Source organism: Gilliamella sp. W8136 (genome assembly GCF_016101285.1).
Taxonomy (GTDB): domain Bacteria; phylum Pseudomonadota; class Gammaproteobacteria; order Enterobacterales; family Orbaceae; genus Gilliamella; species Gilliamella apicola_N.
In genome coordinates this window covers 1-57,671 of the sequence record NZ_JACFQU010000001.1, presented here as the reverse complement: position 1 = coordinate 57,671, position 57,671 = coordinate 1, and the positions used below count along the sequence as shown (strand labels likewise).

At 35.8% G+C, this 57,671-nt stretch carries 48 protein-coding genes and 2 pseudogenes (1 of these 50 running past the window's edge); 23 read left to right on the top strand and 27 right to left on the bottom strand.

Annotated elements, in window-relative coordinates; translation table 11 throughout:
• The 7 genes from H3T96_RS00245 to glnA all read right to left on the bottom strand — a co-directional run.
• Positions 1-142 carry the start of an ABC transporter ATP-binding protein gene (locus tag H3T96_RS00245; RefSeq protein ID WP_039126626.1) on the bottom strand. The gene continues 614 nt to the left of window position 1, outside the view, so the window shows 142 of its 756 coding nt (coding positions 1-142); it begins with the start codon at positions 140-142; the stop codon falls past the left edge of the window.
• Positions 139-1,110 carry an iron chelate uptake ABC transporter family permease subunit gene (locus H3T96_RS00240; RefSeq protein ID WP_144091275.1) on the bottom strand — a complete coding sequence of 324 codons (972 nt, stop codon included), beginning with the start codon at positions 1,108-1,110 and terminating at the stop codon, positions 139-141. Before H3T96_RS00240 ends, H3T96_RS00245 begins: the two co-directional genes overlap by 4 nt.
• On the bottom strand, positions 1,100-2,059 hold the full coding sequence (locus H3T96_RS00235) for an ABC transporter permease (RefSeq protein ID WP_086308727.1): 960 nt from the start codon (positions 2,057-2,059) through the stop codon (positions 1,100-1,102). The genes H3T96_RS00240 and H3T96_RS00235 overlap by 11 nt, the downstream gene beginning before the upstream one ends.
• Positions 2,060-2,066: 7 nt before the next feature.
• A complete protein-coding gene (locus H3T96_RS00230; RefSeq protein ID WP_144091274.1) occupies positions 2,067-3,023 on the bottom strand; it encodes a siderophore ABC transporter substrate-binding protein in 957 nt (318 codons plus the stop codon).
• A 215-nt stretch (positions 3,024-3,238) separates the two neighbouring features.
• On the bottom strand, positions 3,239-4,678 hold the full coding sequence (gene glnG, locus H3T96_RS00225; RefSeq protein ID WP_039126634.1) for a nitrogen regulation protein NR(I): 1,440 nt from the start codon (positions 4,676-4,678) through the stop codon (positions 3,239-3,241).
• 11 nt (positions 4,679-4,689) lie between these two features.
• Positions 4,690-5,739, bottom strand: a complete 1,050-nt coding sequence (glnL, locus tag H3T96_RS00220; RefSeq protein ID WP_039126637.1) for a nitrogen regulation protein NR(II) — start codon at positions 5,737-5,739, stop codon at positions 4,690-4,692.
• A 66-nt stretch (positions 5,740-5,805) separates the two neighbouring features.
• Positions 5,806-7,215: a glutamate--ammonia ligase gene (glnA, locus tag H3T96_RS00215; protein ID WP_039126639.1), complete on the bottom strand. Its 1,410-nt coding sequence runs from the start codon at positions 7,213-7,215 to the stop codon at positions 5,806-5,808.
• Positions 7,216-7,790: 575 nt separating this feature from the next.
• Between glnA and H3T96_RS00210 the strand changes: the two genes are divergently transcribed.
• Genes H3T96_RS00210 through gpsA form a run of 3 tightly spaced genes read left to right on the top strand, consistent with a single transcriptional unit; the run spans position 7,791 to position 9,781 of the window.
• Positions 7,791-8,231: a rhodanese-like domain-containing protein gene (locus H3T96_RS00210; RefSeq protein ID WP_039126642.1), complete on the top strand. Its 441-nt coding sequence runs from the start codon at positions 7,791-7,793 to the stop codon at positions 8,229-8,231.
• 25 nt (positions 8,232-8,256) lie between these two features.
• The gene (secB, locus tag H3T96_RS00205; protein WP_039126645.1) at positions 8,257-8,730 is read left to right on the top strand and encodes a protein-export chaperone SecB; all 474 of its coding nucleotides are present in this window, start codon (positions 8,257-8,259) and stop codon (positions 8,728-8,730) included.
• A 37-nt stretch (positions 8,731-8,767) separates the two neighbouring features.
• Positions 8,768-9,781, top strand: a complete 1,014-nt coding sequence (gene gpsA / locus H3T96_RS00200) for an NAD(P)H-dependent glycerol-3-phosphate dehydrogenase (protein ID WP_216354761.1) — start codon at positions 8,768-8,770, stop codon at positions 9,779-9,781.
• Between the two features lie 61 nt (positions 9,782-9,842).
• Here the strand turns inward: gpsA and H3T96_RS00195 are convergent, their stop codons facing one another.
• Positions 9,843-10,817 (bottom strand): ornithine cyclodeaminase family protein, encoded by a 975-nt coding sequence (locus H3T96_RS00195; protein ID WP_144091273.1) that lies wholly within the window; start codon positions 10,815-10,817, stop codon positions 9,843-9,845.
• Positions 10,818-11,014: 197 nt separating this feature from the next.
• Here H3T96_RS00195 and aas point away from each other — a divergent pair, with 197 nt between their 5' ends.
• The 14 genes and pseudogenes from aas (at position 11,015) to H3T96_RS00130 (ending at position 23,900) form a co-directional block, all read left to right on the top strand.
• Positions 11,015-13,156: a bifunctional acyl-ACP--phospholipid O-acyltransferase/long-chain-fatty-acid--ACP ligase gene (aas, locus tag H3T96_RS00190; protein WP_039126653.1), complete on the top strand. Its 2,142-nt coding sequence runs from the start codon at positions 11,015-11,017 to the stop codon at positions 13,154-13,156.
• Between the two features lie 14 nt (positions 13,157-13,170).
• Positions 13,171-14,358, top strand: a complete 1,188-nt coding sequence (lplT, locus tag H3T96_RS00185) for a lysophospholipid transporter LplT (RefSeq protein ID WP_144091272.1) — start codon at positions 13,171-13,173, stop codon at positions 14,356-14,358.
• Positions 14,345-15,256: an N-acetylmuramic acid 6-phosphate etherase gene (murQ, locus tag H3T96_RS00180; protein ID WP_144091271.1), complete on the top strand. Its 912-nt coding sequence runs from the start codon at positions 14,345-14,347 to the stop codon at positions 15,254-15,256. The genes lplT and murQ overlap by 14 nt, the downstream gene beginning before the upstream one ends.
• 196 nt (positions 15,257-15,452) lie before the next feature.
• Positions 15,453-17,204, top strand: coding sequence for a carboxylesterase family protein (locus H3T96_RS00175; protein WP_144091270.1), 1,752 nt, complete (start codon positions 15,453-15,455; stop codon positions 17,202-17,204).
• Between the two features lie 523 nt (positions 17,205-17,727).
• Positions 17,728-18,108, top strand: a pseudogene (locus H3T96_RS14915) (PTS sugar transporter subunit IIA); the annotation flags it as partial.
• A gap of 51 nt (positions 18,109-18,159) precedes the next feature.
• Positions 18,160-18,702: pseudogene (locus H3T96_RS14910) on the top strand (PTS system mannose/fructose/N-acetylgalactosamine-transporter subunit IIB); the annotation flags it as partial.
• Between the two features lie 23 nt (positions 18,703-18,725).
• Positions 18,726-19,526, top strand: coding sequence for a PTS mannose/fructose/sorbose transporter subunit IIC (locus H3T96_RS00165; protein ID WP_144091268.1), 801 nt, complete (start codon positions 18,726-18,728; stop codon positions 19,524-19,526).
• Between the two features lie 16 nt (positions 19,527-19,542).
• On the top strand, positions 19,543-20,454 hold the full coding sequence (locus tag H3T96_RS00160; RefSeq protein WP_039126672.1) for a PTS system mannose/fructose/sorbose family transporter subunit IID: 912 nt from the start codon (positions 19,543-19,545) through the stop codon (positions 20,452-20,454).
• Positions 20,455-20,620: 166 nt separating this feature from the next.
• Positions 20,621-20,998 carry a DUF956 family protein gene (locus H3T96_RS00155; protein WP_039126675.1) on the top strand — a complete coding sequence of 126 codons (378 nt, stop codon included), beginning with the start codon at positions 20,621-20,623 and terminating at the stop codon, positions 20,996-20,998.
• Positions 20,999-21,187: 189 nt separating this feature from the next.
• On the top strand, positions 21,188-21,436 hold the full coding sequence (gene rpsP, locus H3T96_RS00150; protein ID WP_039126678.1) for a 30S ribosomal protein S16: 249 nt from the start codon (positions 21,188-21,190) through the stop codon (positions 21,434-21,436).
• Between the two features lie 23 nt (positions 21,437-21,459).
• Positions 21,460-21,990 (top strand): ribosome maturation factor RimM, encoded by a 531-nt coding sequence (gene rimM, locus H3T96_RS00145; protein ID WP_039126681.1) that lies wholly within the window; start codon positions 21,460-21,462, stop codon positions 21,988-21,990.
• Between the two features lie 16 nt (positions 21,991-22,006).
• Positions 22,007-22,759 carry a tRNA (guanosine(37)-N1)-methyltransferase TrmD gene (trmD, locus tag H3T96_RS00140; RefSeq protein ID WP_039126684.1) on the top strand — a complete coding sequence of 251 codons (753 nt, stop codon included), beginning with the start codon at positions 22,007-22,009 and terminating at the stop codon, positions 22,757-22,759.
• Between the two features lie 31 nt (positions 22,760-22,790).
• Positions 22,791-23,141, top strand: a complete 351-nt coding sequence (gene rplS / locus H3T96_RS00135; RefSeq protein ID WP_025314641.1) for a 50S ribosomal protein L19 — start codon at positions 22,791-22,793, stop codon at positions 23,139-23,141.
• Between the two features lie 156 nt (positions 23,142-23,297).
• Complete coding sequence (locus H3T96_RS00130) at positions 23,298-23,900, top strand: MarC family protein (protein ID WP_039126690.1); 603 nt, start codon at positions 23,298-23,300, stop codon at positions 23,898-23,900.
• A gap of 119 nt (positions 23,901-24,019) precedes the next feature.
• Here H3T96_RS00130 and H3T96_RS00125 read toward each other — a convergent pair whose 3' ends face one another.
• From H3T96_RS00125 to lysA, 4 genes are read right to left on the bottom strand one after another with little or no spacing between them, the layout of a single operon-like run.
• Positions 24,020-25,414, bottom strand: a complete 1,395-nt coding sequence (locus tag H3T96_RS00125; RefSeq protein WP_198248552.1) for an amino acid permease — start codon at positions 25,412-25,414, stop codon at positions 24,020-24,022.
• 56 nt (positions 25,415-25,470) lie between these two features.
• Positions 25,471-26,577, bottom strand: coding sequence for an alanine/ornithine racemase family PLP-dependent enzyme (locus H3T96_RS00120; protein ID WP_144091267.1), 1,107 nt, complete (start codon positions 26,575-26,577; stop codon positions 25,471-25,473).
• 19 nt (positions 26,578-26,596) lie between these two features.
• Complete coding sequence (locus tag H3T96_RS00115) at positions 26,597-28,009, bottom strand: APC family permease (RefSeq protein WP_039126697.1); 1,413 nt, start codon at positions 28,007-28,009, stop codon at positions 26,597-26,599.
• A 53-nt stretch (positions 28,010-28,062) separates the two neighbouring features.
• A complete protein-coding gene (gene lysA / locus H3T96_RS00110; protein WP_086326357.1) occupies positions 28,063-29,460 on the bottom strand; it encodes a diaminopimelate decarboxylase in 1,398 nt (465 codons plus the stop codon).
• 262 nt (positions 29,461-29,722) lie between these two features.
• On the opposite strand from lysA, the gene H3T96_RS00105 reads away from it, so the two are divergent.
• The gene (locus tag H3T96_RS00105; RefSeq protein WP_025314635.1) at positions 29,723-31,162 is read left to right on the top strand and encodes a sigma-54-dependent Fis family transcriptional regulator; all 1,440 of its coding nucleotides are present in this window, start codon (positions 29,723-29,725) and stop codon (positions 31,160-31,162) included.
• Between the two features lie 6 nt (positions 31,163-31,168).
• Here the strand turns inward: H3T96_RS00105 and H3T96_RS00100 are convergent, their stop codons facing one another.
• A complete protein-coding gene (locus H3T96_RS00100; RefSeq protein ID WP_144091266.1) occupies positions 31,169-32,350 on the bottom strand; it encodes an NAD(P)/FAD-dependent oxidoreductase in 1,182 nt (393 codons plus the stop codon).
• Positions 32,351-32,750: 400 nt separating this feature from the next.
• Between H3T96_RS00100 and gltB the strand changes: the two genes are divergently transcribed.
• Positions 32,751-37,208, top strand: a complete 4,458-nt coding sequence (gene gltB, locus H3T96_RS00095; RefSeq protein WP_144091265.1) for a glutamate synthase large subunit — start codon at positions 32,751-32,753, stop codon at positions 37,206-37,208.
• 12 nt (positions 37,209-37,220) lie between these two features.
• Complete coding sequence (locus H3T96_RS00090) at positions 37,221-38,633, top strand: FAD-dependent oxidoreductase (protein ID WP_065738466.1); 1,413 nt, start codon at positions 37,221-37,223, stop codon at positions 38,631-38,633.
• A 108-nt stretch (positions 38,634-38,741) separates the two neighbouring features.
• On the opposite strand, the gene H3T96_RS00085 is transcribed toward H3T96_RS00090, so the two are convergent.
• From H3T96_RS00085 to mazG, 4 genes are all read right to left on the bottom strand, one after another.
• The gene (locus tag H3T96_RS00085) at positions 38,742-39,272 is read right to left on the bottom strand and encodes a hypothetical protein (protein WP_144091264.1); all 531 of its coding nucleotides are present in this window, start codon (positions 39,270-39,272) and stop codon (positions 38,742-38,744) included.
• 11 nt (positions 39,273-39,283) lie between these two features.
• The gene (locus H3T96_RS00080; RefSeq protein WP_144091263.1) at positions 39,284-39,976 is read right to left on the bottom strand and encodes a glutathione S-transferase; all 693 of its coding nucleotides are present in this window, start codon (positions 39,974-39,976) and stop codon (positions 39,284-39,286) included.
• Positions 39,977-40,065: 89 nt separating this feature from the next.
• Entirely contained in the window at positions 40,066-40,506 is a 441-nt protein-coding gene (locus H3T96_RS00075) for a hypothetical protein (protein ID WP_086308743.1), read from the bottom strand.
• 6 nt (positions 40,507-40,512) lie between these two features.
• Entirely contained in the window at positions 40,513-41,301 is a 789-nt protein-coding gene (gene mazG, locus H3T96_RS00070) for a nucleoside triphosphate pyrophosphohydrolase (protein ID WP_086326258.1), read from the bottom strand.
• 231 nt (positions 41,302-41,532) lie between these two features.
• Here mazG and H3T96_RS00065 point away from each other — a divergent pair, with 231 nt between their 5' ends.
• On the top strand, positions 41,533-43,536 hold the full coding sequence (locus H3T96_RS00065; RefSeq protein WP_144091262.1) for an OPT family oligopeptide transporter: 2,004 nt from the start codon (positions 41,533-41,535) through the stop codon (positions 43,534-43,536).
• Positions 43,537-43,583: 47 nt separating this feature from the next.
• Here the strand turns inward: H3T96_RS00065 and H3T96_RS00060 are convergent, their stop codons facing one another.
• From H3T96_RS00060 to H3T96_RS00035, 6 genes are all read right to left on the bottom strand, one after another.
• A complete protein-coding gene (locus H3T96_RS00060) occupies positions 43,584-44,732 on the bottom strand; it encodes a glycerate kinase (protein WP_086326260.1) in 1,149 nt (382 codons plus the stop codon).
• 62 nt (positions 44,733-44,794) lie between these two features.
• A complete protein-coding gene (garR, locus tag H3T96_RS00055; protein WP_256925578.1) occupies positions 44,795-45,697 on the bottom strand; it encodes a 2-hydroxy-3-oxopropionate reductase in 903 nt (300 codons plus the stop codon).
• A gap of 14 nt (positions 45,698-45,711) precedes the next feature.
• Positions 45,712-46,482 (bottom strand): 2-dehydro-3-deoxyglucarate aldolase, encoded by a 771-nt coding sequence (gene garL, locus H3T96_RS00050; protein WP_086326262.1) that lies wholly within the window; start codon positions 46,480-46,482, stop codon positions 45,712-45,714.
• A 48-nt stretch (positions 46,483-46,530) separates the two neighbouring features.
• On the bottom strand, positions 46,531-47,865 hold the full coding sequence (gene gudD / locus H3T96_RS00045; protein ID WP_144091261.1) for a glucarate dehydratase: 1,335 nt from the start codon (positions 47,863-47,865) through the stop codon (positions 46,531-46,533).
• 39 nt (positions 47,866-47,904) lie between these two features.
• Complete coding sequence (locus H3T96_RS00040) at positions 47,905-49,242, bottom strand: enolase C-terminal domain-like protein (protein ID WP_144091260.1); 1,338 nt, start codon at positions 49,240-49,242, stop codon at positions 47,905-47,907.
• Between the two features lie 38 nt (positions 49,243-49,280).
• Entirely contained in the window at positions 49,281-50,612 is a 1,332-nt protein-coding gene (locus H3T96_RS00035) for an MFS transporter (protein ID WP_144091259.1), read from the bottom strand.
• A gap of 452 nt (positions 50,613-51,064) precedes the next feature.
• On the opposite strand from H3T96_RS00035, the gene garD reads away from it, so the two are divergent.
• Positions 51,065-52,603: a galactarate dehydratase gene (gene garD / locus H3T96_RS00030; protein WP_144091377.1), complete on the top strand. Its 1,539-nt coding sequence runs from the start codon at positions 51,065-51,067 to the stop codon at positions 52,601-52,603.
• 104 nt (positions 52,604-52,707) lie between these two features.
• Here the strand turns inward: garD and H3T96_RS00025 are convergent, their stop codons facing one another.
• Positions 52,708-53,868 carry a sugar diacid recognition domain-containing protein gene (locus H3T96_RS00025; RefSeq protein ID WP_086308753.1) on the bottom strand — a complete coding sequence of 387 codons (1,161 nt, stop codon included), beginning with the start codon at positions 53,866-53,868 and terminating at the stop codon, positions 52,708-52,710.
• Positions 53,869-53,958: 90 nt separating this feature from the next.
• Here H3T96_RS00025 and H3T96_RS00020 point away from each other — a divergent pair, with 90 nt between their 5' ends.
• Positions 53,959-55,893: an ABC transporter ATP-binding protein gene (locus tag H3T96_RS00020; protein WP_144091258.1), complete on the top strand. Its 1,935-nt coding sequence runs from the start codon at positions 53,959-53,961 to the stop codon at positions 55,891-55,893.
• Between the two features lie 129 nt (positions 55,894-56,022).
• Here the strand turns inward: H3T96_RS00020 and nusG are convergent, their stop codons facing one another.
• The 3 genes from nusG to H3T96_RS00005 form a co-directional block, all read right to left on the bottom strand.
• Complete coding sequence (gene nusG / locus H3T96_RS00015; protein WP_065602493.1) at positions 56,023-56,568, bottom strand: transcription termination/antitermination protein NusG; 546 nt, start codon at positions 56,566-56,568, stop codon at positions 56,023-56,025.
• A gap of 1 nt (position 56,569) precedes the next feature.
• The gene (gene secE, locus H3T96_RS00010; RefSeq protein WP_086327691.1) at positions 56,570-56,971 is read right to left on the bottom strand and encodes a preprotein translocase subunit SecE; all 402 of its coding nucleotides are present in this window, start codon (positions 56,969-56,971) and stop codon (positions 56,570-56,572) included.
• Between the two features lie 134 nt (positions 56,972-57,105).
• Positions 57,106-57,671: EF-Tu/IF-2/RF-3 family GTPase (locus H3T96_RS00005; RefSeq protein WP_144091257.1), on the bottom strand; the 566-nt coding region annotated here is incomplete at its 5' end.

Below are 57,671 nucleotides of genomic sequence, written 5' to 3'. Positions count from 1 at the left end.
TAATAATTGATAATAGTGTCGATTTACCTGCACCATTTGGACCAATAATCGCTGTAATACCACCTTGTGATATTGTTGCACTCACATTTTTTAATACCTGTATAGTTTGATATTTTTTACTAATATTATCAATTTCTATCACATTGGAACCTTTTTCAATAATAAGAAGATAAACAATGAACCACCAATAAATTCAATTACAATAGATAATGCACCTACCATGTTTAAGACATGTTCTAAAAACATCTGTCCACCAACAAGAAAAATTACACCTAATAAAAAAGCTGTTGGTAATAAAAAACGATGCTGGCTTGAACCACTAATGCTATAAGCTAAATTGGCAATAAGCAGGCCAAGAAAAGTAAAAGGACCAACTAGTGCTGTTGATATTGCAACTAGTACCGAAACAAGTAATAAAATAATGGTGACACTTTTTTGATAATCGACGCCCAAATTAATGGCATTATCACGCCCTAACGCTAATACATCGAACCTAAACCGCATCCTCCATAAAAAAAGCCCTATAACTGTGGCAATAATTAATGAAAAAATAATTAACATAGGTTCAGCTCGAGTAAATGTTGCAAAAATTCGGCTTTGCAATACAGCAAATTCAGTTGGTGTCATTAACCTCTGTAACAAATTAGAAAAACTACGAAATAGCGTGCCTAAAATGATCCCAATTAATAAAACTAAGTGAAGATTCTGTTTGAGCTTGGTAAATAATCCCCGATACAAAAATAGAGAAAATAAAATTAATAACAATGATTCAAAAATAAATTTACCAATAATTCCAATATAAGGAATACCTTGAGCATCAATAAAAAAGACGACCACCGTTTGAATCAATATAAACAAAGATTCAAATCCCATTATAGAGGGTGTCAAAATTCGATTATTAGTAACAGTTTGGAAAAGCAGAGTCGAAGTTGCTGCAGAAAAAGCCACTAAAATCATGGTTAAAACAATCCAAGCCCGATGACTTAAAATATAACTAATATTACCTTTTAAATTAAATGTCATAAAAAAAACAACACAAAAAACGGCAATACCTAGTAATAATAATATTGTTTTTCGACTTGAAATAAGGCGTTTTCGATTAACTAGCATGACGTTTTTTACTCAACAACACTAAAAAAATAATAGCCCCTACCACACCAAGAATAACACTAACGGGAATTTCAAACGGATAGCGAATAACTCGCCCGATAATATCGCAAAATAAAACCAATCCACTTCCGAATAAACATATCCAAGGTATGGTTTTACGAACGTTATCACCAAATATTAAACTGACAATGTTAGGTACAATTAATCCTAAAAATGGCAATACACCAACAACGACAACGACGATGCCACCAATAAGAGCTATAACAATAAGTCCAGTTAGCATGACTTGATTATAATTAAGCCCGACATTGACAGAAAAATCACGTCCTAATCCCGCAACGGTAAAACGATCTGCGCTCCAACATGCAAGTAAGGTAATGCCCCCAACTAGCCACAATAGCTCGTAGCGACCTTGTAAAATACCTGAAAAATCACCTGATTCCCAGCCTCCAAGTGATTGCAGTAAATCAAAATACATAGCAAAAAAAGTACAAATTGCACTAATCACTGCACCAAGCATTATCCCAACAAGAGGTACCATAAGTGCAGATTTAAAAATAATTTTGCGAGAAATAAACATGAATAATACAGTGCCGGCCATAGCAAATAAACTTGCTACCACCATTTTCATCATAACACTTGCGCCTGGAGCAAGTACCATCATCACTAATAACCCTAAACTAGCTGATTGAGTAGTACCTACTAGAGACGGTTCGACAAATCGATTTTGAGTAAGTAGTTGCATAATTAAACCGGCAACACTCATCGCGCTACCGGCTAAGAGTAAAGCCACCGTTCTAGGAACTCGGCTAACAAAAAAGATTTGTCGCATATTACTGTCAGACCAAAGATCGACTAACGTTACATGCCCTGCACCAATAAACAAACTTAATGCAGTCATTGCTAATAAAAAAACAATGCCTGCAATAAAATAAACTGTTTTAGTCATGATTTATTTAGTTTGCTGATGTTTTTTGTAAAACATCACTTATTTGGTCCATTAAACGACTATAGGTTTGGATACCACCAGAAATATACATTGATGTAGAATCTAAATAAACAATATGGTTTTGTTGCCATGCATCCGTTTTCTGAATTAATTCATTATTTAAAACTTGCTGTGCTGATTGAGCTTCTTTATTACCAATTGCATTATCTCTATCTAGAACAAATAACCATTGAGGATTAACGCTTAATACAAATTCAGAAGTTACTGCATTACCATGACGTCCTGCTTCTTGAAATATTGTTGCAGGTTTAAAACCTAGTACATCGAAAATAAAACCAAAACGCGATTTTGGTCCATAAGCAGACATTTTGCCACCATTAATCATAATAACTAAAGCGGTTCCTGCTGTGCTTGCTTTTGGATTTAACTGTTCAATTTTTTGATTAAAATCAGCAAGTAATTTTTTTGCTTCTTCTTGTTTACCAAAAATGGTACCTAACTGTTCAGTACGCTGCGTTAGGCTAGCTAAGAAATTATTAGGATCTAGATCAAGCGAGATTGTTGGTGCAATATCACTTAATTTTTTATAGACATCATTTGCACGTCCACCAGCGATAATCACATCGGGTTGAAGTGTACTTAGCACTTCATAATTTGGCTCAAATAAAGTACCAACATTAGTATACGTTTTATCTGCATATTTTGATAAGAAATCTGGGAAATGTACATCTGATTGAGGAACTGCCGTGACAGGAATATTTAATGCATCGATAATATCTAATGTTGCGGTATTAAATACTACCACTTTTTTTGGATTTTCAGGTACCTCGGTTTTACCTTGGGCATGTTCAACAACGATTGATGTTTTATTAGCGGCCGGTGCATCTTTTTTATCGTCACAACCAACCAATGCAAATAAAGCGGCTAGTAATACTAAAAATTTAACTTTGATAGATGAATACATTGTAACTCCTAATTATTAGCTTAGTTCAAAAGCGCATAAATGATAAATAAAATAATAATAATAATTATCATTTACACCAAATTGTAACTAAAAATAAATAAGTGTTCAATGAACTTTAAACAAACAGCAAAATAATACCAAAGAAATTGATAAAAACAGTAATTTTTAAAGTTGAAACAATGAGTTTTTATAAAAACTGCATATATTATTAATAATTACTTATCATCAGATAACTCTTTAAGTTTTCTAGTCAACGTATTACGTCCCCAACCTAATAAATGTGCAGCATCTTGTTTATGTCCACGAGTAAAATTCAAGGCACAATTTAATAAGATACGCTCAACATCAGTAACCGCCTCGGTTAAAATGCCAACCTTACCAGCAAGTAAGGCTTCTTTAGCCCAATGTTCCAGCTGATCTTGCCAATCAATATTTTTTTGTACTTGATTACTCTGTTGAATGCTAACTTCCTGACTTGTGACGTTTTTAGGTACAGTTAATTGCAATAACTCTGGCGGTAAATCTTGTACAAGTATTTCTTTACTTGAAGACATAACTGTAACCCAACGGCAAGTGTTCTCAAGCTGACGAACATTACCAGGCCAATTAAACTGACATAATACATCTAAGGCTTCAACACTAAATACTTTACTTTCTACCCCTAATTCTTTTGCTGTAGTATTTAAAAAATGTGCTGCCAGTTTTGGAATATCTTGAGCCCTATCGCGTAGTGGGGGTAATAAAATACGAATTACATTTAGACGATGAAACAGATCCTCTCTAAATTTTCCTTCTCTGACTCTTGCTTCTAAATCTTGGTGAGTTGCAGCGATAATACGTACATCGACTTTGACGGGTGAATATCCCCCAATACGATAAAACTGCCCATCAGCTAATACTCTTAATAATCTGGTTTGCACATCAAGAGGCATATCACCAATTTCATCTAAAAATAACGTTCCACCATTAGCTTGTTCGAATCGTCCATGACGAATTTGTGCTGCCCCAGTAAAGGCCCCTTTTTCATGCCCAAATAGTTCTGATTCAATGAGGTCTTTAGGAATAGCGGCCATATTAAGTGCAATAAATGGCGATTGTGATCGAGGACTGTGGGTATGCAGAGCTTTAGCGACCAGTTCTTTACCCGTTCCAGACTCTCCATTAATCAAAACACTTATTGATGATTTAGATAAACGACCAATAATGCGAAACACTTCTTGCATAGAAGGTGCTTCACCAATAATACCAGTGGACGCTTTAGCGGTGGTATTACTACTGTTTTTTTTACTTTGAGTTTGTAGTATAGCTCGCTCTACGAGTTGAATAACTTCATCAACATCAAAGGGTTTTGGAATATAATCATAAGCTCCTCTTTGATATGCATTCACTGCTGCATCAAGATCTGAATGAGCTGTCATAATAATAACAGGTAAGTCAGGATATTGTTCTTTAACATGGTGAAGTAATGTAAAGCCATCCAGCCCTGGCATTTTAATATCTGAGATTAAAACTGCAGGTTTTTGTGGATTAGTAACTAAAGCATCTATCGCTTCTTGACCACTTGAAAAAGTAATACAGTTAAAATGAGCATTGGTTAATGCTTTTTCTAATACCCAACGAATAGAACTATCATCATCAACTATCCAAACATTCATTTTAATTTACCTCACTGCTTAATTGGCAGATAGACAGAAAATTCTGTATGCCCCGGCCAACTATTAAATTCAATTTTACCGTGATGTTGATCGACAATATTATGTGCAATCGAAAGTCCAATTCCAGTACCGCCTTCATAACCACTTACCATTGGATAAAACAGTGTATCTTGTATATGAACAGGAACACCTGGTCCATTGTCTTCAATATCTATACGCGCGCATAGACGATAACGCTGCCCATGTAAAGTAACTTGAAACGCTGTTCTTGTTCTAATTGTTATCGTTCCGCTTTTAGTACCAATAGCTTGTAAAGCATTACGAGCAATATTTAAAATCACTTGCTCAATCTGCTCTGAATCATGAATGAATTCGGGCAAACTGGGATCATAATCACGTAAAATTACAACATTGATTGGCTTTTCCAGACAAAGCAGTGCATATATTCGTTCAATTGCTTTATGAATATTCTGTTCTTTTTGCTGCAATCGCTGTTGGGGGCCAAGTAACCTATCAACAAGATTCCTTAATCTATCTGCTTGTTCAATAATTACTTGCGTATAATCTTGCAATTCATTTTTAGGTAGTTCGCGTGATAATAACTGAGCGGCGCCTCTAAGACCTCCAAGTGGATTTTTAATTTCATGAGCAAGCCCCCTAACTAATTCACGAGCTGCACTTTGTTGGGCTTGTTGTAATTGCTCTTGACTTAACCGCTTATGATTATTTAACGGCGCCATTTCGATCAATACATGACCGTTTGTTAGTAATTGTGCCGTTAACGATAAGATATGTAATTCATTGTTAACAACTAAATTAACTTCGTTATCCGTAAAACCTTGATTTTTTTCTAATGCACGCAGCATTAATTCAATATCTAAAGAAAAATAGCTCAATAAATCTGGGAAACAACTTTCTAATAATTTTTTGGAACTTTGCGCCAATAATTGTTGCGCAGCAGTATTAGCATAAAGAATATTGAGTTTTTTATCTAATAACAAAATACTTGTGATCATCGAATCGAGAACAAGATTAGCATCAGATTCATTATCAAATGTCATCGTTGGATTTCCGTCCCCTTTAGAAACCACCACTAAATAGTGGTGGTTAAGGCATAAAGTGTTTACTTATAGACTATAGTACAATTCAAATTCAACTGGATGTGGCGTCATACGAACACGATCAACATCTTGACGTTTTAAATCAATATAGGCATCAATAGTATCATTAGTAAATACATTGCCACGAGTTAAGAATTCACGATCTGAATTTAATGCTTCCAATGCCTCTTCAAGTGAGCCTGCTACTTGTGGAATTAATTTAGATTCTTCTGGCGGTAAATCATACAAGTTCTTATCCATTGCATCACCTGGATGAATTTTATTGATAATACCATCTAAACCAGCCATTAGCTGTGCTGCAAATGCTAAGTATGGATTCGCTGCCGGATCTGGGAAACGAACTTCAATACGACGAGCTTTAGGGCTTGTAACAACAGGAATACGAATTGATGCAGAACGGTTACGTGCTGAATAAGCAAGCATAACAGGTGCTTCATAACCTGGTACTAAACGTTTATAAGAGTTAGTGGCTGGGTTAGTAAATGCATTAATCGCTTTAGCATGTTTAATAATTCCACCAATATAAAACAGTGCCATTTCAGATAGACCCGCATATTTATCACCCGCAAAAAGATTTACGCCGTCTTTAGCAAGTGATTGGTGACAGTGCATACCTGAACCGTTATCACCAAACATTGGTTTTGGCATAAACGTTGCTGTTTTACCATAGGCGTGAGCAACATTTTGAACTACATATTTATAAATTTGAACTTCATCAGCTTTTTTCGTTAATGTGTTAAAACGGCAAGCAATTTCGTTCTGACCCGCTGTAGCTACTTCATGGTGATGAGCTTCAACAACTAAACCAAGTTGTTCCATAATTAAGCACATTTCAGAGCGAATATCTTGTGATGAATCAACTGGTGGAAGTGGAAAATAACCACCTTTCACACCAGGACGATGCCCTTTGTTACCTTCTTCATATTTAGTACCCGAATTCCAAGCTGCTTCAATATCATCAATATGAACAAAACTACCTGACATCGGCGAACCAAAACGTACATCATCAAATAAAAAGAACTCTGGTTCTGGTCCAAAAATGACGGTGTCAGCAATACCAGATGATTTTAAGAAGTCTTCTGCACGTTTAGCTATTGAACGAGGATCACGATCATAGCCTTGCAATGTAGCTGGTTCTAAGACATCACAACGTATATTTAATGTCGTGTCTTCAAAAAATGGGTCAATAACAGCGCTTGATGCATCTGGCATTAATACCATATCTGATTCATTAATACCTTTCCAACCTGCAATTGATGAGCCATCAAACATCTTACCATCTTCAAAAAAATCAGTATCAATTTGACTAACAGGAATAGTAACATGTTGTTCTTTACCTTTAGTATCAGTAAAACGTAAATCAACAAATTTCACATCATTATCTTTAATTAGCGTTAAAACTCTTTGTATAGACATGTATCTTCTCCATTGAGGACAAATAATTGTTCAGTTTAAAAGGCATTCTTGCCGAGTTGTATACTATATGCAAATATGATGCCATTTTTTGACCATACTATTTTAGTGGATTTATCTTCAATAATAGTAACATAAATATACAAATTGCACTAAATTAAAGCAACAAGCACCAAATCAATGCACCAAAATTACTCATCGACCTAAAATGATCGTTTTCAATGCCCTAAAATAGATAAATTTTACTATATTAATCATTATTCAAGATTTATTTCTGATTTTTAAATTGACGTTTTTCTTGGTTTATTTATTTAGTTTATAGCCATCTAATCACCAAACATCATGAATTATAAAAATAATACGGAAATTAGATTTTGGATCAAATTACACAAATAAAATGGCCTCATAAAAAAACATAAAATTAAAATAACCTATTTAAATTATGTATCACTCTAATCTAAAAATTAAATTAGCATGGTTGTATGTAAATTAAGTTTTCTCTTTTAAGCACTGTATTTCAATGCATAATACCGTTATAATCTTGTCTTATTATTAAAAAATTAGGTAATTATATAAGTATGGACTTTATAACACTCGAAATTCTACCTTTTGTAAAAAATCATCTTTTGCTTTCATTAGGTTGGATTGCGCTATTTATCACAATTATCGTATTAACGATTAAAGGTAAATTATCAAAGGTTAAAATTATTGATAATGCTCAAGCGATCCATATGATTAACAGAGAAAATGCAGTTATTATTGATATTAGAACTGCAGATAGTTTTAAAAAGGGGCATATCACTGACGCTCATAATATTTTGCCTATCGATATTAAAAATTCCAGTTCAAAATTAATTGAAAAATTTAAAGAAAACACCATAATTTTGGTTGACGAAAATGGTTTATCATCTGCTAGCATTGGTGAAACACTTATCAAGCAAGGCTTTTTAAATGTGTCTGTGTTAAAAGATGGCATTGCTGGCTGGAATGGCGAAAATTTACCACTTGTAAAAAAATAATATTATTCAAAAATAAGGTTTTATCATGACAGAACAAAATAATACCCAACAACCTGAAACACAATTCGCAATTCAACGTATTTACACTAAAGATGTTTCATTTGAAACTAATAATGTACCTGAAATTTTTACTAAACAGTGGCAGCCAGATATGAATTTAGAATTAAATTCATCTTCGCAAACCTTAAATGAAGGCGTTTATGAAGTTGCACTACGTGTTACTGTAACGGTAAAACAGCAAGAAGAAATTGTATATATTTGTGAAGTGACTCAAGCAGGTATTTTTTCACTTATCGGATTTGATGAAAGCCAAGTTCAACATTGTGTTGGCTCTTATTGTCCAAATATTTTGTTCCCTTACGCACGTGAAGTGATTTCAAGTTTAGTAAATAAAGGTTCATTCCCACAAGTGAATTTAGAACCCGTAAATTTTGAAGCGTTGTATATGAATTATATTCAGCAACAAGCTGAAGCTGAATCTACTGAAACATTGCAATAGTTATATTATTTGAATTAATAAAAAGTTTTGGATTATTATGAAAAAAAATGCTGCTGTGACAGTTATTGGAGCGGGTTCTTATGGAACGTCTTTAGCTATCTTATTAGCACGAAATGGTCACCCTACATTATTGTGGGGACATAACCCAGATAAAATGACTGTTTTGCAGCATGACAGGCAAAATAAGCAGTTTTTGCCAGATATACCTTTTCCTGATCTGTTACAAATCGAAAGTAATTTACAAACCGCCGTATTAGCTGCACCTATTTTACTAATTGTCGTACCAAGTCATGCTTTTGCCAGCATCCTAAAACAAATTAAACCTTTCTTACGTAAAGATAGCAAAATTGTTTGGGCAACAAAAGGGCTTGAAGTTGATACAGGCAGATTGTTACAAGATGTAGCTAAAGAAATTCTAGGTGATAAAATTCCATTAGCGGTTATTTCTGGACCAACATTTGCCAAAGAGGTAGCTTCTGGTTCACCAACAGCAGTAACTGTCGCATCAACTAATGAACAATTTTTAACTGAATTACAAAATCTATTTCACTGTAGTAAAAGTTTTCGTGTTTACAGCAGTAAAGACTTTATTGGAGTACAACTTGGCGGGGCAATAAAAAATGTTATTGCTATTGGTGCAGGTCTGTCAGACGGTTTAGGCTTTGGTGCTAATGCCAGAACAGCGTTAATCACCCGGGGTCTTGCCGAAATGATGCGTTTAGGTGCAGTCTTAGGCGCTGATCCTGCAACTTTTATGGGAATGGCAGGACTTGGTGATCTCGTTTTAACTTGTACAGACAATCAATCCCGTAACCGTCGCTTTGGAATATTACTTGGTCAGAATAAATCTATTCAAGAGGCTCAAGATATTATTGCCCAAGTTGTCGAAGGTTGTAAAAATACCAAAGAAGTTTGGTCACTTGCACAAAAATACCATGTTGATATGCCTATCACTGAACAGATTTATAAAATTTTATATGAACATAAAGATCCTAAACAAGCAGCGATGGCATTGCTTGGACGTTCTCAAAAAGAAGAATTAAAAAGTTAGTTTTTTACTTAAACGTATAGTTAACCTGAAACTTTTTTACAAATTTCAGGTTGTTACTTTATTAGATATTTACGCCAATACCTTTTTCTTTTGCTTTAAGGTAAATATCATAACCAACATAGACATCAAGTACTGCTGTTCCAACTGTTTTAAATAAAGTAATTTGCTGCTCATTTTGGCGGCAAAGCTGTGGATTTAAAACTAAATCACCTAATTCTAAAAAATCATCTTTTGATACGAGTTTTTGTTCAATAGGATCAATGATATCACCCGCTTCGGCAAATACACCGTCTTTCGTATCAAGCACTCGAATATCGGCTTTTTCTACAATATTGCTTGGGATCTCGTGCATATCTGGCATGTATGCCCCTACTCCATTGATATGAGTTCCAGGCTTAACTAGATCACCATTAAAAGTCACTTCTTTTGATGTGGTGACAGAGGTAATAATATCCGCTTGATGAATATCTTCATCGAAATTTTCAGAAAAATACAGATTAGCAGAAAAATGTTCAAACCGTTTCTTCATTAACTCGGTAAATTGCTTACCTTTATTAGCATCCAGCCCAAAGATTGCCACATCGGTTAATGGACGAACGGTTAACATAGCCTCTAATTGTGAAGCAGCTTGTCCACCTGTACCTATCAACACGGCTCGCTTAGAATCTTTACGAGCTAAAAGATCGGTTGCAGCACCTTGCACTGCGCCTGTTCTAAGTTGGGTTACAAAAGTACCATCCAACATGGCGCAAACTTCACCTGTTTGTGGGTCTATCATCATGACTTGAGCCGGTACAGATGGTTTACCTAATTTAGGATTATCTGGAAATACCGAAACTATTTTAATTCCTACAATATCGTTACCTTTTATATGAGCAGGCATGAACAAGCATTGTCCTTTTTGCATATCGAAATTGATACGTAATGGCACATCACTATTTCCTTGAGTATAAATTTTTAAGGCCTGTTTATCTGCAGCTATTGCCTCTGGCATGGTGTAGAATTTTTCAATATCTTTAGCTGTTAAAATTAGCATATTGATTCCTTATTGATCTTTTCTATTTATTTACCTTTTTAGTATCTATAATCTATTTTTAAAATCAAGCGACATTATCTTAACATATAACAATTTGTTTTATTTGATTTATTTTTTAGTTTTTACATTTCTTGTATATTTTAATTATTTTCACTATTATTACATGGTGTAATTTTACACGATGCTTGAGAAATGAGATGTTATTTAAAATATTAAAATTTTTTTTAAAGATGTTATTCCATGTAAAAGTTCATGGGAATCTTAACAATTTAAAACAAGACAGATTGCTTATCACACCGAATCACGTTTCTTTCCTTGATGGTATTCTAATCGGCGTTTTTTTACCAGTAAGACCTGTTTTTGCTATCTACGCAGGTTATATCAATCATTGGTTAGTACGTCTAGCCAAACATTATGTGGATTTTGTGCCAATGGATCCAATTAGTCCTATGGCCATTAAACGTTTAGTTCGCGAAATTGAAAAAGGTCGTCCAATTGTTATTTTTCCTGAAGGAAGAATTACAGTAACAGGTTCCTTAATGAAAGTTTATGATGGCGCTGCTTTTGTCGCAGCTCGATCACAAGCAACCATTGTACCTGTCTGGATTGAAGGTGCAGAGTTTACCATAACCAGTCGCTTGAAAGGATTATTTAAACGTCACTTATTCCCTAAAATAACGATTCATGTGCTTGAACCAACATCCATTCCTATGCCGGATGCACCCAAAGCTAGTGAAAGACGCTATATTGCCGGTGAAAAACTTCATCAAATAATGATGAATGCTCGTATGGGAAGTCGTCCTAAATTAACTCTTTTTGAAGCACTGCTTGAAGCTCAAGTACGCTACGGCGTAAAATCACGGATGGTACAAGATCCCACAACTAATGAAGCAACTTATCGCAATTTAATTAAACAAATTATTGGTATTAGCTGCATTCTTTCTAAATTTACTCAGAAAAAAGAACGCGTTGGGGTTCTACTACCTAATGCAACGATTACCGTTGCTACCATTTTTGGTTTATCAGTTAAAAACCGTATTCCAGCAATGCTCAACTATACCGCAGGAACAAAAGGTTTAACCTGCGCAATTACAGCAGCTGAAATCAAAACCATTATCACTTCACGTAAATTTATCCAAAAAGGAAAACTCGACTATTTACTTGAAGAAATCAAAGATGTTAAATGGTGTTTCTTAGAAGATTTACGCAGTAGTTTAACATTTACCGACAAACTTTATATTGCCGTTCATCAGTTTATACCACGTTTAGTTAAACAAGCTCAAACCAGTGATGACGAAGCGTTGGTATTATTCACATCTGGTTCTGAAGGTAACCCTAAAGGTGTTGTGCATAGTCATGGTAGCTTGCTTGCCAATGTCGAGCAAATTCGAACCGTTATTGACCCAACGCCAGCTGACCGCTTTATGTCTGCATTACCGTTATTCCATGCTTTTGGTATCACCGCTGGGCTATTTTTACCAATATTTTCCGGTAGCCGTACTTTCTTATATCCAAATCCTTTACATTATCGTATGGTGCCTGAAATAATTTATGACCAAAACTGTACCGTTTTATTTGGTACGCCTACTTTCTTAGCCAATTATGCTCGTTATGCCCACCCTTATGATTTTATGCGTTTACGTTATGTGGTTGCTGGTGCGGAAAAACTATCTGACGCAGTACGTGAGCAATGGAAAGATAAATATGGTATTCGTATTCTAGAGGGCTATGGTGTTACTGAATGCGGACCGGTTGTGTCACTGAATGTTCCAATGGCATTTAAAGCTGGCACAGTAGGCCGATTATTACCGGGTATGACCTCAAAATTAATCCCAATTCCAGGTATTTCTGATGGTGGAGAATTACTCGTTAAGGGACCTAATGTAATGAAAGGTTACTTACGAGTAGAAAACCCAGGAAAATTGGAAGAACCAACCGCAACCAATGAACAAGGTCAACCGGAAAAAGGTTGGTATGATACCGGCGACATTGTTTCTATTGATAAGCAAGGTTTTTTAACAATCAAAGGACGGTTAAAACGATTTGCTAAAATTGCTGGTGAAATGGTTTCATTAGAAAGTGTTGAAGCGCTTGCTAAAAAAGTCGATTCTGAAGCTATGCACGGTGCAACAGTAAAAAGTGATGCAGCAAAAGGGGAAGCAATTGTATTATTTACTACATCGCCTGAGCTAAATCGCGAACAACTTAATCAAGCAGCTCAAGAACTGGGTATTCCAGCATTAGCTATACCGCGTGATATTCGTGTTGTTAAAGAGTTACCACTTCTTGGTACAGGTAAAATTGATTTTATTACCTTAAGAAAAATGGCTGACCAATAACTTAAGGATATCATATGAAACAACTGTCACTATTAAGCAAAGGCATGGTTGCGACCATGCTAGCGCAGTTTTTTTCAGCCTTTGCTGATAATGCAATCTTCTTTGCCATATTGGCATTCATTAAAAATTTACATTATCCAGAATGGAGCCAGTCAGCATTACAAATTGGTTTTGTTGTGCCTTTTATTATACTTTCCCCTTTTGTCGGTCAATTTGCTGATAGTATGTCCAAAGGAAAAGTTATGATGATTTCAAACGGTATAAAGTTATTAGGTGCCGGTTGTATCTGTTTAAACTTAAGTCCATTTGTAGGCTATTTTTTAGTTGGTATTGGTGCTGCAGCATATTCTCCAGCAAAATATGGAATTTTGGGAGAACTTACCAGTGGTGATAATTTAGTAAAAGCTAATGGATTAATTGAAGCATCAACGATTGCTGCTATTCTGCTTGGGTCATTAGCAGGCGGACATATTGCCGATCTTAATGTAACTGCGGCGTTATTTGCGTGTGTATTTATGTATGGACTTGCTGTAATTGCTAACATTTTTATTCCTAAATTACCTGCTGCAAGACAAAATATTCAATGGCAATTTTTAAGTATGGTCAAAGATTTTGCTAATACGGTTAAAATAATATTTACCAACAGGCAAGTACTGTTTACATTATTAGGCACAAGTTTATTTTGGGGCGCAGGTATTACTTTACGTTTTCTGTTGATCAGTTGGGTTCCTGTCGTTTTAGATATTCACGATAATGCCACACCAACCAACCTTAATGCTATTGTTGCTATTGGTATTGTAATTGGTGCTGGACTGGCTAGTACATTTATCTCAATAAATAACACATTACGTTGTATTCCAGCAGGAATTATGATGGGAATTATGGTAATTGCTTTTACATTACAAGGTAATATTATTTCATCTTATATTTTGTTAGTTGTCATTGGGGCTTTAGGTGGCTTCTTTTTAGTACCTTTAAATGCTTTTATTCAAAAAATAGGTAAAGATTTAGTTGGTGCGGGCAGTGTGATTTCGGTACAAAACTTAAGTGAATACACGGCTATGATGGTAATGTTAGGGCTTTACACTTTAGCTGTTGCTATGGATTTACCTGTTATAGCAATCGGTGTTGGTTTTGGCGGTTTATTTGCTATTGTAATTTTATTGTTATGGTTAGGATTAAAAAAACATGCAAAAAATTAATCTTTCAGAGATGATAACCGAAAGTCGCAATCCTAATAGCGAACATATTGATAACTGTTCAACATTAGAGATACTTAAAATTATCAATAATGAAGATAAACAAGTGGCGTTAGCTGTTGAAAAGGAACTTTATAATATAGCTCAAGCAGTTGATGCTATCAGCCAAGCTTTTTTAAAACAAGGTCGATTAATTTATCTTGGTGCCGGTACCTCTGGTCGATTGGGTATTTTAGATGCCAGCGAGTGCCCACCTACTTATGGCTCACCACCGCAGCAGGTCATAGGCTTAATAGCTGGTGGAACACCAGCTATTTTTAAAGCAGTTGAAAACGCTGAAGATAATCCTAATCAAGCTATCAATGATTTAGCCAATATTGATTTTGGCACTAACGATATTTTAGTCGGTATTGCAGCTAGTGGGCGCACACCTTATGTAATAGGTGGTATGCAATATGCCAAATCACTGGGAGCAATAGTTATTAGTTTATGTTGTAATCCTAAGGCACCAATGATTAAATTAGCAGACATCGCTATTACCCCAATTGTTGGAGCTGAAGTGATCACGGGTTCATCAAGAATGAAAGCTGGCACTGCACAAAAGTTAGTACTCAATATGCTAACTACCGCAAGCATGATCAAAATTGGCAAAGTTTACGGCAATTTAATGGTTGATGTTGAAGCAACGAATGCCAAGCTCATTGAACGACAAATATCAATCGTTATGCAAGCTACTGATTGCAGTCGTGAAACAGCAATAGCTGCATTGAATAAATGCAAAAAACATTGTAAAACAGCAATATTAATGATTCTTGCGGATATTGATGAGTTACAAGCAAAAAAAATATTGTTACAAAATAATGATTCTATTCGCAAAGCAATAAATAACCACCCTGCATAAATTGCTAAATAACACAAATTGGTATACCCAATTTGTGACTCAAGTCTAATTTTTCATTCACAGCAATTGAAATAACCATTTATAAAAACAATAATTTTGCTCTAATTTCAAATGTTACTATGTTCATTCATTGATGGATTTTTTGAAAAAACTAATTCAAATTTTATTTAAGTTTTATTTTATAAAAGGAAAATCTATGAAAAAATCATTACTAAAACTTAATATTGCCGCCGTCTTAATTGGTCTATTTGCTCTATCCCTCCCAACATTTGCGAGTAATCAAAATAATTCACATAACGTTGATAATCATCAAGTCGATATCAACCAAACTGCTGATGCCACTTTGGTTCAAACCCGATATGGTATGGTAAAAGGTCAATTCGATAAAATAAATAACGTTATTGTTTGGACGGGCATACCTTATGCCAAATCACCAGCTGGTCAACTAAGGTGGAAAAAACCCGTTGATCCTGAACCATGGGAAAGCGTATTAGATGCAACCCAAGCAAGCAAAGTCGCATTTCAGATTAAAGAAAATAAAGTTATTGGGTCAGATGACAGTCTAAATCTCAATATATATCGACCTAATAATAAATCGAATAATTTACCAGTACTGGTTTATATTCACGGTGGAAATAATCAAAATGGTAAAGCGGAGGAAATGACAGGAAATACCATGGTAAATGACATTGACGGTATTTTTGTCTCAATTAATTATCGTTTAGGACCATTGGGATTCAATCCACTTCCTGCCTTACAAACTGGTGATAAACTCGAAGATTCAGGAAATTATGCTCTACTTGATATTGCAAAATCCTTAGATTGGATAAAAGATAATATAACTAATTTTGGCGGAGACGCTAATAATATAACCGTATCTGGTTTTTCTGCTGGTGGGCGAGATGTAATGGCAATGTTAATCTCGCCTATTTTCAAAGACAAATTCCAAAAAGCAATATCTTTTAGTGGTGGCATGACTATTGCGGATAAACAAGATAGCGTAAAAGTATTTGCTAAGGCTATCGCTCCCCTTGTTGTTGAAGATAAAATAAAACCAACCCAAGAAGAAGCTTATAATTGGCTGTTAACTAATCACTCTGATGTAAGAAATTATCTTTATAGTTTATCTTCACAACGACTAGTATCACTTATGGGGAATGCTGGAATAAGAATGAGCGTTTTTCCACATTTATATAATGATGGATATGTCATTCCTAAAAACGGTTTTAATACTCATGAATATAATTCTGTGCCATTGATTATGTTAACTGGCACCGGCGAATTTTCATTATTCGCCCAAACATCCCCTTATTTTAGTGATGCTTTCAACAATGGTTTACCAACAGGCAAGAAACTTAAAGAATTTAATTTTACCAATAAATATGGGGGGCGTTTATATGACCTATTTAATGTAGCAGATTCTGCGCAGAAAATGGCTCCCTTTTATAAAGCCAAAATTTATGGGGTAGAAATAGAATTTGGTCAAGACACCAATAGTGTTGGTTCCCAAATGGCATTATTTGGTGCTTTTCATGGAGTTTTCTTACCATTATTGGATGCTAATTCACAAAATTATGATGGTTTCATTGGTAATGCATATAAAACTCAAGGCGCCAAACAATTAAGTATGACATTCAAAAAATACCTTAATAATTTTATTCATTCAGGTGATCCTAATGGAACTAATTTAGTTTATTGGAATAATTGGACCGCTGACCATAGTAAGGCAAATAATGCCTATTTATACATGAACGCAGATAAAGTAAAAGCCATTGCGTATATGGGAGGCAAAAAGTTTACCTACAGTGATGTACTTAATGAAATGGATGTTGATCAATCAATTAATCAAGAAACGAAAAATATCATCATTTCTGAAGTTTTAAACGGTCGCTGGTTTAGTGCTGAACTTGATCAAAGGTATAAAAATAAATCATTATGGATTAAATAAGTTAAGTAATCTTATGCACAATATATTCTGTATTATCATTTGATAACCATATATTGTGCCTAATAAAGATCATAAAAAAGTTTACAAATCGATAAAATAAAATTGAGTAACCAATAATCTAAATATTTTTTCAAAAAAATTATAGCAATTATCCAAACATCAAGAAATTCTTAATTTTAGGGAAAAAATAAATTATTTATTTTTGATTATTGTGATTTTTTTCGATTATAACGAGATGTTTTTTAATAACATAATCTATTATCTATGTCACAACTTTTAACAAATGCAATGATTTAATAATAAAATTTATAATATAATAAATATATTCTTTGATGGAATAAATATATTCTTTAATGGAATAAATATGCAGTCAGATTTACACTAAAAAACCTTTGCTTTTTTTGCGTGGTAAAAGAGTGACATTTTTTTATTGTAGCAAATAACTGAATTAGTAATAATTTTTTAGAGTAATTTTATAACACATTTATATTATTCAATAATATAAAAATCCGGAGGAAATCATATGGTAGGAATTATCCTAGCTACTCATGGGGAGTTTGCTGAAGGTATTCTACAATCAGGATCGATGATCTTTGGAGAGCAAGAAAATGTTAAAGCCATTACCTTGCATCCTAGTGACAGTCCAGAAAGTTTAAAAGAACGAATGCAGGAAGCAATCGCAACATTTGACAATCAAGATGAAGTATTATTTTTAGTAGATTTATGGGGCGGCACACCTTTTAATCAGGCTAATAATTTGTGTGGCGAACACAGTAATTGGGCGATCGTTGCCGGTTTAAATCTTCCAATGCTTATTGAAGCTTACTCTTCACGTTTTTCAATGGAGACCGCCAAAGAAATTGCTGCTGCAATTATTGAACCTGCAAGAGAAGGGGTCAAAGCAACTGTTGATGCACCAAATCAAAATTCACCAACAACCCAAGTATCTAACACAATACCAGAAGGAACGGTACTTGGTGATGGCAAAATGAAAATTGTCTTAGCGCGAGTTGATTCACGATTATTACATGGACAAGTTGCAACTGCTTGGACTAAATCAACCAATCCTAATCGTATAATTGTGGTTTCTGATTCCGTCGCTAAAGATGAATTAAGAAAAAAACTTATTCAAGAAGCTGCACCTCCTGGAGTTAAAGCAAACGTTGTACCAATTAAAAAAATAATTGAAGTATCGCATGACCCTCGATTTGGCAATACTAAAGCCTTGCTCTTATTTGAAAACCCTCAAGATGTTTTACGTGCGATAGAAGGTGGTGTCGATATTGATGTTCTTAATATTGGCTCAATGGCACATTCTGTTGGTAAAGTCATGGTTAACAAAGTACTTTCAATGAATGCTGATGATGTTGATGCATTTGAAAAATTGAAAGCCAAAAACGTTAAATTTGATGTTCGCAAAGTACCAAATGATTCCAATAGTAATATGGATGATTTATTGAAAAAAGCGAAAGAAGAATTAGCTGAACAAAAAAATTAGTTTTATTTAAGGGGTTATATATTATGACATTATCAATCGTTGCTATCATATTAGTGATAGCTATTGCCTTTCTAGCCGGTATGGAAGGTATTTTAGATCAATTTCAATTTCACCAGCCACTTGTTGCATGTTCATTAATTGGACTTGTGACTGGTAATTTAGACGCGGGTGTAGTATTAGGTGGATCGTTACAAATGATTGCTTTAGGTTGGGCAAATATTGGGGCAGCCGTAGCACCTGATGCCGCACTCGCCGCCGTTGCATCATCGATTATTTTAGTTTTAGGTGGTCAAGGCGTTGCAGGCGTATCAACAGCTATTGCAGTAGCTATTCCACTTGCGGTTGCTGGATTATTTTTAACTATGATTGTGCGAACTATCGCCGTTCCATTAGTTCATATGATGGATGCCGCAGCAGAAGAAGGTAATATTCGTAAAATCGAATGGTTGCAAATTTTAGGTATCTGCTTGCAAGGTCTACGTATTGCCATTCCAGCAGCTGCGTTACTTTTCATTCCTGCAGAAACGGTAAGAGAAGCCTTAAATGCAATGCCTGAATGGTTAACAACCGGTATGGCTATTGGTGGTGGTATGGTTGTTGCAGTTGGTTATGCAATGGTAATAAACATGATGGCAAACCGTGAAGTATGGCCATTTTTCATTATTGGCTTTGTGGTTGCCGCTATATCACAATTAACATTAATTGCCCTTGGTGCGTTAGGAATTGCATTAGCACTGATATATCTCAATCTTTCTGAACGCGGCAATTCATCAAATGGCGGTAGTAAAGGTGATCCGCTTGATGATATTTTGAATGATTACTAAGAACTTGGAGAAGAAAATGACAGATAGAATTCAATTAAGCAAAAAAGATCGTTTAGCTGTTGCTTGGCGTTCAACTTTCCTTCAAGGTTCTTGGAACTATGAACGTATGCAAAATGGTGGTTGGGTTTATTCTATGATCCCTGCTATCAAAAAATTATATACCACGAAAGAAGACCGCTCAGCAGCGCTAAAACGTCATTTAGAGTTTTTTAATACCCATCCATATTTAGCATCACCTGTTTTAGGTGTAACGCTTGCTTTAGAAGAAGAGCGCGCCAACGGTGCCGCTGTTGATGATGTTGCCATTCAAGGGGTAAAAGTTGGGATGATGGGACCTTTAGCTGGGGTTGGTGATCCAGTGTTTTGGTTTACGGTACGACCAATGCTTGGTGCTCTTGGTGCTTCATTAGCGCTTAGTGGTAATATTATGGGTCCTATTTTATTCTTTATATTATGGAATATTATTCGTTGGGGCTTTATGTGGTACACCCAAGAATTTGGTTATCGTACTGGATCGAAAATTACAGATAACCTATCAGGTGGTTTACTACAAAAAATTACTAAAGGCGCATCTATATTAGGGATGTTTGTACTTGCTGCTTTAGTACAAAGGTGGGTATCAATAAAATTCCAGCCCATTGTATCAACAGTCAAACTAGACAATGGTGCATTTATTGACTGGAATTCACTACCTGCGGGGGCTCAAGGTATCCAACAAGCATTACAACAAATGCAAAGTGGATTATCTCTTACTCAAGAAAAAGTCACCACATTACAAAATAACTTAGATCAATTGATACCAGGGCTTGTTCCGTTACTCTTAACATTCTTCTGTATGTGGTTATTACGTAAAAAAGTATCACCAATCATTATCATTGTTGGATTATTTTTAGTAGGTATCGCTGGTCATTTGATTGGTCTTTTATAAACTACTATTTTTGTAAAAATGTTTCAGGAAAGCATAATGTTTCAGTATAAAATTATGCTTTCTGTTAAACAGTCATTATCCTTTTCATCACACAATGTGACGAAAACACGGTGTGTATGAAAAGGATAGTGTTATCAATTCAACCTTAGTTATGGATAGGTAATAGATGGTTCAATCATTGAACACAAAAATTGATTTGACCGTGAAAGCAACCGCTTTTACTGGTTTATCTGAATATGGCAATATAATGATTGGTGATAAAGCATTTGAATTTTATCATCGGCGTGACCCTCGTAAATATATCCAAATTCCTTGGGATGAAGTAGATTATGTTATTGCATCCGTATTATTTGGTGGCAGATGGATTCCTCGTTATTCAATCCAAACAAAAAAAGACGGTACTTTCACCTTTGCCTCTGAAGATCCCAAAAAAACATTAAAAGCAATTCGTGTTTATATTGAGGGACAAAAAATGGTAAGGTCATTAGGTTTTTTTGATGTTTTAAAACGGGCTTTTATTCGTAAAAAGAAGAAAACACAATAGACCAGAAAATAAAACATCGTCAGTATTATTTTTATCCATTTATGACTAAATAAATTCAAAGCAAGCAATATCACGCCTAGCTTCAACAAACAGACATTGCACTTTTTTCTAGAAAGAGTATAATTTCGGGGCTTTGATTTTGTCCATGTTGGGCAAAAGAAAGATTATTTTTTAATTTAAGAGGATGTTATGGTAACTATTCGTTTAGCTCGTGGTGGCTCTAAAAAGCGCCCTTTTTATCAAGTAGTTGTCACTGATAGCCGTAACCCACGTGATGGTCGTTTTATTGAGCGCGTTGGCTTTTTTAATCCAATTGCACAAGGTAAAGCAGAAGAATTACGTTTAGATCTTGATCGCGTAAATCATTGGGTAGGTTTAGGTGCAACAGTTTCTGATCGTGTGAATGCATTGATCAAACAAGCACGAAAAGCTGCTTAATTGAGTAATAAATAGTAACTGTAATGATGAATACTGAGAATCTAATCGTTGTAGGTAAACTTGGTTCTAGCTATGGCATTCGTGGTTGGCTCAGGATTTTTTCGTTTACAGAATTTTCAGATAGCATTTTCGATTACACACCTTGGTATATCCAGCGTGCTGGCAAATGGCAAGAGGTAATCGTAGAAAGCTTCAAACCCCATAATCAGGATATGATTGTAAAACTCAAAGGCGTTGATGATCGTGATCAGGCCAATGCATTAACTAATTTTGAAGTGTATGTTGATGCTGAAAAATTTCCAGAACTTAACAATGGAGATTTTTATTGGAAAGATTTGATTGGCTGTCGAGTAAAAACAGTTAACGGTTATGATTTGGGTCAGGTTACTGACTTAATGGAAACTGGCTCGAATGATGTATTGGTGGTAAAAGCAAATCTAAAAGATGCATTTGGAGCAACAGAACGTTTAATTCCGTTTGTTGATGATCAATTTATAAAACAAGTTGATTTAACAGCAAAAACAATTGTGGTCGATTGGGATCCCGCTTTTTAATTGGTAAGGTAAGAATATGTGGATTGGCGTTATTAGCCTTTTTCCCGAAATGTTCCAAGCAATTACCTGTTATGGTGTGACTGGTCGAGCCGTAAAAAACGGACTGTTAACAGTAGAATATTGGAACCCGCGCGATTTTGCGCATGATAAACATAAGACTGTCGATGATAGGCCTTATGGCGGTGGTCCCGGCATGTTAATGATGGTACAACCACTACGCGATGCAATTCATGCAGCAAAAACAGTAGCAGGTAACGATACAAAAGTAATCTATCTTTCCCCACAAGGGCGCAAATTAAACCAACAAGGTGTTTGTGAGTTATCACAATATCAAAAATTGATTTTGATTTGTGGTCGATACGAAGGTATAGATGAACGCGTTATCCAAACTGAAATTGATGAAGAATGGTCAATTGGGGATTACGTGTTGAGTGGCGGTGAATTACCGGCGATGACGATGATTGATGCATTAGCAAGGTTTATTCCTGGCGTATTAAATCATGAATCATCAGCAGAAGAAGACTCTTTTGCTAACGGGTTACTTGATTGTCCACACTATACTCGACCTGAGGTGTTAGATGGAATGGCGGTGCCTGACGTATTAATGTCTGGTCACCATGAAGCGATTCGTCGCTGGCGATTAAAACAATCCCTAGGACGAACTTGGTTGAGAAGAGAAGATCTTCTTGAAAATCTAGCTCTGACTGATGAAGAGCAATGTTTACTCACTGAATTCCAACGTGAATATCGTGATGAACAGAGCCATTAATATTTCAGTATAACTAGTAAGAGACAAAATTATGAAAAATGCAATTATTCAGCAATTAGAACAAGAACAAATGAAAAAAGACATCCCGTCTTTTCGTCCGGGTGATACGGTTGAAGTAAAAGTATGGGTTGTTGAAGGTAACAAAAAACGTCTTCAAGCTTATGAAGGTGTAGTTGTAGCAATTCGTAATCGTGGTTTACATTCTGCATTTACAGTACGTAAAATTTCGAATGGCGAAGGTGTTGAACGAGTATTCCAAACTCACTCACCAATTGTTGATTCAATTACTGTGAAACGTCGTGGTCAAGTACGTCAAGCTAAACTTTACTACTTACGCGAACTTCGTGGTAAAGCAGCGCGTATTAAAGAACGCCTTAACTAATTCAAATTGGTTAATATTTAATAAACTGATTAAATATATCCAATTAAATATGGTCACCTTTATGGTGACCGTTTTTATGTATATAGTAAAAGTTCATTCCCGCCAACAATCGTTGACAAAATTCAAGCAATATCTAGATCAAATGAAGGTAACATTATGGATAACTATCTTGTTGCGATTCTTGCCACTACAACCAAGTTATTCGCATTAATGACACCACCAGCAGTGCTAAGTGCATTCTTAAGTGGTACTAAACAAAATGATGAACCACAGCGTCGAAAAATTGCACTTAAAACATCGTGTGCGGTGTTCATTATTGGCATTGTGTTGTTCTTTTTTGGTAATACTATGTTTAGTGTTTTCGGTTTTACCCTAGATGCATTCCGTATCGGTTCTGGCGCGTTACTGTTTATCACTGCAGTAGCACTGATGAATGACTCTCCAGATAAAAATAAAATTAGTAGTGATGAGGATATTAGTGTTGTACCGCTTGCAATTCCTCTTTGCATGGGTCCTGCTTCTATCGGTACAATTATTGTTATGGGAACAAGTTCAGTGGGTTTTGCTGCCAATATGGTTGGTGCAGTTTCATTGTTTATTGCTTCTTCGGGCATTTATGCCATGCTTTTATGTGCAAAAAGTATTGCAAAAGTATTAAAAAATACCGGTATTGCTATTTTATCAAAACTAACTGGACTACTAATATCGGCAATTGCTGCACAAGTAGTTTTCACTGGCATATCGGCTTTTCTAAAATAACCAACCTTTATTGACAAATTTTTGTTACGTTATTATGTAAAATAGCGTAACAATTGAATTTGATACCTTATTTAAGATTAATTTATGAGTATTTATCCATTAATTGAATATAAATAATCTTAGTTATTAATGATTAAATTGCGTTTTTTATTGTAGTAATAAGAAGCTAGAATAATGATAATTAAGACAACTTCTGACAATAAAATAAAATGACCCGACTCACCAAACCATACACCAACAATAATCACAATATTAACCATAATTGAAATCGCTGCTAACCATGGAAATAATGGTGATTTAAATTTAATCATCTCTTTAGGATACTTACCACTATTAACGCCTTTACGAAATTGATACTGACACCAAGCGATAATAATCCACGCAAAACAACCTACTTGTCCTGTACCTGAAACTAAATAGAGATAGAGCTTTTCAGCAGCAATATATTTAGAAAATAATGAAACCAAAGCAATAATTGCAATGAATAAGATGCCTTTAGTGGGGACTCCTCGTTTATTGACATCTGAAAAATATTTAGGCGCTAAATTATCCTGTGCCATTGACCATAACATACGTGAACTGGCATAAATAGCTGAGTTGGCCGCCGATATCGCAGCACAAAAAATAACAAACAACATCATGTAAGAAGCAAAAGTAATACCCGCTTTATTAAATACCCACACAAAGGGACTAATTTCATCATGCACGGTTCCATATGGGTAAACTAATGCTAAAACCGCAATGGCTAATACATAAAACAGAATAATTCTGAATGCGACACCTGTAATAATTTTAGGTAATACTGTTTGAGGTGACTCAGCTTCACCTGCTGCACTACCAATTAATTCAACGCCTTGAAACGAATACGTCACAATGGTCATACATACAAAAATCGATAAAAAACCGTTAGGAAACCAGCCATGTTCTGTTTTAAAAGTAGGTAATATATGAGTTTGAGTATATTGCTGATACAGAAGATAAATGCCAATACCAATAAATGCTATAATTGCCAGTACTTTAATGGTTGAAAACCAATACTCACTTTCACCAAAAGCACGCACAGAAGTTAGATGAACTGAGGTTATAACAACTAAAATCAATAAGCTAAAAAGATAAATAGGAATAGCAGGAAAAAATTGGTGGGCAATCATAGAAGCGGCTGTTAAATCTGCTGCCATAGACAGAACCCAACTAAGCCAATATAACCAACCAATGGTATAACTCCAAATCGGATTTGGAATAAACATCAATGCATAATGTTGAAAAGAGCCAGCATGTGGAAATGCACAAGAAAGCTCACCTAAACATAACATTGTTGCTAACATTATGCTACCAGCCATTAAATAAGCGATGATAGTCCCCAATGGCCCTACCGTTGTTAATGGTGCAGCGATACCAATAAATAAACCGGTACCAATCGATCCCCCTAACGAAATCATTAGCAGATGACGATTTTTAAGATTCTTTTTTAAATTACTGGGATTTTGGCTTTGTTGTGATGCTGATGTTGCCATGTATAAACCGCCTAATCATTGATAAAAACTGCTGGTTACCCAGCAGTTAACACAAATTAATAGATAAACCGTTTTTCTACACCACTAGTTTGACAAGCCATTAGCAAGGCAGTGTAATCAAGCTCAAATCCAATCATATCACCGACTTTAAGAGTTTGAGTCACATCTTCAATATCGACTAATGTATGATCACTGGTTTGACCAAGTACAGTAATGTTATCATCGATCGGCACACAGCTTTCAGCCGGTACATCTTGACGTCCAAAAGCAAGCAGCGCTCGTTTACGTACGCCATGATCGACAAACGTTTTACTATTTAGAAAAGCATCTACCCCTAACTCACCAACTGGAACGGTTGGTTTACTATTAAGCTCAATAATTTGTGCATATAATTTATACATATCACTACAAGCTTTTTCTACAGGTTTATTTGAGTGATGAAATTCATCAAGATATTTCATATCTACATACTCAATACCAAACTCATGTAAACCACCAATCCGGATGTGATTTAGTCCTTCAGGCCAGATACCCTTATCTAATAAATGATAACTAGTACAATTACCGGCTGATAAATATTGTATTTTAATATTGCAAGCATTTTCTACTTTACGCGCAATTTCTAAAAAGTCTACTCCATTTTTAACTGTCGGTAGCACAGTACCGTAACAGTTAAAATTGGTGCCAAGCCCATAAAGCTCAACACCCGGTAAAGATAAAATAAGTTTGACCGTATCAATAATTTCATCAATATGTTCAAACCAAATACCTTCGCGTAAATCACCCATATCAACCATTAATAAAACTTGGTGAACCTTTTGTTGCTTGACGGCTTCGTCTGAAAGTGCTTGAATCACCGTTTTTTCACTGTTTAAGCTAATATCTGCATATTTAACTACTTCACTAATTTCGCTTAAACAAGGACTACGTAACAGGCAGGTTTTACACCCTAAAGCATCTTTTAATTTTTTCAAATTATAGGTTCTTGATTCAGCAATAACATCAATACCGCCATCTAGAACTGCTTTTGCAGTTTCAACACAACCATCAAACACTTTATTAACTGCCATTACTTCAATGCCGTGTTTAGCAAGTAACTCTTTTTCAACACGAGCATTGTCCTTTAATTTTCCTAAATCAATTTCCAATACAGGTTTGTACATAAATTTACTCCTCTATATCTTATTGTTGTTGCAAGCGATTACGTTTTTGTGCGCGATGATATATCCATTCAGCTAACACAATTGCAAGCACTGCACCACCAACAATTTTCGCGATATACTCAACATAACCACCCATATCGATTTGTGCTGGTGGAATAAACACTAAGATCACCGCAAATAGCGTAGATAAGAAGCCTAAACCAGGTAAAACAATTGGTAATACTTTACCAGGGATCTTAAAGCTACGTGGTACATCTGGTTGAGTAATACGTAAGCGATAGTACGCAATAAACATCACTAAATAAGGAATAAAGTAACAAATGGTTGTTAATGCGGTTAACATCCAATAAGCAGCAGCAATACTTGGTGATACGAACGTTGAGAAACAAAGTACGGTCACAATGATTGCTTGGATAACTAAAGCAAATGCTGGTGTTTGATACACAGGATGTAAACGACCAATGCGTTCACCAAGCAAATTATCCTCTTTAGATGCTTCTTGTAACATATAGATAGGCCCAACTAACCATGAGTTAATTTGACCTAATGCACCAAAGAATAAACAGATTGCCATTACTGGTAATAACCAAGGCATATGTAGCTCTTTAGCAGCAGCCTCCATTGCTTGCATTACACCGGCAACAATATCAGTATCGGCAGCAGGTAATAAGGTATTAATCGCCCAAGTACCAATCATATAGATACCAACGATAACAATTGCAGATACAGCCATCGCTTTAGGAAAGTCACGTTGTGGATCACGAGTACGACCAGCAATCATTGGTGCAACTTCAAGTCCAGCAAAAGCAAACATCATGCTTGATAAAAAGACAATTGTATCCCAGCTACTTAAATCTGGAATCCAATCACTAACATGACTATAGTCAGTTGCCATTGGGTGGCCTGTCATCAACCAGACAATTGCCAATAAAACAATGATAGCAGCAGGAATAAACACCCCTAACCATGCACTAACACTGTTTATAATTTTAGTCCATTTCATACCTTTGATATTCATTAATGTTAAAATCCAAAATACCACCATGGAACCAACACCAATAAACACCTGATTTTGGGCTAACTCGGCACTAAACATGTAACCAATTGCAGTAAAACCAAATTGTAACATTAATGGGAAGAATAGAACGCATGAGAATAAGAAACAAACAACCACTATCCAGCCAACTCGTTTACCAAACGCTTCTTTTACCCAAACAAAAATCCCCCCATCTTTTGGCCAACCAGTAGAAAGTTCACCACAAACCATCGCTAAAGGGAAAAACAAACAAAATGCAGCAAGAAGCCAAAGCACCATTGCTGACGCTCCGTAAGGAGCAACATTAGGAATTTGACGTAAACTTAGTATGGCTATGACATTCATAAATACAATGTCTTTAATACCAAGTAAACTTGAATCTTTAGAATCACTCATAATAACCTCACATTATAATATCTGGGGCGAGAAGTGCCCCAGATAACTCATGATTAATACACGTCGTATCCAACCATATCCTCGTAAGTGTCCTCACGGCGAATCAATCGATCTTTACCTTTTTTATCAATCATAACAACGGCAGTACGCGGTCGATTGTTATATACTGTTTGACTTTCGATGGTATAAGCTCCTGCATCAAGGAATGCAATGATATCCCCAACTTGAGTGTCTTTTGGTAATAAGAACTCTTCACCTTTTACACCTACATGGAAATAGTCACCACCATCACATAAAGGTCCAGCAAGTTTAATGTATTGATCATGCTCTTCGGTAATTCTTGACGCATCATACACATAGAAGAACCAATCAAAATGCTGACTATCAGATAACACGCTATAACCTGCGTCAACAAATTTCCATTCAACATGTTCTTCAATGTTACCGTCTAAATCGTAATTTGTTTTACGTTTCTCACAAGCAACTTCGGTTAATAATACAGCAGCTGACCCTGTTACTTTACGACCTGGTTCAATACAAATTTCAACATCGGTACGCCATTTATGTACTTCTCTAATCACTGCATCAGCAAAATCTTGTGCAGTAATACCAGCATACATATTATCCTGTAATGGATTACCATTTTCTTCGTCATATTTATATGGAACTGGAATACCGCCACCAACGTTAATTAAATCCAATTTAATACCAAGGACTTCTTCTAAACGGCGTGACTCATCGACTAATACTTTCGTTGCTTTAGCAAATGGTTCTGATTCTGGTACTTGATCCCCTACGTGCATATGTAAACCACGTAAATGTACATAAGGCATTTCAAGAATACGACGACAGGTTTCTTCCGCTTGTTCTAAGTCAATACCTGATTTAGCATGATATGCCGTAACAAGTTCCGCATGAGTTGCTGATGGTACATTTGGTTCAACTCGCACACAAACATTCGCTACTTTCTTCAATCGACGTGAAATTTCATCAATGATATCGAGTTCATATAAGCTATCAACATTGATAATATAAAGATCATTTTGAATAGCAAATTCTAAATCAACCGGTTTTTTAACCACGCCATTGAAAACGATTTGACTACCTGGAAAACCGATCTCTAGACATTTACGCACTTCAAACATTGAATTTGCTTCAGCATAAATACCTGCATCTTTAATTGCTTTTAGCACACCCATTACAGAACATGTTTTTGACGCATAGAAAATCTTAGTATTTGGATGAGCTTTAAACGAATCTTTGATTTCTTGAATATTACGGTCAATTTCTTTTTCAGAAAATACGTAAAAAGGTGTTGGATATTTCTTTGCTAATTCTTCTAAATTTACGCCATCAAAACATAATTTACCGTTTTGAGCACTGAAACGACGATCTTTGGTTATAAGATCTGAGCGTAATTTGTTATAATTTGACATAATTTTGTCGGACATAAGACCTCCAGTTAATTAGTACATAAAAAGTACATAAGAAAACAAGCAAAATGGCTTTTCACTTGCAATGCAATCAGCATGCCAACTTATAAATTATTAAAAATCAATTTATTATAAAAATAATTACAAAAACAATATTGGTCATATTGTTTAAAACATGTTTTTATGACAAAAATTTGTCACAAATTTATTAATGGTTGAAAGGTATTTAAATTAACGTAAGCTAAACTTAGCTAATAAGCTAAATTAAAAAGGTACTAATATCATGACAATCGATCCTGAATTATTACAATCATTAGAAATATTCAAACATTTTTTTGATTTAATCCATCAGCCAATGGCTATTATCGATAAAGAAGGTAAATACATTTATTATAATCGGGAAAGTGCAGAACTTGATGGTTATCCTATGGAACAAGCCATTGGTAAACCAATGCTTAAAGTTTATCCTAATTTAAGAAAAGAAGATAGTACCATGTTACAAGCTTTACAACAAGGTAAGGAATATCAGGATAATTATCAAAGCTACTATAATCATGTAGGTAAACTTGTTGATTATATGCATACCACCGTACCACTTTATAACAAGCATAAAGATATTATTGGTGCGATCGAAATAGGACGAAATTTATCAACTGTTAGACAATTACAAGATCAAGTATTCAAACTTAATAGTAAGTTATATCAAAATAAAGACCAACCATTACCTGAAATCGTTTTTGTATCACAGAAAATGCAAAAGGTTATTGATCAAACAAATATTTTAGGGGCGAATGATGTGCCAGTTTTAATTGTTGGTGAAACTGGAACGGGTAAAGAGCTTTTTGCTCATTTGATACATCAAACGAGTCACCGCCGTAATAATGCATTTATTTCGTTAAATTGCAGTGCTTTACCAACCACATTGATTGAAAGTACCTTATTTGGGACAGTCAAAGGTGCATTTACTGGTGCTGAAAATCATCCTGGCTATTTAGAACTGGCTAATGGGGGCACACTATTTCTTGACGAACTTAATGCTATGCCACTTGATATGCAAAGCAAATTACTTAGATTTTTACAAGAAAAGACTTACTGGCCATTAGGTGGCAATAAAGAGCAACATGCCGATGTAAGAATTGTTGCCGCCATGAATGAATCGCCAGCAGAGTTATTAAAAACGGGGAAAATGCGAAGTGACCTATTTTATCGATTAAATGTAGGATTAATTAAACTCCCAGCACTTCGGGAAAGGAAAGAAGATATTCCTGTATTAGCTCGATACTTTATTGATAAACATAAAACAGATGTAAATGTTGTGATAACAGGTATTAGTGAACACGCATTACAACAACTCATGTCTGCTCCTTGGCCGGGAAATGTAAGAATGCTTGAAAATGCAATCGTACGTAGTATAGTCTTACAAAATGAACCGGGAGAATTGCAACAAATTATCCTTGACGACGAACTATTTGACATTCACAGCCCTTACCCAGAAAATCAATCTGAAACTAAATTTGAAAAACCAAGTACAAGCATAGTTGCAAGCAATAACAACTTAACCGAACAAGTTGAAAATTATGAAAAACAACTTATTATTGATGCATTAAATCAAGCAAACGGTAAAATTATTGCTGCTGCAAAACTATTAAATATTTCACGGACTACATTACAATATAAGGTAAAAAAATACCATATTCAAATGGGAGTAATAGATAACTAGTCTCTGTTAATCAAAGGCTTGTGCGCAGGCAAATGCACTGCTCCAGGCCCATTGAAAATTATAACCGCCTAACCAACCAGCTACATCAACAACTTCACCAATAAAATAGAGATTCGGATGTGATTTAACCGCCATCGTTTTTGAAGATAACGCATCGGTACTGACTCCTCCTAATGTCACTTCAGCTGTTCGATATCCTTCCGTACCATTTGGCGTTATATACCATTGAGTCAATGTATTATAAAGGTCTTGTTGCTGCTTCGGGTTAAGTTGCTTAACCGTTATGTCTGTTATCAATTTCAATTGTATTAATGCCTCAATCAGCCTTTTAGGTAAAATCTGTGATAAACAATTTTTTAGGGTTTGATTGCGATTTTGTTCAAGTAATGGTTTAAATGTTGATTCAAATGATCTATCTGGTAATAAGTTAATAATGATTGGCTCCCCGGCTTGCCAATAACTAGAAATTTGTAAAATTGCGGGTCCTGATAATCCACGATGGGTGAATAATAAGTTTTCTTTAAAACGGATTCGTTCATTAGATACTTCAACCGGAACAGCAATTCCTGATAACGTGGATAATACTTCTAACAACGGTTTATGTAACGTAAATGGCACCAGTCCCGCTTTTACTGGTACAACAGGGATAGCTAATTTTTCAGCTATTTTGTATCCGATAGAGGTCATGCCAAGTGCTGGCATCGACTGTCCGCCCGTTGCCACAATTAACTGTTCAGTTTCAATACAACCTTGTGAAGTATATAACTTAAATCCTTTATCTACAGACTCAACTTCTTCTAATTGTGTTTGTAGCATAAATTTAACTTGTCCTTTTTGACACTCCTGTACAAGCATATCGACAATATCTTGAGCTGAATTATCACAAAATAACTGACCATGATCTTTTTCATGATAAGCAATCTTATATTCATTAACTAATTGAATAAAATCCCATTGGGAGAATCGTTTTAAAGCAGATTTACAAAAATGCGGATTTTGAGAAATATAATTACTTGCTTCAACAGTGAGATTAGTAAAATTACATTTACCACCACCAGACATTAATATTTTACGGCCAATTTTTTTACCATTATCAATTATAGTGACATCATAGCCTCTTTGTCCTAATAATCCCGCACAAAACAGCCCTGCTGCTCCAGCACCTACAATTGTAATTTTCGTTTGCATATTTAATATACATTACTCAAAGAAAAAGATGACGTATTATAGCAGTATAAATCTTGCGATTCTAACTACCTCAATCTTGAAAAAATTGTGAAAACATTGTCTATTTTGATGCTCATAATTTCCTTTTTACAAACTTTTTTTGATCAAATATTAATTCTGATTATGAAAAAAACGATCGTTTACCAAGATTTTATCCTAATAAAAATTTAATTTTAATAAAAACAGATAATTAAAATCAGATATTAGCTTCATTAATAACTTTAATATAAGTTATTAGAAGATTGACTTATAAGTAATATTTATTTGACCAAAATACTATTTTTCTTTAATTTCTTAGTCATTATGGGATTAAAGCCTATTTTTTCTTAAATTATAAAAGCGATGAATTAGAGGCAATGATATGTTATATAACCAGCATCATGAAAAAGATAACTGCGGATTTGGTCTAATAGCTCATATTGAAGGGCAACCAAGTCATAAAGTGGTGCGTACTGCAATACACGGGCTTGCCCGAATGCAACACCGAGGAGCCATACTATCAGACGGTAAAACTGGTGATGGCTGTGGCCTTTTATTACAAAAACCTGATCGTTTTTTTAGACTAGTTGCACAAGAAGCTGGCTGGCGTTTAGCTACCAATTATGCTGTTGGTATGCTATTTTTAAGTCAAGACGAAAAAGAAGCACAAGCTAGCCGTGATATTGTCGAAGAAGAACTTGCTAATGAAACTTTATCTATTTTAGGTTGGCGTGAAGTACCTATCGATAAAAGTGTTTTAGGCGAAATCGCCTTATCATCACTACCACAAATTGAACAAGTTTTTGTCAATGCCCCTGCTGGATGGACTAAAATTGATTTAGAGCGTCGTTTATATATGGTGCGTCGCCGTATTGAAAAACGAGTACAAGATGATACTTTTTATGTATGCAGTTTTTCAAATCAGGTTAATATCTATAAAGGCCTTTGCATGCCTAAAGATTTACCACGATTTTATTTAGATTTAGCGGATCTGCGTATGGAAACTGCAATTTGTTTATTCCATCAACGATTTTCAACCAATACGGTTCCTCGTTGGCCGCTCGCCCAACCTTTTAGACATCTAGCCCATAATGGTGAAATTAATACCATTGAAGGTAATAGACAATGGGCAAAAGCACGTTCTTATAAATTTAAAACACCATTGATACCCGATCTACAAGATGCCGCACCTTTCGTAAATGTTACGGGTTCGGATTCAAGTTCATTAGATAATATGCTTGAACTATTTTTAGTGGGCGGTATGGATATAGTGCGTGCTATGCGCCTACTTGTGCCACCTGCATGGCAAAATAATCCTGACATGAACGAAGACCTACGTGCCTTTTTTGATTTTAATTCAATGCATATGGAACCATGGGATGGCCCAGCAGGTATTGTTATGTCTGACGGACGTTACGCAGCCTGTAATTTAGACCGTAATGGTTTGCGCCCTGCTCGTTATGTCATTACCACCGATAAACTCATTACCTGCGCGTCAGAAATTGGTATTTGGGATTATCAACCTGACGAAGTTGTCGCTAAAGGACGCGTTGGCCCAGGCGAACTGATGGTAATTGATACTGAAGAAGGCCGTATTTTACAATCATCAGAAACTGATAACGATCTACAAAAACGTCATCCATATAAAGAATGGATGGCTAAAAACGTGAAGCGACTTATTCCTCTTGAAGATTTACCCGATGAAAATATTGGTTCACGCACCTATGATGATGTATTACTTGCTACCTATCAAAAACAATTTGGTTATAGTAGTGAAGAACTTGAACAATGTATCCGAGTTTTAGGTGAAAACGGTCAAGAAGCCACTGGCTCGATGGGAGATGATACGCCATTTGCGGTACTATCAAGCAGACCACGCCTGATTTATGATTACTTCAGACAAAAATTTGCCCAAGTCACAAATCCTCCAATCGATCCATTGCGTGAAGCGCACGTAATGTCACTTTCTACCAGCATTGGACGTGAAATGAATGTTTTTGCTGAAGCAGAAGGACAAGCGCATCGTGTGGCATTTAAATATCCGGTTTTAGTTCATTCAGATCTTGAGCAGTTAATCGCCTTAGAGTCTCGCTACTATAAATCTGAAAAACTTGATATGACTTATGATATTGACGGCAGTTTGCGCGATGCAATTGAACAGTTATGTGGTGATGCTGAAGCAAAAGTACGTAATGGTACAGTATTACTAATTCTATCAGATAAAAATATCGCAGCTGATCGCTTACCTATTCCTGCACCTATGGCGTTAGGTGCAGTACAGCAACGCTTAGTTGAAAAGAATTTACGTTGTGATGCAAATATTATTGTAGAAACAGGTAGTTGTCGTGACCCACATCAATTTGCCGTACTTATCGGTTTTGGTGCTACAGCCATTTATCCTTATTTAGCGTACGAAACTTTAGCAAAAATGGTCGATAATGGCACCATTAATAAATCCTACCGCGAAGCTATTTTGAATTATCGTAATGGGATTAATAAAGGTTTATATAAAATCATGTCTAAAATGGGCATCTCAACCGTTGCCTCTTATCGATGTTCAAAACTTTTTGAAGCAGTCGGATTACATAAAGATGTGGTTGATCTCTGCTTCCAAGGGGTCACTAGTCGTATCAGTGGCGCTAATTTTGATGATTTTGCTCAAGACCAATTTAACTTATCCAAAAGTGCTTGGTTACGTCGTAAACCATTAGATCAAGGTGGATTACTTAAATTTGTTTATGGTGGCGAATATCATGCTTATAATCCCGATGTTGTACAATCATTACAACTGGCTGTCAATAATGGCAACTATGAAGATTATAAACGTTATGCAGATATCGTTAATAATCGACCTGTTGCTACATTGCGTGATTTATTAAAACTTAATCCACCTGAAAATGGGGCTATTGCACTTGATGAAGTTGAACCTGAAGAATCATTGTTTAAACGTTTCGACTCGGCAGCAATGTCAATTGGCGCACTTAGCCCAGAAGCGCATGAATCACTTGCAACAGCAATGAATACTTTAGGGGGTTATTCAAATTCTGGCGAGGGAGGAGAAGATCCCGCGCGCTATAACACCATCAAAGTTTCTCGTATTAAACAAGTGGCATCAGGCCGTTTTGGGGTAACACCGGGTTATTTAATGAGTGCAGATGTCATTCAAATTAAAGTGGCTCAAGGTGCTAAACCAGGTGAAGGTGGTCAACTACCGGGTGATAAAGTCACACCTTATATTGCTAAATTACGTTTTTCAGTCCCTGGCGTAACCCTAATTTCGCCACCGCCTCATCACGATATTTACTCTATTGAGGATTTAGCTCAGCTAATTTTCGATTTAAAACAGATTAACCCAAATGCAATGATTTCAGTTAAATTGGTTTCAGAGCCAGGCGTAGGAACCATTGCGACTGGTGTGGCTAAAGCTTATGCCGATTTAATCACTATTTCAGGTTATGACGGCGGAACAGGAGCGAGTCCATTAACATCCGTTAAATATGCGGGTTCACCATGGGAGCTGGGACTTGTTGAAACCCAACAATCTTTAGTTGCAAACGGATTACGTCACAAAATACGTTTACAAGTTGATGGTGGATTAAAAACGGGTACAGATATTGTAAAAGCCGCCATTTTAGGTGCTGAAAGCTTTGGTTTTGGTACAGGACCAATGGTTGCCTTAGGTTGTAAATACTTGCGTATTTGTCATCTTAATAATTGTGCAACAGGTGTTGCTACCCAAGATGAAAAATTACGGAGTGAGCATTATCATGGTTTACCGGAAAAAGCCATGAATTATTTCCGCTTTATTGCACGTAATACCCGAGAAGTTATGGCCGAGCTCGGTGTAAGTCGTATTGTTGATTTAATCGGACGGACAGATCTTCTTTTAGAACTGGACGGTATTACCGCTAAACAACAAAAACTGGATTTATCAAGTCTGCTCGAAACAGCAACGCCACATGAAGGTAAACCTGTTTACTGCATTGAAGATAATAAACCATTTGATAAAGGTGTGCTTAATAAAGAGATCATCACACAAACCCAACAGTTTGTTGATGCGCGCCAAAGTAAAAGTTTCTACTTTGATATTCAAAACACAGACCGTTCTGTGGGCACTAGTCTATCGGGCTATATTGCCAAAAAATATGGTGATCAAGGTTTAGTATCAGAACCAATTTCATTAAACTTCAACGGCACAGCCGGTCAAAGTTTTGGTGTATGGAATGCTGGTGGCGTAGATTTAACCCTAACAGGTGATGCTAACGACTATGTTGGGAAAGGTATGGCAGGCGGCCGCATTGTTATTCGTCCACCTCAAGGCTCAGCGTTTTTAAGTCATGAAGCAACTATTGCCGGAAATACCTGTCTCTATGGTGCAACTGGAGGTAAATTATACGCAGCAGGTCGTGCTGGCGAACGTTTTGCTGTACGTAATTCTGGTGCCATCAGTGTGGTTGAGGGCATTGGTGATAACGGTTGTGAATACATGACTGGCGGTATTGTTTGTGTTTTAGGTAAAACCGGTGTTAACTTTGGTGCAGGAATGACGGGGGGTTTTGCTTATATCTTAGATATTGATGGTGATTTTGATAAACGCATTAATAAAGAATTAGTTGAAATGTTAAATGTTGCTGATTACCCAATTCATGAAGAACATCTTCGTGGCTTAATCATGGAACATTCTCAACTGACCAACTCATCTCGTGCGGAAGAAATCTTAGCTAATTGGCAAGAATTTGCTAAACAATTTGTATTAGTTAAACCGAAATCCAGCGATGTAAAAGCACTACTTGGGCATCGTAGTCGTTCATCAGCAGAACTACGCGTTCAGGCACAGTAAGGAGAACACGAAATGAGTCAAAATGTTTATCAGTTTATCGATTTACAACGTGTTGATCCGCCTAAAAAATCGCTAAACATCCGTAAAATAGAATTTGTTGAAATTTATGAAGGCTTTTCAGCTTCGCAGTCTCAAGCGCAAGCTGATCGTTGCTTAGCATGTGGTAATCCATATTGTGAGTGGCGATGCCCTGTACATAACTATATTCCTAATTGGCTAAAATTAGTTAATGAAGGCAAAATTTTAGAAGCGGTTGAACTATCTCACCAAACGAATAGTTTACCTGAAGTTTGTGGACGCGTTTGCCCGCAAGACAGGCTTTGTGAAGGTTCTTGTACTCTTAATGCAGAATTTGGTGCAGTTACCATTGGTAATATTGAACGTTATATCACTGATGAAGCATTCAAAATGGGATGGAAACCGAATCTATCAAATGTCGAAAAAACTGGATTAAAAGTGGCGATTATTGGTGCTGGTCCAGCAGGTCTTGCTTGCGCTGATGTCTTAGTACGTAATGGGGTTACGCCAGTGGTTTTCGATCGTCATCCTGAAATTGGTGGGTTGTTAACGTTTGGTATTCCGGCCTTTAAATTAGATAAAGAAGTATTAATTAACCGTCGTCGTATTTTTACCGAAATGGGCGTTGAATTCAGATTAAACACCGAAGTTGGCAAAACGATACAACTGGCTGATTTACTCAATGAATTTGCAGCGGTCTTTATTGGCACAGGTACATATCAATCTATGCGTGCAGGGCTTGAAAATGAAGATGCAAATGGTGTCTATGATGCATTACCATTTTTGATTGCTAATACTAAGCATATTATGAAACATGAGCAAACACAAGATACACCATATGTTGATATGAAAAATAAACGTGTTGTCGTATTAGGTGGTGGTGATACCGCCATGGATTGTGTGCGAACATCTATTCGTCAAGGTGCAACCGAAGTAACATGCGCTTATCGTCGTGATGAAGCCAATATGCCAGGCTCTAAACGTGAAGTTAAAAATGCCAAAGAAGAAGGCGTACAATTCCAATTTAATGTGCAACCGCTTAGCATTGAAATCAATAAAACAGGACAAGTGACAGGTGTAAAAATGGTAAGAACTGAGCTTGGTGAGCCCGATGCCAAAGGTCGTCGATCACCGGTGGTTATCGAAGGTTCTGAATTTGTTCTTCCTGCCGATGCTGTCGTTATGGCATTTGGATTTAAACCACATGCAATGCCGTGGCTAGCCGAGCATGGTGTTGATTTTGACGATAAAGGACGAATAATCGCACCTGAAATAAAAGGTTATCAAACAACCAATTCCAAAATCTTTGCGGGTGGCGATGCGGTTCGTGGCTCTGATTTAGTTGTAACGGCAATTAGCGAAGGCCGTAAGGCTGCAGCAGGTATCTTGGATTATTTAGAAGTATAATTGCTAGTTTTTTATCAAAAAATAAAACCCGCTTTATATAAGCGGGTTTTTAATTATAGATAAATTCATTTCAGCAATAGTCTATCCAATAATGAATAATGTAAAAAATTAAGCCAATTCTGCATCTACTATTGGTTGTTCATTTCCATATTCATCAATTAAAAAAATTGATACCCAATCAACACCATCGCAGAGTAGCTGTTGCCACGTGATTTTACGCTCATCAATTAAGTTCACATTGCCATTTTCATCAAAGTCATAAAGTTCTTTCTCAGAATCATAGTCAATACTGTAGCCAAATGTTAATTTTATTTTTGACGCAGGCACATTAAGTTTTTCAAGTGTTCTATTGTTCTTCTCTTCATTAGAGTGATTATCACAAAACATTGCGTTATATCCATGCACCGTTTCATCAAATAGCAATATTTCTTCTTTACTATTAATGGATTTTGCCACAATTTTAATATTGGAAAAAGTTGGCTCTAAACCAGTAATATAGCCATTTTCTAATTCACCATAATAGTAAATTTCAAACCATTGTTCTTTATTAGATGATTGGATAAAAAAAGATGTTTCTCCGTCAAACTCATCTTCAATAATGTTTATAGCGTATTGTGTTAAATGGGATGGTATTTTCATGTTAATTCGTCTTATCTATGTAAACGATATGGTTCGTCCATCGCAACAAAAGATTGTTCTTGTAATGCATCATTTATCCAATCTTTAATGCCTTTGGTATTACAAATAGTATCAATATAGTTGTTAAGAATCGGGCTGGTTGCTATATGATAATTTTTTAATCTTAGGCATAAAGGGGCATAAAAGCCATCGGCTATACTAAAATCGCCAAACAAATAGTTACAATTTGATTTTTTCGAGGTTAATAACGAGGATAGCAAATCATCTAAAAACATGATTTCTTTTTTTACCTCTAAATGGTCTCGTAATATTATTTGCCCTATTTGAGGAAACTCAGCTTCAATATTCATCGGCAAATAAGTTCGAATAGCTTGAAATCCAGAATGCATTTTAGCGACTAAACTTCGAGCAATTGCTCTTTTTTTGGGGTCAGCCGGCCATAAAGCTAGGTCGTGATGCTTTTCAGCCAAATATTCACAAATAGCTAAAGAGTCACTTATCACTAAATCTTCATCAATTAGGATAGGTACAGTGCCGTATTTTGAAACAGAGCACATTGTCCTTTTAAACAAAGAATCATCATTAAAACTATCAAATTTAACAAGCTTTTCGTTAAAAGGAATATCAAAATATTTCATCACAACCCAAGGACGCATAGACCATGTTGAGTAGTTTTTATTGCCAATATAAAGTGTATAATTCATATTCAACATCCCTTTTAACAAAATTAATTAAATTCGAAAAACTTGTTCGATAACCAACTTTTTTAAATAATATTTATTCCAAATGTTATTTATAAATAAACTAAATTGGTACCTTTTTCTGGTTGAAAAACAGCTTTTCCAAATTCATCCAGAAAATAAGCAATGTGATCCGATTTATCGCCTAATAAACGACCTTTAACTTTATTCCACGTTAATAATGCTATCGTTGAATCAGGTTCACAGCAAATTAACATAGGTTGTTGAAGTTCATCATTCCAATAGAACTGACCACCATATAATTTATGCGCAGTTAATAACAGATAACAGCCATATTCTTGCGATATCATATTCAGTTGTTCTTCTGGCAGACCGAAACTTTTATCAGCCATTTCGCCAATGATCATCTCAACGACGGTAATGCTTTTTTCGGAGTAATCGAGTTGATTAATACTCCAAGTTGGACTGTGTAAAATAGCATTTTGTGCCCATGCTTCGATTTCTTGATACAATTCATTTTTTTGTTCAGTCATTTTGATTCACTTTAAACGTTTATTATCTTGTTCTAACTGCTTAACACTTTGCCATGCATCTTCCATTTCTTCAAGTGTTGCATCGGGTAAAGCACGATCTTTTTGTTTGAGTATTGATTCTACTTGCTTAAAACGCCGTTCGAATTTTTTATTAGCTTGTTGTAAACAGAGTTCTGACTTTACCTTTAAATGTCTGGCTAAGTTAACAGTAGCAAAAAACAGATCACCAAGCTCTTCTTCAATTTTTTGATGATCGCGTTCAGTTCGATTGAGCTCTTGCTCTACTTCGCCAATTTCTTCTTTTACTTTATCTAATACAGGTTGTAATTCATTCCAATCAAATCCAACTGATGCACAACGTTTTTGGATTTTTTCGGCTTTCATTAAAGCTGGGATAGAATTGGGTATATCATCTAATATTGAATATTGTGCTCGTTTATCACGTTCTTGTTGTTTTAATTGTTCCCAATTAGGTTTTTTTTCCGTTTTATCGGTAAAGATATGGGGATGACGACTGACTAACTTATCGGCAACCGCATTACAAATATCATCAAAATTGAACTCCCCTTGATCATTAGCTAAATCAGCGTAAAAAATGATTTGAAATAATAAGTCGCCCAATTCATTTTTTAGTTCTTGCATATTTTGATGATCAATGGCATCTAAGACTTCATAGGTTTCTTCTAAAGTATAACTTTTTAAAGATGCGAAAGTTTGTACTCTATCCCATTCACAACCATCAATAGGATCACGAAGTTGCTTAGTAATAGCTTGTAGGCGTTTTAGTCCATTCACGATACCGACACCTCTAGGATTTTAACAATGATCGCATATTGTAAAGCTTTTAAGTCAAAAGCGGTTATTATTTTACACTCGAATTAACACAAATTTTTAATATAACGAGTAAAAATTTTATCGAAAATTATAATAAAAAGTATAAATATTCTGTTATTGATAGAACTTCTAGTCGATAAAAGCGAATTAAGTATATAATAGCTTCTTATCAAATTAACCTAATGACATAATATGAATAATTTACGAGAACTTACATTAAGAGGCACTATTTTAGGTGCTTTTATAACTGTCATTTTTACTGCATCGAATGTCTATCTTGGCTTAAAAGTCGGATTAACATTCTCATCGGCTATACCTGCCGCAGTAATTTCAATGGCAATACTGAGGCTGTTTTCAGGATCGACAATCTTAGAAAATAATATGGTGCAAACCCAAGCTTCTGCTGCGGGCACATTATCTTCAATTATATTTGTTTTACCTGGCTTATTAATGATTGGGTATTGGCAAAGTTTTCCATTTTGGTTAACACTTGCAATTTGCGCCGCTGGTGGAATGCTAGGAGTGCTATTTTCAATCCCGTTGCGTCACGTTATGGTAGTCAAAAGTAATTTACCCTATCCAGAAGGTGTTGCTGCTGCCGAAATATTAAAAGCTGGCTCAAAGACTGAAGGAAATGACGCTAATGATGGACTAAAAGATATTTTATTTGGTGGTGTGGTAGCCTCCATTGTGAGTTTATTTACTAATGGTTTTAGAATTTTGTCAGACAGCACCGCTTATTGGTTTACTGCTGGTAAATCCATTTTTCAACTACCGATGGGCTTTTCGTTAGCGCTTTTGAGTGCTGGTTACTTGATAGGTATTATGTCAGGTATAGCGGTTTTAATTGGAACAATTATTGCTTGGCTATTTGGCATTCCAATTTTAAGTCTAATTAGTGATTATGATTCAAGTCAACCTTTATCACAAATTGCTATGGGATTTTGGGCTAAAGATATTCGCTTTATTGGTGCGGGTACTATTGCTATCGCAGCTATTTGGACACTACTTACTTTAATCAAACCAGTAATCGAAGGATTAAAAATTTCATTCAAAACCATGCGCTCTGATGTATCAGCGAGCGATATTGCCCCAACAGATCAAGACTTATCACCTAAAACGATATTCTTAATCATGGCAGGCATGTTGATGATTCTACTTATCACCTTTTATGCGTTTATTGCTGATAGTGGATTATCATTAGGCGTAGCATGGTCATTAGTCATATGTGCGGTTCTATTTGCATTTATTATGGGCTTTTTAGTAGCTGCTGCTTGTGGTTATATGGCAGGATTAGTTGGATCCTCCGCGAGCCCAATCTCAGGCATTGCGATTGTGGCTGCTATTGTTATTTCACTTATCTTACTTGGTTTAGGCGAAATCAATGGCATGTTGGACTCTATAGAAGGTACTAATTTTGCAACAGCTCTTGCGCTATTTACCACCAGTGCTGTTTTAGCCGTGGCATGTATTTCTAATGATAACCTGCAAGATCTAAAAACGGGTTATTTAGTCCAAGCTACACCATGGAAACAGCAAGTCGCATTATTAATCGGTTGTATTGTTGGCGCTATTGTCATTGCCCCTATCTTAGAAATTTTATACAACGCTTATGGCTTCACTGGTGCGGTTCCTCGTCCAGATATGGATCAATCACAAGTATTAGCAGCACCACAAGCAACTCTTATGACGACCATTGCTAAAGGTATTTTTTCACATAATCTTGATTGGACCATGATCTTAATCGGCTTAGTGGTTGGTGCGGTTATTATTATTATTGACTTAGTTTTAGCTGCTAATAACTCTAAATTTAGATTGCCTGCTCTTGCTGTTGGTTTAGGTATTTATTTACCGCCAAGCATTACTATGCCTATCTTCGTGGGAACAGTATTATCGTGGATTATAAAACGTAATGCTTATGCAAAAGCAACAACGCTTAAATTGAATCCCGAAGAAGAGTATAAAAAAGTCGATCGAAAAGCTGCATTAATTGCTTCAGGTCTGATTGTTGGTGAGAGCTTAGTTGGGGTAATTTTAGCTGTTGTAATTGTAATTAGCATTGCTAGTGGTGGTAGTGATGCTCCACTTGCCATACCAACTGATTTAGGGGTATTACCTCAATATTTAGGACTTTTGGTTTTCGTGACCATTTGTGTATTATTTATTCGTCGAGCATTATCAGTGCTTAAACGATAATTCTATTATGATGCCCTTTATCAGAATGAGATAAAGGGTATTATAAGCTATTTCAGGGTATTTCCTAATTTAAGCGTTAAGGCAATATTCATTGATGTCTGAAAAAGATTCGCTCTTGCTGCCGTAGGCTCTAGAACCTCGGATAAGGTAGCAACTTTACTTAAAATGCTAAACATCGCATTAATCCCATAAGGATAAATAGTTTCTGCTTTATCACCTAAACTCCCAACAATTGCTATAACTGGTTTTTGATATTTTTGAGCAATACGGGCAACACCTACAGGGACCTTACCATTGATACTTTGATAATCTAATCGTCCTTCACCCGTAATAACTAAATCGGCATCCGAAATCAGTGTATCTAAATTTAAAGTTTCAGTAATAATTTCAATTCCAGGTCTTAATTTAGCATTCATAAACGCTAATAAAGCGGCTCCCATTCCCCCTGCAGCACCTGTTCCTGGAGTAGATTCAATATCGATATTAAAACTATTTTTTATTATTTGGGCAAAATGTTTAAGATTTTTATCAAGCAAATGAACATCGGCGAGTGACGCTCCTTTTTGTGGTCCAAATATGAATGAAGCACCATTTTCACCCGTTAACGGATTAGTAACATCACAAGCGACTTCAAAATCACAATCTTTAATTCGTCGATCAATTTCACTAATGTCAATTTTATCAAGTTCACTTAATGAAATACCGCCATAACCGATTTGATTACCATATTTATCTAAAAGTTTAACACCTAATGCTTGCAACATTCCAGCTCCGCCGTCATTTGTTGCACTACCACCGATACCAATGATAAATTTTTTACAACCTTTATCAAGAGCATCTTTGATTAATTCTCCAGTACCATATGAGGTAGTAATTTTAGCATCTCGTTTACTTACAGGTACACGCTCAAGGCCACTTGCTGAAGCCATTTCTATCACAGCTGTTTGTCCATCTCCTGAAATACCATAAAAAGCAAAACCTTTTTCGCCTAATGGATCAGTAATAGATACCGTGATTTTATTACCATTTAATGCATCAACCATTGCATCAACAGTCCCCTCTCCTCCATCAGCAACTGGAATTAAAAAATATTCAGCCTGTGGGTAAACGTTTAAAAATCCGTTTTTAATTATATTAGCAACTTCAATAGCACTTAGGCTTTCTTTAAAAGAATCAGGAGCGATGACAATTTTCATATCTATCCTTATGGAATTAGTCAAAGTTATTGAGTATGTCACCATACTCAATTTTAACCTTATTATTTAATTTCTATTTTCGCTAAGCTCTCATAGTAACGTGCCAACGCACTATGATCGCATTCTCCCATACCATCAGTTTTAAGGGCTTGCATCATTTCCATTACAGCTGCAGTTAATGGTAATGACGTACCAACACCGTGAGAAGTATCTAAAGCATTTTGTAAATCTTTAATATGTAAATCAATTCTAAAACCGGGTTTAAAGTTACGATTTAAAACCATTGGCGCTTTAGCATCTAATACCGTACTTCCAGCTAATCCTCCACGAATGGCTTGATAAACTAATTCAGGGTTTACACCAGCTTTAGTTGCTAATACTAATGCCTCAGACATAGCTGCAATATTCAAAGCAACAATTACTTGATTTGCTAATTTAGTGACATTTCCAGCACCAATTTCACCTGTGTAAACAACTGAACCTGCCATAGCTTTCATTATGTCATAATGTTTATCAAAAATAGTTTTATCGCCCCCCACCATAACAGATAATGTGCCATCAATTGCTTTTGGTTCTCCACCACTAACTGGTGCGTCTAACATTGCCAAACCTTTTTTAACAACTTCATCATGAATTTCACGACTTGCTAAAGGTGCAATTGAACTCATATCTATGATAGTAGTACCCGGTTTAGCACCATCAATTATACCATTTTCGCCTAAAACAACTTCTTTTACATGTGGTGAATTAGGTAACATAGTAATTATAACGTCACAGAGTTGAGCAACTTCTTTAGCATTTACAGCACTTTGTGCTCCAGCAGCTACAACTTCATCAACCGATGATTGATTTTTATCACACACTACTAATGAATAACCCGCTTTTAACAGGTTTTTGCTCATCGGTTTACCCATAATACCTAAACCAATAAAACCAATTTTCATTTTACTCTCCTTTTTTACAATTAAACTAGTACTAGTTACTTTAAAAACTTATCTGCTAATGTTTGAGTTGAGTTTCTTAACAAACTAAGATCACTACCAACTGCTACGAATGTTGCTCCCATTGCAATATAATGATGAGCATCAGCTTCAATCGGAGCTAAAATGCCACATGCTTTACCTTGTGTTTTAGCTACCTCAAAAACATGTTTTATTGTGGCTTGTACGTCAGGATGCTTAGGATTTCCAAAATGTCCTAATGAAGCAGATAAATCACTTGGTCCAACAAAAATACCATCAACACCCTCAACTGCAGTGATTGCTTCAACATTATCAACTGCCTGTTGAGTCTCAATTTGTACCATTACACAAATATTTTGATTAATTTTAGTGAAATAATCTGGAATTGTTCCAAAAGCATTACTACGATGAGCGACTGAAACGCCTCTTAGACCTTCCGGTGGATAACGAGTATAAGATACAGCTTGTTTAGCTTGCTCTACCGTTTCTATATAAGGGATTAAAAAATTATAAAATCCGATATCAAGTAATCGTTTAATTAATACTTGATCATTCGAAGCTGGACGAACGACCGGTGCACTAATGCTATCTTTTAATGCCATTAATTGTGGCACAAATGTCATAACATCATTAATGGCATGTTCACCATCGAGTAACAGCCAATCAAAACCAGCTAAACCAAGTATTTCAGTTGAAATTGGATTTCCTAAAGCAGCCCAACAACCAATAAGTTTTTTACGTTCTAACATATCTTGCTTAAATTGATTGTGGCAGGTTATTTTTTTCATAATTTACCTTTTTGATTATCACGTTATTTTTTGATAATAATAGTTTGATTATCTAACCAAACATGGTTTTTTATTATCAAACTGCCAGCCTGGAATTAAATATTGCATAGCCATTGCATCATTACGGTTACCAAGACCCATCGATTTAAATAGCTCATGCGCTTTCATCACCTGATCCATATCAATTTCAATCCCTAAACCAGGTTTTTCTGGAACTTTAATTTTACCATTGGTGATTTGTAATGGTTCTTTAGTCAAACGTTGGTTACCTTCTTGCCAAATCCAATGGGTATCAAGTGCTGTTGGATTACCGGGTGCAGCTGCGCCAACGTGTGTGAACATCGCCAACGAGATATCAAAATGGTTATTAGAGTGTGACCCCCAAGTTAAACCAAATTCATGACACATTTGTGCAACACGGACAGAACCATTCATAGTCCAAAAGTGAGGATCTGCTAATGGAATATCAACGGATTGTAATAATAATGTGTGTCCCATTTGACGCCAATCAGTTGCAATCATATTAGTCGCTGTCGGTAAACCAGTGGCACGACGAAATTCAGCCATGACTTCTCGCCCTGAATAACCTTGTTCAGCACCACAAGGATCTTCTGCATAAGCCAACGTATCTTTTAAATACTTACCAATACGAATTGCTTCATCTAATCGCCATCCACCATTAGGATCAAGTGTTACTCGAGCTTCTGGGAATCTCTTTTTTATTGCAATTACAGCTTCTGCTTCATCTTCTGCAGATAAAACGCCACCTTTCAATTTGAAATCACGAAAACCATATTTTTCATAGGTTGCTTGAGCTAACTGCGCAATTTTTTCAGGCGTTAATGCTTCTTCATGTCGTAGGCGATACCAATCACATTTTTCATCATCTTGACTTTGATAAGGTAAATCCGTCTTCTTACGATCGCCTATGTAAAATAAGTATCCCAACATTTCGACTTCATCACGTTGTTGCCCATCACCCAGTAATGATGCAACCGTAACACCTAAATGTTTACCTAATAAATCTAACATTGCTGCTTCAATGGCAGTAACAACATGAATTGTTGAACGCTGATCAAATGTCTGATTGCCTCGCCCACCAACATCACGATCAGCAAATTGAAAGCGCACACGATTCATAACATTTTTATAGTGCCCAATAGATTGACCAACGACTAATGATTTAGCATCTTCTAATGTTTTAGTAACGGTTCCCACACATGGAACTTCGCCGACACCGATGTTACCTGAGTTATCTTTTAGGATAACGATGTTTCGAGTAAAATACGGCGCATGAGCTCCACTTAAATTAAGTAACATACTGTCATATCCAGCAACAGGATAAACATGCATTTCCGTAATAATTGGTGTTGATAAACTCATAAAATTAACCTCTTAAATTTTTATTTCTCTAATTCTGTGTTAACGAACCATACAAGGTCGTTTGCGATCAAACTGCCATCCAGGAATTAAATACTGCATAGCAATAGCATCATTACGCGCACCATTCGCTAATTTTTTATGTAATTCGTGGGCTTTCGTGATTTGTTGCATATCTAATTCAATGCCTAGTCCAGGTTTATCATGCAATTTAATTTTGCCATTGGTGATTTGTAATGGATTTTTAGTCAATCGTGACTGACCTTCTTGCCATATCCAATGGGTATCAAGTGCTGTTGGATTACCGGGGGCTGATGCACCAACATGACTAAACATCGCTAAAGAGATATCAAAATGATTATTGGAATGACACCCCCAAGTTAATCCCCATTCATGACATAGCTGAGCAACACGACTTGCACCTGTTAAAGTCCAAAAGTGCGGATCAGCTAAGGGTATATCAACAGCTTGTAACATAATTGAGTGACACATTTCTCGCCAGTTTGTTGCAACCATATTCGTTGCTGTTGATAGACCTGTAGCACGACGAAACTCTGCCATTACTTCTCGTCCTGAATAACCATTTTCAGCACCACAAGGATCTTCAGCATAAGTCAATACATGGTTGAGTCCTTTACATAATTGTATTGCGTCTTCCAATAACCAACCGCCATTAGGATCTATGGTGATTCGTGCATCTGAAAAATGTTTTTTTAGTTCAATAACAGTTTCAATTTCTGTTTCACCCGCTAATACACCACCTTTCATTTTGAAATCTTTAAAACCATAACGATCTTTTGCTACTTCGGCTAATTCTAATACCGATTGTACTGTCATCGCTTGACGACGACGAACGTTGTACCATTCATGGCCTGTTTTGATGGGCTGGTCATAAGGCAGATCAGTTTTCTTATCATCGCCAATATAAAATAAATAGCCCAAAACAGTTACTTCATCTCTCTGTTTTCCACCACCGAGTAATTCAGCCACAGGTACATTCAAAAATTGCCCCATTAAATCCAATAGTGCAGACTCTAAAGCCGCAACGGCATTAACTCGTAGTTCAAATGTCCATGCACCTTTACCAAAAGTATCATAATCAGAATCTAAGTAGCCTTGATGCATATCATTTACAATACGATTCAGAATCGAAATAGGTCTACCTTCAACATGAGCACACGCATCTTTTAATGCATTTTCAATCGTTGAACCGCCTGGCGCTTCACCAACACCGACATGACCCGCACTATCAGTCAATATCACAATATTGCGAGTAAAGTATGGACCATGTGCCCCACCAATGTTCATTAGCATGCTATCGTAACCGGCAACAGGAATAACTTGCATTGAAGTAATAAGAGGAACAGATTGGGTATTCATATTACGATTCTCCATTTCATAAATTCATTTAGTTATATTTAATCTTCTTTTTTCAATTCCATTCGTTTAATTGGACCAACAAGAAATAAATAACTAAAAGCAGCAACAAATGCATGACCAGCAACAAAAACTAGTGCCCATTCAAAGCGACCTGTCCATGCCACAATATAACCAATAATAATTGGAGAAATGATACTTGATGCATTACCAAACATATTAAATAACCCACCCGCTAGACCGCTCATTTCTTTTGGTGCAGTATCCGCCATTACAGCCCAACCGAGTGCACCGACACCTTTGCCAAAAAAGGCCATTGACATAAATAAAATAACGAGTCCAATTGAATCAACGTAATTACACATGATCATTGTCATTGAAAATAACATACCTAAAATGATCGGCGTTTTACGTGCTTTTGATAAAGAGTTTGTTTTGCGCATAATAAAATCTGAAATAACACCACCACTAATTCCACCAATAAAACCACAAATAGCAGGTACCGCAGCAGCAAATCCAACTTCTTTAATATTCATTCCACGTTGTGTTGCCAAATAAATAGGGAACCAAGTGATAAAGAAAAATGTTAAACAGTTAATACAATATTGACCTAAATAAACACCAAGCAACATTCTATTCGTCAATAATTGCCATAAATAACTTAATTTTGGACCTTCTTGCTTACCATTTTCTTTTTTCTGATCCATATCCACTAAAGCACCACCTTCAACGATATAATCAACTTCGGCTTGATTGGCTAATGGATGATCTTTAGGGTTGCGAATAACAAATAAAGTAACAATACTGACAAAAACACCCAATCCACCCATAAAGAAAAATACTGATTGCCAACCATATTCATGCGTCAGCCAACCCATAATTGGAGCAAAAATAACCGTTGCAAAATATTGGGCTGAATTAAAAATGGCAACCGCTGTTGCTCTTTCTTTCGCGGGAAACCAAGCTGCAGTAATACGACTATTGCCCGGGAATGATGGCGCTTCAGCAAGTCCCATTAAAAATCGGAAAGTAAAAAGCATAACTAGTGCCCAAGCACCTATAAAAAAATGTACAGTACCTTGTAACAAGGTAAAAATTGACCAAAATAAAATACTAAAGAAATAAACCCGTTTTGAGCCAAATTTATCCAATAACCAACCTCCAGGTAATTGCCCGATTACGTATGCAATACCAAAGGATGACATAACCCATCCCATTGCAGCGGCATCAAAACCTAATTCCCCCGACATTGCTTTACCAGCTATACCTAATGTTGCTCTATCTCCGTAGTTAATCGCTGTGACTATAAATAAAAAAACGACCGTCATCCATCTGGCATTGGTCCTTTTTTGTTTGGTTTTGTTTATTTCCATGTTTAGCTCCTAACTGATAACTCTCAGTTAATAATTAAATATTAAAGATTTAGCTGAAGTAGAAAATAAATAGACTTTTTACATTTCTAAGTAATCCACTAATGGTAGATAAGTATGGAGGGTTCATCATGAAATTTCATTGGGCAAAATTACAAAATATTAATGCCAATTACATTTATTCATATGCAAATACACAAATCAATGTTACGTTCTTCACAAAATTTTAATAAAACAGCCTAATTTTGTGATATAAACCTACTTTTATAGTGATTTTTATGATATTTAGCCAATTTATATGCTAATAATTGTGGATATGCACAATGCTATTTATTTTATAAGGATTTAAGATATTACAAATAGATTATTAAATAGGTTATAAAACTTAAGTTGCTGTTAATAAATATTGATAAAAAGTTAATTAGCATAATGGGAGTTAAGTAATGGAGAAGCAAATTAACAAACCACTCTTTATCAAGATTAAAGAAATTGATAATGTTGCGATTGTTGTCAATAACAATGGATTACCTAAAGGGACAATTTTTGACAATGGATTACAGTTAATTGAAGATATACCCCAAGGTCATAAGGTTGCATTAAATGATATAGACCAAGGTCAAGCCATAATACGCTATGGTGAAATCATTGGTTATGCCAAAACAGATATTAAACAAGGTTGCTGGATAAATGAAGCAGTGACACAAATGCCAACAGCTCCTGAATTACATGAATTAGAAATAGCAACTAAAAAAGTGACCCCATTACCACCTTTAGAAGGTTATACGTTTGAAGGTTATCGCAATAAAGATGGTTCCGTCGGTACTCGTAATATACTTGGTATTACCATGAGTGTTAATTGTGTTTCTGGAGTTGTTGAATATGTTGCCAAAATCATTGAACGTGATTTGTTACCCAAATATCCCAATGTAGATGCTGTAGTTCCACTGACCCATTTATATGGTTGCGGTGTTGCCATTGATGCGCCGGCGGCTATTGTGCCAATTCGTTCTATTCATAATTTAGCTAAGAATCCTAATTTTGGCGGAGAAATTATGGTTATTAGTTTGGGATGTGAAAAGTTACAGCCAGAAAGATTGCTCAAAGGTACACAGGATACTATTCCGATTAAATTAGAAAATGATGACCTTGTTACTTTGCAAGATGAACATGGTTTTAAAGCAATGGTTGATCATATTTTGCGTGTTGCTGAAAAGCATTTACAACGTTTAAATCAACGTAAACGAGAAACGGTGCCTGCATCAGAATTAATCGTTGGGATGCAGTGTGGCGGTAGTGATGCATTCTCAGGCGTTACGTCAAATCCGTCTGTCGGCTTTGCTTCTGATTTATTAGTGAGATGTGGTGCAACGGTTATGTTTTCTGAAGTAACCGAAGTCCGAGATGGAATTCATTTACTTACGCCAAGAGCTATCGATGAAGAAGTTGGTAAAGCACTAATTCGAGAAATGCAATGGTACGATGAATATCTTGCTGCCGGAAAAGTTGATCGTAGTGCCAACACTACGCCAGGAAATAAGAAAGGTGGTTTAAATAACATAGTTGAAAAGGCAATGGGATCTATTGCAAAATCAGGAACAAGTCCAATTGTTGAAGTATTGTCTCCCGGTCAAAGACCAACCAAAAAAGGATTAATTTTTGCTGCAACGCCTGCTAGTGATTTTGTGTGTGGTGCACAACAGGTCGCATCAGGTATTACATTACAAGTATTCACCACTGGCCGTGGAACCCCGTATGGATTAGCAATGGTACCTGTCATAAAAATGTCTAGCCGTAATATTGTAGCTGAACAATGGTTCGATCTCATTGATATTAGCGCAGGCGATATTGCTTTAGGTAAGGCAACCATTGAGGATATAGGTTGGCGACTTTTCCATTTGATTTTGGATGTAGCAAGTGGTCGAAAACAACCATGGTCAGATCATTGGAAATTATACAATCCACTGGCTATTTTCAATCCCGCACCAGTAACGTAAAAAAACTAAAAAATACATAAACTAAAAAATACATATTAAGATATTATTTAAGATAATTCTAAATACACCTTAATCATAAAATGATAAAGAAGTGTATTTAGAATTTATTCGTTTCTATTGAGTTGTAAACCAATATACAATAATAGACGATCATCGAATTTGGCTAAATTTAAACCAGTTAATTTAGCAATTTTATTTAATCGATATTCTAAAGTATTGCGATGAATAAATAGCTCATTGGCCGTATCGCCATTTTGTACATTATTTTTAAACCACGTTTGCAATGTTTTTTGTAATACTCCGTTGTTGTCTCCCATCCTTAATTTTTTCAAAGGTAATAATAACTCTTCGGCTTGCCAATCATAACTTAAACCATGTAATAAAACAGGAAGAATCAGTTCTTGATAATAATAATTACGTATATTCGGCATTCTTTGTTTGCCAATTAACATTGTTGTTTTAGCGGTTTGATAAGATTTAACTAACGGATAAGGGTGCTGTTCAAAATAGTTACCCAATGAAATTCGAATATCTAAGTGAGTAGATTCTTTTATGGTGATGACTAATTGCTCTAATTTCTTTTTATGTTCCGATAGATCCCATCGACCATAACGATTTAAGGCAGGAATTAAAATAACTAATTCAGTAATAGATTTAATCGCAACTAAATTATGCTTGCTCACATGCTGTACTTGATTTTGTAGATGTTGTAATTCACTCATTGCAGTATCAATACCCAATTGACCACTATCAATTTCAATCATGCACACTACGCGTGGTAACTGTAAATTAATATCTAATCGCTTAACCCATTGCACCATACTTTCAGGCAAAACCTCTTTCTCAATTAGAGTTAGAATTAATTCTTCTTTTAAACGATTATCATAAGATAATTCCTGTAATAATTGTGTTTGTTCCATCATCATTTCTGCTGACATACAGACCAATTCACCAAATTGTCTAATATCCGATGGCTCACCTGTTAAACCAATAACGCCAACTATGCGATCATTAAGCTTTAACGGTAAATTGATACCAGGTTTAACGCCTTTCAAACGTTTAACCATTGTGCCATCTATTGAAACAACTCTTTTTTGTGATATCGCGAGTATTGCGCCTTCATGTAATTCCCCAATACGTTCTAAATCACCACTGCCAATAATACAACCGTCGGCATTCATTACATTGATATTACAATCAATAATTTTCATGGTTCTGTCGACAATCTGTTGAGCAATTTTAGGGGTCAGGCAATAAGAATTCATTACCATATTAAATTTCCTATTATAATTTTGCATAAGCATTATTTTTTGTTAGCATAACACATTTTATATTGAATCATAGGTGACTTAGTCATGATAGTATTTGATTCCATCCAAGTTCGCCGCGGTGTTAATGTACTTTTAGATAAAGCTTCTGCCACAATTAACCCTAAACAAAAGGTCGGATTAGTTGGAAAAAATGGTAGCGGAAAATCTACTTTATTTTCACTTATTAAAGGTGAAATCGAAGCGGATGCAGGTACATTAACTTTTCCTAGCCAATGGCAACTGGCTTGGGTAAATCAAGAAACCCCTGCATTGGATATACCCGCTATTGAATATGTTATTGATGGTGATCGGGAATATCGCCAATTAGAAAAACAGTTAGACCTAGCCAATCAACAAGATGATGGTCATCAAATTGCGCTGGTTCATGAAAAATTTGACAATATTGATGCATGGACAATTCGACCAAGAGCTGCAACACTATTACATGGTTTGGGATTTTCTAATGAGCAATTATTACTACCAGTAAAATCCTATTCTGGTGGTTGGCGTATGCGCTTAAACTTGGCACAAGCCTTAATGTGTCGTTCTGATTTATTGTTACTCGATGAACCTACCAACCATCTTGATTTAGATGCTGTAATATGGCTTGAAAAGTGGTTAAGCAATTATCAAGGAACCTTAATTTTAATTTCTCATGACCGTGACTTTTTAGATCCGCTGGTCAACAAAATTATACATATTGAACAACAAAGTTTATTTGAATATACCGGTAATTATTCTTCGTTTGAAACCCAACGTTCAGCTAAACTCGCACAACAACAAGCACTTTATGAAAATCAACAAGCTAAAGTTGCACATTTACAAAGTTACATTGATAGGTTTAGAGCTAAAGCAACCAAAGCTAAACAAGCTCAAAGCCGTATTAAAATGTTAGAAAGAATGGAACTCATTGCTCCTGCTCATGTTGATAATCCTTTCCATTTTAGCTTTAAAAAATCGGAATTTTTACCAAGTCCACTATTAATGATGGAAAAAGTTGTTGCTGGTTATGACGAAAAAATTGTGTTGGAACAGATTAAACTAAACTTAGTACCTGGTTCACGCATAGGTCTATTAGGTCGTAATGGTGCGGGGAAATCAACCTTAATTAAATTACTGGCTGGTGAGCTTGCACCTAAAGAGGGACATATAAACCTTGCTCAAGGTGTTCAACTCGGTTACTTTGCTCAACATCAATTAGAATATTTACGTCCTGATGAATCAGCACTGTGGCATCTGTCTCGGATTGCTGATCCTAAAATTACCGAACAATTGTTACGTAATTATTTAGGTGGCTTTGATTTTCATGGCGATAAAGTTAAAGAGCCAGTAAAAACTTTCTCAGGTGGCGAAAAAGCTCGGCTTGTTTTGGCCTTAATTGTATGGCAAAAACCTAATCTGCTTTTATTAGACGAACCAACTAACCATTTAGATTTAGATATGCGCCAAGCACTCACCGAAGCGCTTATCGGATTTGAAGGAGCATTAGTGGTCGTGTCGCATGATCGTCATTTATTAAGGTCGACAACTGATGAATTCTACTTAGTGCATGATCATAAAGTTGAACCTTTTGACGGTGATCTTGATGATTATCAAAAATGGCTTTCTAACGAACAAAAATTAGAGAATCAACCAATAGATCAAGAAGATAAAATCGAAAAAGAGGTTATCAAGAAAGAAGTTATTCAAAATGTTTCGGCTTTAGATCGTAAAGAACAAAAGCGTAAAGAAGCAGAGCGACGTGCACAAATGCAGCCATTGAAAAAACAGCTTGAGAAAGAAGAGCAAATTCTTGCACGACTAACGAATCAACTGCAAACACTTGAACAACAATTAGCCGATCCAATTGTATATGAAGCCGATAAGAAATCAGAGCTAACTGAGTTACTCCTTAAACAGAGTCAATTGAAAAACGAGTTAGAAGAAACTGAATTAAGATGGCTAGATGTTCAGCAGCAACTTGAAGAGTTTGAAGTATAAGAAGATTAGCGTCAATACGATAAAATATGATGCTTATATTATTGCTCGGTTAATAAATAAAAAAATCACAGAATTAATTCTGTGATTTTTTTTAACTTGTAGAAGAATAAATAAACTTTGATAAAAAATTTAGCTTTTTTCTACTTGGCTAAAATCAAGTTCAACAGGTGTAGAACGACCAAAAATTGAAACCGATACTTTTAAGCGACTTTTTTCATAATCAACTTCTTCAACTACACCATTAAAGTCAGCAAATGGTCCTTCATTAACACGAACAAGTTCACCTGGTTCAAATAATGTTTTAGGACGAGGTTTGTCACCCACTTGTTGTAAACGATTCATTATCGCATCAACTTCGCGCTGACTGATAGGTGCTGGTCTATCGGATGTACCACCAATGAAACCCATAGTTCTTGGTACACTTTTAACCAAATGCCAAGTCGCATCATTCATCATCATTTCTACTAAAACATAACCTGGGAAGAATTTACGTTCACTTTTACGACGTTGACCACTTTTCATCTCAACGACTTCTTCAGTCGGTACAAGTACTTCACCGAATGAATCTTCCATATTATGTAATTTGATATATTCACGTAATGATTGTGCAACACGCGCTTCGTAACCAGAATAAGCTTGAATAACATACCATCGTTTTTGTTGTGTTTCACTCATATTAACGTCCTATTGATGTTAAATAAAAGACTACTGAACGGAATAAAGAATCCATTCCCCAAAGTGCTAAACCAACAACCACAGTGATGGCGGCAACTAATAAGGTTGTGTTTACCGTTTCTTTACGAGGTGGCCATACAACCTTTCTTAATTCTTTTCTTGATTCTTCTAAAAATAATATAAAGGATTTGCCTTTACTAGTTGTGAATCCAATAAATAAAGTTAATGCAGAAATCACAACAACGGCAATTATCCGAACGATCGTATTAGGTTGATATATATCATTAGGTCCAGCAAAATAAAAGTTGCCCCAAACAATAAACGCAATCAATACTAAAACTAAACCCCATTTGAATTTGTCTAGAATAGTATTTGTATCTTGACTCTCGTTACTTACTAGCATATAAAACCTACGATTATGTTATTTATAATATTATCTATTTTCCAAAATGCTCTTTTCCTAAAAACATTTTGCTAAACAGACCAGATAAGAAAGGGCATCAAACGATACCCTTTCTATGGTAGCTAATAATTTAACTATTTAATAACTTTAGCAACAACACCAGCACCAACAGTACGTCCACCTTCACGGATAGCGAAACGTAAGCCGTCTGCCATCGCGATTGGGTGAATTAATGATACAGTCATTTTGATGTTATCACCTGGCATTACCATCTCTACGCCTTCAGGTAATTCGATAGTACCTGTTACGTCAGTTGTACGGAAGTAGAACTGTGGACGGTAACCTTTGAAGAATGGAGTATGACGACCACCTTCATCTTTGCTTAAGATATACACTTCTGATTCAAAATCTGTATGTGGAGTGATTGAACCTGGTTTTGCTAATACTTGACCACGTTCGATTTCTTCACGTTTTGTACCACGTAATAATACACCAACGTTTTCACCTGCACGGCCTTCGTCTAGTAATTTACGGAACATTTCTACACCAGTACACGTTGTTTTTGCTGTTGGTTTGATACCTACGATTTCAACTTCTTCACCAACTTTGATTACTCCGCGCTCTACACGTCCTGTTACTACTGTACCACGACCTGAGATTGAGAATACGTCTTCGATTGGTAATAAGAATGGTTTATCAA

Excerpts from the sequence above, each read along its gene's own strand:
- H3T96_RS00120 (WP_144091267.1), bottom strand. The coding sequence starts at position 26,577 with ATGTACAAACCTGTATTGGAAATTGATTTAGGAAAATTAAAGGACAAT.
- H3T96_RS00230 (WP_144091274.1), bottom strand. The coding sequence starts at position 3,023 with ATGTATTCATCTATCAAAGTTAAATTTTTAGTATTACTAGCCGCTTTA.
- H3T96_RS00080 (WP_144091263.1), bottom strand. The coding sequence starts at position 39,976 with ATGAATTATACACTTTATATTGGCAATAAAAACTACTCAACATGGTCT.
- H3T96_RS00025 (WP_086308753.1), bottom strand. The coding sequence starts at position 53,868 with ATGAATTCTTATTGCCTGACCCCTAAAATTGCTCAACAGATTGTCGAC.
- H3T96_RS00210 (WP_039126642.1), top strand. The coding sequence starts at position 7,791 with ATGGACTTTATAACACTCGAAATTCTACCTTTTGTAAAAAATCATCTT.
- glnG (WP_039126634.1), bottom strand. The coding sequence starts at position 4,678 with ATGAATGTTTGGATAGTTGATGATGATAGTTCTATTCGTTGGGTATTA.
- H3T96_RS00155 (WP_039126675.1), top strand. The coding sequence starts at position 20,621 with ATGGTTCAATCATTGAACACAAAAATTGATTTGACCGTGAAAGCAACC.
- gudD (WP_144091261.1), bottom strand. The coding sequence starts at position 47,865 with ATGAGTTTATCAACACCAATTATTACGGAAATGCATGTTTATCCTGTT.
- H3T96_RS00175 (WP_144091270.1), top strand. The coding sequence starts at position 15,453 with ATGAAAAAATCATTACTAAAACTTAATATTGCCGCCGTCTTAATTGGT.
- aas (WP_039126653.1), top strand. The coding sequence starts at position 11,015 with ATGTTATTTAAAATATTAAAATTTTTTTTAAAGATGTTATTCCATGTA.
- rplS (WP_025314641.1), top strand. The coding sequence starts at position 22,791 with ATGAAAAATGCAATTATTCAGCAATTAGAACAAGAACAAATGAAAAAA.
- gltB (WP_144091265.1), top strand. The coding sequence starts at position 32,751 with ATGTTATATAACCAGCATCATGAAAAAGATAACTGCGGATTTGGTCTA.
- rpsP (WP_039126678.1), top strand. The coding sequence starts at position 21,188 with ATGGTAACTATTCGTTTAGCTCGTGGTGGCTCTAAAAAGCGCCCTTTT.
- lysA (WP_086326357.1), bottom strand. The coding sequence starts at position 29,460 with ATGTCCGACAAAATTATGTCAAATTATAACAAATTACGCTCAGATCTT.
- H3T96_RS00060 (WP_086326260.1), bottom strand. The coding sequence starts at position 44,732 with ATGAAAATTGTCATCGCTCCTGATTCTTTTAAAGAAAGCCTAAGTGCT.
- secE (WP_086327691.1), bottom strand. The coding sequence starts at position 56,971 with ATGCTAGTAAGTAACGAGAGTCAAGATACAAATACTATTCTAGACAAA.
- H3T96_RS00125 (WP_198248552.1), bottom strand. The coding sequence starts at position 25,414 with ATGGCAACATCAGCATCACAACAAAGCCAAAATCCCAGTAATTTAAAA.
- murQ (WP_144091271.1), top strand. The coding sequence starts at position 14,345 with ATGCAAAAAATTAATCTTTCAGAGATGATAACCGAAAGTCGCAATCCT.
- H3T96_RS00165 (WP_144091268.1), top strand. The coding sequence starts at position 18,726 with ATGACATTATCAATCGTTGCTATCATATTAGTGATAGCTATTGCCTTT.
- H3T96_RS00130 (WP_039126690.1), top strand. The coding sequence starts at position 23,298 with ATGGATAACTATCTTGTTGCGATTCTTGCCACTACAACCAAGTTATTC.
- rimM (WP_039126681.1), top strand. The coding sequence starts at position 21,460 with ATGATGAATACTGAGAATCTAATCGTTGTAGGTAAACTTGGTTCTAGC.
- garL (WP_086326262.1), bottom strand. The coding sequence starts at position 46,482 with ATGAAAAAAATAACCTGCCACAATCAATTTAAGCAAGATATGTTAGAA.
- H3T96_RS00065 (WP_144091262.1), top strand. The coding sequence starts at position 41,533 with ATGAATAATTTACGAGAACTTACATTAAGAGGCACTATTTTAGGTGCT.
- H3T96_RS00020 (WP_144091258.1), top strand. The coding sequence starts at position 53,959 with ATGATAGTATTTGATTCCATCCAAGTTCGCCGCGGTGTTAATGTACTT.
- secB (WP_039126645.1), top strand. The coding sequence starts at position 8,257 with ATGACAGAACAAAATAATACCCAACAACCTGAAACACAATTCGCAATT.
- H3T96_RS00115 (WP_039126697.1), bottom strand. The coding sequence starts at position 28,009 with ATGAGTGATTCTAAAGATTCAAGTTTACTTGGTATTAAAGACATTGTA.
- H3T96_RS00085 (WP_144091264.1), bottom strand. The coding sequence starts at position 39,272 with ATGAAAATACCATCCCATTTAACACAATACGCTATAAACATTATTGAA.
- H3T96_RS00035 (WP_144091259.1), bottom strand. The coding sequence starts at position 50,612 with ATGGAAATAAACAAAACCAAACAAAAAAGGACCAATGCCAGATGGATG.
- H3T96_RS00195 (WP_144091273.1), bottom strand. The coding sequence starts at position 10,817 with ATGCTAATTTTAACAGCTAAAGATATTGAAAAATTCTACACCATGCCA.
- H3T96_RS00160 (WP_039126672.1), top strand. The coding sequence starts at position 19,543 with ATGACAGATAGAATTCAATTAAGCAAAAAAGATCGTTTAGCTGTTGCT.
- nusG (WP_065602493.1), bottom strand. The coding sequence starts at position 56,568 with ATGAGTGAAACACAACAAAAACGATGGTATGTTATTCAAGCTTATTCT.
- H3T96_RS00100 (WP_144091266.1), bottom strand. The coding sequence starts at position 32,350 with ATGCAAACGAAAATTACAATTGTAGGTGCTGGAGCAGCAGGGCTGTTT.
- glnA (WP_039126639.1), bottom strand. The coding sequence starts at position 7,215 with ATGTCTATACAAAGAGTTTTAACGCTAATTAAAGATAATGATGTGAAA.
- H3T96_RS00090 (WP_065738466.1), top strand. The coding sequence starts at position 37,221 with ATGAGTCAAAATGTTTATCAGTTTATCGATTTACAACGTGTTGATCCG.
- H3T96_RS00235 (WP_086308727.1), bottom strand. The coding sequence starts at position 2,059 with ATGACTAAAACAGTTTATTTTATTGCAGGCATTGTTTTTTTATTAGCA.
- H3T96_RS00075 (WP_086308743.1), bottom strand. The coding sequence starts at position 40,506 with ATGACTGAACAAAAAAATGAATTGTATCAAGAAATCGAAGCATGGGCA.
- H3T96_RS00040 (WP_144091260.1), bottom strand. The coding sequence starts at position 49,242 with ATGAATACCCAATCTGTTCCTCTTATTACTTCAATGCAAGTTATTCCT.
- gpsA (WP_216354761.1), top strand. The coding sequence starts at position 8,768 with ATGAAAAAAAATGCTGCTGTGACAGTTATTGGAGCGGGTTCTTATGGA.
- glnL (WP_039126637.1), bottom strand. The coding sequence starts at position 5,739 with ATGACATTTGATAATGAATCTGATGCTAATCTTGTTCTCGATTCGATG.
- trmD (WP_039126684.1), top strand. The coding sequence starts at position 22,007 with ATGTGGATTGGCGTTATTAGCCTTTTTCCCGAAATGTTCCAAGCAATT.
- lplT (WP_144091272.1), top strand. The coding sequence starts at position 13,171 with ATGAAACAACTGTCACTATTAAGCAAAGGCATGGTTGCGACCATGCTA.
- H3T96_RS00240 (WP_144091275.1), bottom strand. The coding sequence starts at position 1,110 with ATGCTAGTTAATCGAAAACGCCTTATTTCAAGTCGAAAAACAATATTA.